Source organism: Klebsiella sp. K47 (assembly GCF_051858335.1).
Taxonomy (GTDB): Bacteria; Pseudomonadota; Gammaproteobacteria; order Enterobacterales; family Enterobacteriaceae; genus Klebsiella; species Klebsiella pneumoniae.
The window spans coordinates 1-55,908 of record NZ_JBPYUI010000013.1 but is presented as its reverse complement, the minus strand read 5'-3'; the positions used below and the strand labels follow the sequence as shown (position 1 = coordinate 55,908).

At 58.5% G+C, this 55,908-nt stretch carries 57 protein-coding genes and 1 pseudogene (1 of these 58 only partly in view); 35 read left to right on the top strand and 23 right to left on the bottom strand.

Annotated features, from left to right (window positions below):
* Positions 1-168, bottom strand: partial view of a GNAT family N-acetyltransferase gene (locus RRF55_RS14325; protein ID WP_032415917.1) — the start only. 663 nt of this gene lie to the left of the window's left edge; the window shows 168 of its 831 coding nt (coding positions 1-168); it begins with the start codon at positions 166-168; its stop codon lies beyond the left edge, outside the window.
* 32 nt (positions 169-200) lie between these two features.
* On the opposite strand from RRF55_RS14325, the gene RRF55_RS14320 reads away from it, so the two are divergent.
* Together RRF55_RS14320 and RRF55_RS14315 are read left to right on the top strand one after the other, a co-directional pair.
* Positions 201-734, top strand: a complete 534-nt coding sequence (locus RRF55_RS14320) for a GNAT family N-acetyltransferase (RefSeq protein WP_032415915.1) — start codon at positions 201-203, stop codon at positions 732-734.
* A gap of 70 nt (positions 735-804) precedes the next feature.
* Entirely contained in the window at positions 805-1,668 is an 864-nt protein-coding gene (locus tag RRF55_RS14315; protein WP_004177525.1) for a MurR/RpiR family transcriptional regulator, read from the top strand.
* On the opposite strand, the gene RRF55_RS14310 is transcribed toward RRF55_RS14315, so the two are convergent.
* From RRF55_RS14310 to RRF55_RS14290, 5 genes are all read right to left on the bottom strand, one after another.
* The gene (locus RRF55_RS14310) at positions 1,665-2,264 is read right to left on the bottom strand and encodes a 2-dehydro-3-deoxy-6-phosphogalactonate aldolase (RefSeq protein WP_004146077.1); all 600 of its coding nucleotides are present in this window, start codon (positions 2,262-2,264) and stop codon (positions 1,665-1,667) included. The genes RRF55_RS14315 and RRF55_RS14310 overlap by 4 nt on opposite strands.
* On the bottom strand, positions 2,251-3,123 hold the full coding sequence (locus RRF55_RS14305; protein WP_032415914.1) for a 2-dehydro-3-deoxygalactonokinase: 873 nt from the start codon (positions 3,121-3,123) through the stop codon (positions 2,251-2,253). The genes RRF55_RS14310 and RRF55_RS14305 overlap by 14 nt, the downstream gene beginning before the upstream one ends.
* Before the next feature lie 9 nt (positions 3,124-3,132).
* Entirely contained in the window at positions 3,133-4,620 is a 1,488-nt protein-coding gene (locus tag RRF55_RS14300; protein WP_004222484.1) for a sodium:solute symporter family protein, read from the bottom strand.
* 185 nt (positions 4,621-4,805) lie between these two features.
* Entirely contained in the window at positions 4,806-5,198 is a 393-nt protein-coding gene (locus RRF55_RS14295; RefSeq protein WP_002887555.1) for a RidA family protein, read from the bottom strand.
* Between the two features lie 10 nt (positions 5,199-5,208).
* The gene (locus RRF55_RS14290; protein WP_032439182.1) at positions 5,209-6,648 is read right to left on the bottom strand and encodes an N-acyl-D-amino-acid deacylase family protein; all 1,440 of its coding nucleotides are present in this window, start codon (positions 6,646-6,648) and stop codon (positions 5,209-5,211) included.
* Here RRF55_RS14290 and RRF55_RS14285 point away from each other — a divergent pair.
* Both RRF55_RS14285 and RRF55_RS14280 read left to right on the top strand, forming a co-directional pair.
* Positions 6,626-6,805, top strand: a complete 180-nt coding sequence (locus tag RRF55_RS14285; protein WP_439419137.1) for a hypothetical protein — start codon at positions 6,626-6,628, stop codon at positions 6,803-6,805. The two genes, RRF55_RS14290 and RRF55_RS14285, sit on opposite strands and share 23 nt — an antisense overlap.
* Positions 6,806-6,848: 43 nt before the next feature.
* The gene (locus RRF55_RS14280; protein ID WP_032415913.1) at positions 6,849-8,069 is read left to right on the top strand and encodes an amino acid deaminase; all 1,221 of its coding nucleotides are present in this window, start codon (positions 6,849-6,851) and stop codon (positions 8,067-8,069) included.
* Between the two features lie 204 nt (positions 8,070-8,273).
* Here the strand turns inward: RRF55_RS14280 and RRF55_RS14275 are convergent, their stop codons facing one another.
* Positions 8,274-9,290, bottom strand: a complete 1,017-nt coding sequence (locus RRF55_RS14275; RefSeq protein ID WP_032415912.1) for an Ldh family oxidoreductase — start codon at positions 9,288-9,290, stop codon at positions 8,274-8,276.
* Positions 9,291-9,380: 90 nt separating this feature from the next.
* On the opposite strand from RRF55_RS14275, the pseudogene RRF55_RS14270 reads away from it, so the two are divergent.
* Positions 9,381-9,897: pseudogene (locus RRF55_RS14270) on the top strand (hypothetical protein); the annotation flags it as partial.
* A gap of 3 nt (positions 9,898-9,900) precedes the next feature.
* Here RRF55_RS14270 and hpaR read toward each other — a convergent pair.
* Complete coding sequence (gene hpaR / locus RRF55_RS14265) at positions 9,901-10,341, bottom strand: homoprotocatechuate degradation operon regulator HpaR (protein WP_002887503.1); 441 nt, start codon at positions 10,339-10,341, stop codon at positions 9,901-9,903.
* Positions 10,342-10,405: 64 nt separating this feature from the next.
* Between hpaR and RRF55_RS14260 the strand changes: the two genes are divergently transcribed.
* The 12 genes from RRF55_RS14260 (at position 10,406) to RRF55_RS14205 (ending at position 21,054) form a co-directional block, all read left to right on the top strand.
* Positions 10,406-10,570: a hypothetical protein gene (locus RRF55_RS14260; protein ID WP_032415930.1), complete on the top strand. Its 165-nt coding sequence runs from the start codon at positions 10,406-10,408 to the stop codon at positions 10,568-10,570.
* A gap of 58 nt (positions 10,571-10,628) precedes the next feature.
* Positions 10,629-11,261 (top strand): fumarylacetoacetate hydrolase family protein, encoded by a 633-nt coding sequence (locus RRF55_RS14255; protein ID WP_023280837.1) that lies wholly within the window; start codon positions 10,629-10,631, stop codon positions 11,259-11,261.
* A complete protein-coding gene (locus RRF55_RS14250) occupies positions 11,258-12,022 on the top strand; it encodes a fumarylacetoacetate hydrolase family protein (RefSeq protein WP_032415910.1) in 765 nt (254 codons plus the stop codon). The genes RRF55_RS14255 and RRF55_RS14250 overlap by 4 nt, the downstream gene beginning before the upstream one ends.
* Positions 12,019-13,485 carry a 5-carboxymethyl-2-hydroxymuconate semialdehyde dehydrogenase gene (hpaE, locus tag RRF55_RS14245; protein WP_009485357.1) on the top strand — a complete coding sequence of 489 codons (1,467 nt, stop codon included), beginning with the start codon at positions 12,019-12,021 and terminating at the stop codon, positions 13,483-13,485. Before RRF55_RS14250 ends, hpaE begins: the two co-directional genes overlap by 4 nt.
* A 1-nt stretch (position 13,486) precedes the next feature.
* Positions 13,487-14,344 (top strand): 3,4-dihydroxyphenylacetate 2,3-dioxygenase, encoded by an 858-nt coding sequence (hpaD, locus tag RRF55_RS14240; protein WP_009485358.1) that lies wholly within the window; start codon positions 13,487-13,489, stop codon positions 14,342-14,344.
* Between the two features lie 9 nt (positions 14,345-14,353).
* Positions 14,354-14,734, top strand: coding sequence for a 5-carboxymethyl-2-hydroxymuconate Delta-isomerase (locus RRF55_RS14235; protein WP_015368431.1), 381 nt, complete (start codon positions 14,354-14,356; stop codon positions 14,732-14,734).
* Positions 14,735-14,842: 108 nt separating this feature from the next.
* Entirely contained in the window at positions 14,843-15,646 is an 804-nt protein-coding gene (gene hpaH, locus RRF55_RS14230) for a 2-oxo-hept-4-ene-1,7-dioate hydratase (protein ID WP_002887487.1), read from the top strand.
* A 10-nt stretch (positions 15,647-15,656) separates the two neighbouring features.
* Positions 15,657-16,454: a 4-hydroxy-2-oxoheptanedioate aldolase gene (hpaI, locus tag RRF55_RS14225; RefSeq protein WP_032415909.1), complete on the top strand. Its 798-nt coding sequence runs from the start codon at positions 15,657-15,659 to the stop codon at positions 16,452-16,454.
* Between the two features lie 21 nt (positions 16,455-16,475).
* A complete protein-coding gene (gene hpaX / locus RRF55_RS14220) occupies positions 16,476-17,834 on the top strand; it encodes a 4-hydroxyphenylacetate permease (protein WP_002887477.1) in 1,359 nt (452 codons plus the stop codon).
* 9 nt (positions 17,835-17,843) lie between these two features.
* Positions 17,844-18,734 (top strand): 4-hydroxyphenylacetate catabolism regulatory protein HpaA, encoded by an 891-nt coding sequence (gene hpaA / locus RRF55_RS14215; protein ID WP_064153136.1) that lies wholly within the window; start codon positions 17,844-17,846, stop codon positions 18,732-18,734.
* A 225-nt stretch (positions 18,735-18,959) separates the two neighbouring features.
* Positions 18,960-20,522: a 4-hydroxyphenylacetate 3-monooxygenase, oxygenase component gene (gene hpaB, locus RRF55_RS14210; RefSeq protein WP_002887473.1), complete on the top strand. Its 1,563-nt coding sequence runs from the start codon at positions 18,960-18,962 to the stop codon at positions 20,520-20,522.
* Positions 20,523-20,541: 19 nt separating this feature from the next.
* Positions 20,542-21,054: a 4-hydroxyphenylacetate 3-monooxygenase reductase subunit gene (locus RRF55_RS14205; protein ID WP_002887467.1), complete on the top strand. Its 513-nt coding sequence runs from the start codon at positions 20,542-20,544 to the stop codon at positions 21,052-21,054.
* Positions 21,055-21,128: 74 nt separating this feature from the next.
* Here RRF55_RS14205 and RRF55_RS14200 read toward each other — a convergent pair whose 3' ends face one another.
* A complete protein-coding gene (locus tag RRF55_RS14200; protein ID WP_002887465.1) occupies positions 21,129-21,839 on the bottom strand; it encodes an ascBF operon repressor in 711 nt (236 codons plus the stop codon).
* A gap of 127 nt (positions 21,840-21,966) precedes the next feature.
* Entirely contained in the window at positions 21,967-22,590 is a 624-nt protein-coding gene (locus RRF55_RS14195) for a hypothetical protein (protein WP_009485366.1), read from the bottom strand.
* Between the two features lie 384 nt (positions 22,591-22,974).
* Here RRF55_RS14195 and RRF55_RS14190 point away from each other — a divergent pair, with 384 nt between their 5' ends.
* The 4 genes from RRF55_RS14190 to RRF55_RS14175 all read left to right on the top strand — a co-directional run bounded on the left by RRF55_RS14190 (position 22,975) and on the right by RRF55_RS14175 (position 27,343).
* Positions 22,975-25,125: a carbon starvation protein gene (locus RRF55_RS14190; protein ID WP_002887454.1), complete on the top strand. Its 2,151-nt coding sequence runs from the start codon at positions 22,975-22,977 to the stop codon at positions 25,123-25,125.
* Positions 25,126-25,234: 109 nt separating this feature from the next.
* Positions 25,235-25,438: a YbdD/YjiX family protein gene (locus tag RRF55_RS14185; protein WP_002887451.1), complete on the top strand. Its 204-nt coding sequence runs from the start codon at positions 25,235-25,237 to the stop codon at positions 25,436-25,438.
* Positions 25,439-25,449: 11 nt separating this feature from the next.
* A complete protein-coding gene (gene yjiA, locus RRF55_RS14180) occupies positions 25,450-26,406 on the top strand; it encodes a GTPase (RefSeq protein ID WP_004222432.1) in 957 nt (318 codons plus the stop codon).
* A 391-nt stretch (positions 26,407-26,797) separates the two neighbouring features.
* Complete coding sequence (locus tag RRF55_RS14175) at positions 26,798-27,343, top strand: YfaZ family outer membrane protein (RefSeq protein WP_023285791.1); 546 nt, start codon at positions 26,798-26,800, stop codon at positions 27,341-27,343.
* Positions 27,344-27,440: 97 nt separating this feature from the next.
* Here RRF55_RS14175 and RRF55_RS14170 read toward each other — a convergent pair whose 3' ends face one another.
* Together RRF55_RS14170 and RRF55_RS14165 are read right to left on the bottom strand one after the other, a co-directional pair.
* Positions 27,441-28,811, bottom strand: a complete 1,371-nt coding sequence (locus tag RRF55_RS14170) for an NAD-dependent succinate-semialdehyde dehydrogenase (RefSeq protein WP_004146105.1) — start codon at positions 28,809-28,811, stop codon at positions 27,441-27,443.
* A 158-nt stretch (positions 28,812-28,969) separates the two neighbouring features.
* Positions 28,970-29,908 (bottom strand): Rpn family recombination-promoting nuclease/putative transposase, encoded by a 939-nt coding sequence (locus tag RRF55_RS14165; protein ID WP_021313605.1) that lies wholly within the window; start codon positions 29,906-29,908, stop codon positions 28,970-28,972.
* Positions 29,909-30,123: 215 nt separating this feature from the next.
* On the opposite strand from RRF55_RS14165, the gene RRF55_RS14160 reads away from it, so the two are divergent.
* The 8 genes from RRF55_RS14160 (at position 30,124) to RRF55_RS14125 (ending at position 36,771) form a co-directional block, all read left to right on the top strand.
* Positions 30,124-30,939, top strand: a complete 816-nt coding sequence (locus RRF55_RS14160; RefSeq protein ID WP_021313606.1) for an AraC family transcriptional regulator — start codon at positions 30,124-30,126, stop codon at positions 30,937-30,939.
* A 47-nt stretch (positions 30,940-30,986) separates the two neighbouring features.
* Positions 30,987-31,649, top strand: a complete 663-nt coding sequence (locus RRF55_RS14155; protein WP_020805198.1) for a LysE family translocator — start codon at positions 30,987-30,989, stop codon at positions 31,647-31,649.
* Positions 31,642-32,934 carry a DUF445 domain-containing protein gene (locus RRF55_RS14150; RefSeq protein WP_019724788.1) on the top strand — a complete coding sequence of 431 codons (1,293 nt, stop codon included), beginning with the start codon at positions 31,642-31,644 and terminating at the stop codon, positions 32,932-32,934. Before RRF55_RS14155 ends, RRF55_RS14150 begins: the two co-directional genes overlap by 8 nt.
* A 53-nt stretch (positions 32,935-32,987) precedes the next feature.
* Entirely contained in the window at positions 32,988-34,229 is a 1,242-nt protein-coding gene (gene mdtM, locus RRF55_RS14145) for a multidrug efflux MFS transporter MdtM (RefSeq protein ID WP_021313607.1), read from the top strand.
* A gap of 25 nt (positions 34,230-34,254) precedes the next feature.
* The gene (locus tag RRF55_RS14140; RefSeq protein WP_002887416.1) at positions 34,255-34,494 is read left to right on the top strand and encodes a DUF2164 domain-containing protein; all 240 of its coding nucleotides are present in this window, start codon (positions 34,255-34,257) and stop codon (positions 34,492-34,494) included.
* A 97-nt stretch (positions 34,495-34,591) separates the two neighbouring features.
* On the top strand, positions 34,592-35,743 hold the full coding sequence (locus tag RRF55_RS14135) for a double-cubane-cluster-containing anaerobic reductase (RefSeq protein ID WP_021313608.1): 1,152 nt from the start codon (positions 34,592-34,594) through the stop codon (positions 35,741-35,743).
* A gap of 9 nt (positions 35,744-35,752) precedes the next feature.
* The gene (yjiL, locus tag RRF55_RS14130; protein WP_023313907.1) at positions 35,753-36,520 is read left to right on the top strand and encodes a putative 2-hydroxyacyl-CoA dehydratase activator YjiL; all 768 of its coding nucleotides are present in this window, start codon (positions 35,753-35,755) and stop codon (positions 36,518-36,520) included.
* Positions 36,517-36,771, top strand: a complete 255-nt coding sequence (locus tag RRF55_RS14125; RefSeq protein WP_004177546.1) for a DUF3343 domain-containing protein — start codon at positions 36,517-36,519, stop codon at positions 36,769-36,771. Before yjiL ends, RRF55_RS14125 begins: the two co-directional genes overlap by 4 nt.
* Here RRF55_RS14125 and RRF55_RS14120 read toward each other — a convergent pair.
* The 4 genes from RRF55_RS14120 to RRF55_RS14105 all read right to left on the bottom strand — a co-directional run bounded on the left by RRF55_RS14120 (position 36,768) and on the right by RRF55_RS14105 (position 39,689).
* Positions 36,768-37,832, bottom strand: a complete 1,065-nt coding sequence (locus RRF55_RS14120) for a DUF2955 domain-containing protein (protein WP_002887411.1) — start codon at positions 37,830-37,832, stop codon at positions 36,768-36,770. The genes RRF55_RS14125 and RRF55_RS14120 overlap by 4 nt on opposite strands.
* Positions 37,822-38,889, bottom strand: coding sequence for an HlyD family secretion protein (locus RRF55_RS14115; protein WP_002887394.1), 1,068 nt, complete (start codon positions 38,887-38,889; stop codon positions 37,822-37,824). The genes RRF55_RS14120 and RRF55_RS14115 overlap by 11 nt, the downstream gene beginning before the upstream one ends.
* A 6-nt stretch (positions 38,890-38,895) precedes the next feature.
* Entirely contained in the window at positions 38,896-39,360 is a 465-nt protein-coding gene (locus RRF55_RS14110) for a MarR family winged helix-turn-helix transcriptional regulator (protein WP_004177547.1), read from the bottom strand.
* Between the two features lie 164 nt (positions 39,361-39,524).
* Positions 39,525-39,689, bottom strand: coding sequence for a DUF1127 domain-containing protein (locus RRF55_RS14105; protein ID WP_002887388.1), 165 nt, complete (start codon positions 39,687-39,689; stop codon positions 39,525-39,527).
* Positions 39,690-39,866: 177 nt separating this feature from the next.
* Between RRF55_RS14105 and RRF55_RS14100 the strand changes: the two genes are divergently transcribed.
* Positions 39,867-41,279: a PLP-dependent aminotransferase family protein gene (locus tag RRF55_RS14100; RefSeq protein ID WP_002887384.1), complete on the top strand. Its 1,413-nt coding sequence runs from the start codon at positions 39,867-39,869 to the stop codon at positions 41,277-41,279.
* A 71-nt stretch (positions 41,280-41,350) separates the two neighbouring features.
* On the opposite strand, the gene fosA is transcribed toward RRF55_RS14100, so the two are convergent.
* Positions 41,351-41,770, bottom strand: a complete 420-nt coding sequence (gene fosA, locus RRF55_RS14095; RefSeq protein ID WP_004146118.1) for a FosA5 family fosfomycin resistance glutathione transferase — start codon at positions 41,768-41,770, stop codon at positions 41,351-41,353.
* Positions 41,764-42,672: a LysR family transcriptional regulator gene (locus RRF55_RS14090; RefSeq protein WP_021313611.1), complete on the bottom strand. Its 909-nt coding sequence runs from the start codon at positions 42,670-42,672 to the stop codon at positions 41,764-41,766. Before RRF55_RS14090 ends, fosA begins: the two co-directional genes overlap by 7 nt.
* A gap of 86 nt (positions 42,673-42,758) precedes the next feature.
* On the opposite strand from RRF55_RS14090, the gene RRF55_RS14085 reads away from it, so the two are divergent.
* On the top strand, positions 42,759-43,541 hold the full coding sequence (locus tag RRF55_RS14085) for an NAD(P)H-dependent oxidoreductase (RefSeq protein WP_002887354.1): 783 nt from the start codon (positions 42,759-42,761) through the stop codon (positions 43,539-43,541).
* A 36-nt stretch (positions 43,542-43,577) separates the two neighbouring features.
* Here the strand turns inward: RRF55_RS14085 and RRF55_RS14080 are convergent, their stop codons facing one another.
* From RRF55_RS14080 to RRF55_RS14065, 4 genes are read right to left on the bottom strand one after another with little or no spacing between them, the layout of a single operon-like run.
* Positions 43,578-44,534 carry an ABC transporter permease gene (locus RRF55_RS14080; RefSeq protein ID WP_002887352.1) on the bottom strand — a complete coding sequence of 319 codons (957 nt, stop codon included), beginning with the start codon at positions 44,532-44,534 and terminating at the stop codon, positions 43,578-43,580.
* A complete protein-coding gene (locus RRF55_RS14075) occupies positions 44,531-45,502 on the bottom strand; it encodes an ABC transporter permease (RefSeq protein WP_004146909.1) in 972 nt (323 codons plus the stop codon). The genes RRF55_RS14080 and RRF55_RS14075 overlap by 4 nt, the downstream gene beginning before the upstream one ends.
* Positions 45,495-46,979 carry a sugar ABC transporter ATP-binding protein gene (locus RRF55_RS14070; protein WP_016946160.1) on the bottom strand — a complete coding sequence of 495 codons (1,485 nt, stop codon included), beginning with the start codon at positions 46,977-46,979 and terminating at the stop codon, positions 45,495-45,497. The genes RRF55_RS14075 and RRF55_RS14070 overlap by 8 nt, the downstream gene beginning before the upstream one ends.
* Positions 46,980-47,029: 50 nt before the next feature.
* On the bottom strand, positions 47,030-48,013 hold the full coding sequence (locus RRF55_RS14065) for an autoinducer 2 ABC transporter substrate-binding protein (RefSeq protein WP_002887349.1): 984 nt from the start codon (positions 48,011-48,013) through the stop codon (positions 47,030-47,032).
* A gap of 504 nt (positions 48,014-48,517) precedes the next feature.
* Here RRF55_RS14065 and trpS point away from each other — a divergent pair.
* The 4 genes from trpS (at position 48,518) to RRF55_RS14045 (ending at position 54,764) form a co-directional block, all read left to right on the top strand.
* Entirely contained in the window at positions 48,518-49,525 is a 1,008-nt protein-coding gene (gene trpS, locus RRF55_RS14060) for a tryptophan--tRNA ligase (protein ID WP_064153137.1), read from the top strand.
* 306 nt (positions 49,526-49,831) lie between these two features.
* Entirely contained in the window at positions 49,832-50,899 is a 1,068-nt protein-coding gene (locus tag RRF55_RS14055) for an HlyD family secretion protein (RefSeq protein WP_004178470.1), read from the top strand.
* Complete coding sequence (gene rbbA, locus RRF55_RS14050; protein WP_102007264.1) at positions 50,896-53,640, top strand: ribosome-associated ATPase/putative transporter RbbA; 2,745 nt, start codon at positions 50,896-50,898, stop codon at positions 53,638-53,640. Before RRF55_RS14055 ends, rbbA begins: the two co-directional genes overlap by 4 nt.
* Positions 53,640-54,764, top strand: a complete 1,125-nt coding sequence (locus RRF55_RS14045) for an ABC transporter permease (protein ID WP_058343189.1) — start codon at positions 53,640-53,642, stop codon at positions 54,762-54,764. Before rbbA ends, RRF55_RS14045 begins: the two co-directional genes overlap by 1 nt.
* A 40-nt stretch (positions 54,765-54,804) precedes the next feature.
* On the opposite strand, the gene RRF55_RS14040 is transcribed toward RRF55_RS14045, so the two are convergent.
* On the bottom strand, positions 54,805-55,122 hold the full coding sequence (locus RRF55_RS14040) for a hypothetical protein (RefSeq protein ID WP_002887322.1): 318 nt from the start codon (positions 55,120-55,122) through the stop codon (positions 54,805-54,807).
* Between the last annotated feature and the right edge of the window lie 786 nt (positions 55,123-55,908).

Below are 55,908 nucleotides of genomic sequence, written 5' to 3'. Positions count from 1 at the left end.
CAGCCAGACGCGGGAATCGACCAGGCTCATCCCCTCGGCGCTAAAACGCCGAACAAATCCCTCTACCGACTGGGTAACAGGCACCAGGTAGGCTTCAAAACAGGCGTTGAGAATATCCGTTAACTGCACGCTGCTGAACTGCGTGGCGGGAACGGCGGTCAGCTCCATACTTTTCTCCCGAAGGCTGCTATGCTGAGGTGATGAAAACTAACACTATAACTGCCGGTGCCGTATTACGCCTGACTCAGGAGAGCGATGTCGCCCTTCTGCCCGCCATTGAACGTTCTGCCGCCCAGGCATTTCGCCAGATCCCTTCTCTCGCCTGGCTGGCGGACAGCGAGGTGATTAGCGTTGCGCGCCATCATGATTATCTGGAAACGGAGCATAGCCTGCTGGCGGTAGCCGCCGGGCAACCCGTTGGCTTTATTCTGACCGAACCGCTCGACGATGCGTTATTTATCGTCGAAGTCGCCGTCCACCAGGCCTGGCAGCAACAGGGCATCGGCTGGATGCTGCTGGAGCGGGTTATTGAGAGCGCACGGCAGATGGGCTACCCGGCGGTAACCCTCACCACCTTCCGCGAGGTGCCGTGGAATGCGCCGTTTTATACCCGTCTGGGATTCGCCATGCTCGATGAGCTGACCCTGCCCGCCGGGCTGGCGGCAAAAAGGGAACAGGAGACCCGGCACGGCCTGCCGCCCGAGTCGCGCTGCGCCATGCGCCTGGCGTTGTAGACTTCAGCACTGCTTTCAGCGGCGCAATATGGTACAAAGTACCATTCAAAACTTACCCGTTGTTACCCGTATGTCCTGGTCAATCGATATTATTTCCTGCATAACCGATCGCTTTGTGGAACTCACGGCGACCGAAAAACGCATCGCGCAGTTTATTCTCGATGATGTCGCGGCGGCGGCGGAGCTGCCCATCGCCGAGATAGCGCGTCTGACGCAAACCAGCCAGGCTTCGGTCACCCGTTTTGCCCGGGCGCTCGGCTGTAAAGACGTCCGCGAGCTGAAGATGAAGCTTGCGCAATCTCTTGCGGTCGGCCAGCGGTTTATCCTCGATGTTCCGGATCTCGAAGGCGTCCAGGGGATCTATGAGTCAATCATCAGCGTACTGGAGACCAACCGGCGGGCGCTGGATATCGAGGCGCTGAAGCGCGCGGTGAGCTGGCTGAGCGATGCGCGGCAGATCCTCGCCCTGGGGATGGGCGGCGGTTCGACCATCTGCGCTCAGGAAATTCAGTATCGCCTGTTTCGCCTCGGTCTGCCGGTAGTCAGCCAGAGCGATGGTCTGCTGGTACGCATGATGAGCTCGGCGGTGACGCCGCAGGATGTGGTGATCGTGCTGTCTCTGGGCGGCTATACCCGGGAAATCATCGAGAGCGCGGCGATTGCCAGCCAGTACGGCGCGAAGGTTATTGCGATTACCCCCGCCGGAACGCCGCTGGCTGAACAGGCGGATCTGGTGCTACCGCTGCTGGTACGGGAAAACGACTATATCTTTAAGCCCAGCACTTCCCGTTACGCGATGCTGGCGATGGTCGATGTGCTGGCCACCGAACTGGCGATGGCCAACAAAACCCAGGCAAAAGGCAAATTACGCCGTATTAAGCTGGCGCTCGACAGCCACCGCGGCGGCGTCGATCGGCAGCCGCTGGGGGACTAACTTTTACTGGCGGAGATAAACCTCTCCGCCTGCTCACGGGTACGTTCCACGGCCTGTCCGGCGCGATAAAGATCGCTGCCCAGACCGGCACCGGCGCACCCCGCCTGTATCCAGGTCGCCAGATTTTCCGGCGTCACGCCGCCGACCGCCAGCACCGGCACCTCCGGCGGCAACACCGCTTTTAGCGCGCGAATATAGTCCGCGCCGAATGCTGATGACGGAAAGATTTTCAGCCATTGCGCCCCGGCATCCAGCGCGCTAAACGCCTCGGAGGCCGTCGCGCAGCCGGCGCACACCAGCATCCCCTTATCTACCGCGCGGCGGATCACCGCCGGGGCCGTATTGGGCGTCACGATAAGTTTCGCCCCAGCTTCAGCGAGAAAATCAACCTGTTCAACCTTCAGCACCGTTCCCGCGCCAATCATCGCCCGCTCGCCAAACTGACGCACCATCGCCGGAATACTTTGCTGCCAGTCCGGCGAATTGAGCGGGATTTCGATATAGCGAAAGCCTGCATTTATTAGCGTCTCAATATGATCTGCCGCCTCAGCGGGTTGAATGCCGCGTAAAATCGCCACCAGCTTAATCTTGTCCATCAATCATCCTCGCTATACCCGAAAGAAACGCCGCCTCGCCGGAGCAACAGGAAATGGCTAACCCACGCGCCGCCATCGCCTGCTGATAACGGGCACTGAGCGAGTGCTCACCAACCAGCACCACGCGGCTGGCGCGATAGCGTTCGCTAAAGGTCGCCACCTCCGCACCAATCAACAGCCCGGAGAGATAATCGCTCACCGAAGTCGCCGCCAGCGCACCTAACACCCGCGCGGCGCGAGCGCTGAATAACCCGTCCAGTATCGCCGGCTGAGTTAGCCCTTTTTCCATACCGAGAGCGAAAGCGGCGTCATCAGGTTGTTGTACCGGCAGTTGCTGGCCGAGCAGCGAATGGTTAAGCAGCAGGTGATGCAGTTCGCCGGTCATCGCCGTGGCGAACTGGCGCACCACGCCGTTTTGCACCTGCACCCATTTGCAGTGGGTGCCGGGCATCACGTAACACTCCGCGGGCATCAGTTGCCAGGCGCCCAGCAGCTGCGTTTCTTCACCGCGCATTACGTCGTAATCTGTAGCCTGCGCCACTTTCAGCCCCGGCACGATCCACACTTTTTCCGCCACCTCATATAACTGACCGTTGAGCGCCTCCAGCGCTAGCGGGCAGGCCAGATAAGGCACCGGTTGCCAACCGGCATCGCTGCCGATCATGCCCGCCATCACCACCGGCAGCGCGGGGTCGCCGCGCCACGGCGCCAGCTGCTGCTGAAATACCGCTTCGGCGCGCTGCCCGTTCAGACGCGTGACGCCGCAGGGCAGTTTCAGCTTGTCGATGCATTCGCCATCACGCATCCGCCATGCCCGCAGCTGGGTGGAGCCCCAATCGACGGCAATATACTCGTTCATGATTACCCCTTACCCGCGTGAGGTATGACGTTTGCCAATCGGCAGCGGCGGCGGCGTTGGGCGGCTTTCACGCTCGCGGGTAATCATCTCCAGAGCCTGCTCGCGGCTCATGCTGCTGGCCGGGGTCAGTAACGTCACCACAACCGAAGCCACCAGGCTCGTCAGCACCGCCGGAATACACGGGTTGCCCCAGAACGCCAGCCAGTCGCTATCCACCAGCACCGCAACCGATGCCCCGGCGCCGCCGGCCAGCGCGGCGACCGCGCCCTGCCAGTTAAAGCGTGTCCAGAAACGGCCAAGCATGGTGCAGATAAACATCCCGGACATAATCATTGAGATCATTTTGGTGATGTAGCTGATGATGTCGTTGGAGGTCAGGGCAAACAGCAGCGCCAGCGCAATCACCAGAACCAGGAAGATCCGCGACAGGCGAATCGCTTTCTCCGGCGCGGGCATATGGCCGGTCACCAGGGTGTAGAGGTCGCGCAGCATAATGGACACCGCGGCGATGGCATCAGAGCTGCCGGAAGACATATTGGCCGACATGCCGGCAATCAGGATCGCCATCGCCAGCACCGGCGGCAGCACCTGGGTGGCAAACAAGAAGGCGAAGCCGCTGTTTTCCAGCTGCGGGTTCATGGTCCATACCGCCATACCGATGATCGCCGGCAGGAAGGAGAAGCCCAGATACAGCAGGCCGGTAATGGTAAAGGACTGGCGCACCGAGGAGACGGTCTTCGCCGAGTAAATACGCTGGCGATAAGAAGGCGTCGCCAGCACGCCGACGCCGATCACCATCGCCAATGATAGCGCCGGCAGCACGCCTAATTTATCGACCGCGAACAGGCTTTGCGCCGCCGGATCGACGGCCTGCTGAATATGGCTCCAGCCGCCAACGTGATGAACCGCCAGTATCGCCATTAAAATAAAGCCCACGAACAGCACGATCGATTGAATGGTATCGATCCACACCACCGCGGAATAGCCGCCGATACCGACATAAACCACAAAAGCCAGCGCGATAATAATTTTCGCGACATTAATATCAATGCCGCTGGCCCACGCCAGATATAATCCGCCGCCTAATATATGCGCCCCCAGCCAGCCGATAGAGGCAATAAAAATAAGTATCGCGACGAGGTTTTTAATAATTTTACTGCCGCCGGTGTAATACGACATTTCTTCACTCATGGTCATGAAGCGAAGTTTACGTACCGGTGCAAATAACCATGCCACCAGCAGGATCCCCACCGCGCCGCCGAGGCCGTAAAGCATCCCGGCCCAGCCGTTGCTGTAGCCAAAGCCGACGGCGCCGACGCTGGAGCCGGTCCCCACCATGGTGCCGACCGTCGAACCGAGAGTGAGGATCATCGGCAGCGAACGACCGCCAAGTAAAAAGTCTTCGCCGGTTTTCTGTTTGCGCGAAACGTACCAGCCTAAGGTAATCATCGCGCAGGCATAAACGGAAAACCAAATCATAAATGACATATTATTCATGGCTCACATCCAGACGTAATAAATAATATTCGTGCCGCTGAATATTATGAGTTAACAGGAACCATGCCTGAAAAAAGGCATAGCGAACCCAGTGGCACCGATTTATTTATTCACTCTGGTGCCGATATCACACTTTTTTGATGCTCCCTCCCGCAAAGGGAGGGATTTATTTTAGGTTTCGAGCGTTATTGTCGCGCAGCGTTAAAACAGGTCACATCCACTTCGACTTTACAATCCACCACCAGGTCCGCTACGCAGCAGATGCGGGCAGGCGGGTTGTCGCCAAAGAACTCGCGAAATACCTTATTGAACGACTGAAAATAGCGCGCATCGGTGAGGATCACTTTAACATGCACCACGTCGGCCAGGGTGTAGCCCGCTTCGGTCATGATATCTACGCAGTTCTGAATCGCCAGACGCGACTGGTCGACAATCCCGCCTTCCACGACTTCGCCATTTTTCATCGGCGTCTGGCCGGAAACGTACAGCCAGCCTCCCGCTTCCACCGCCCGCGCGAACGGCAGGTGCTGCCCGCCGGTACCGGTACCACCTTCTACGCCATAACGCTTGATACTCATACTCAACTCCTTAGTCCATCCGACGACGCAGGAAACGCCCTGCCCGTCCGGTAATTTTCTTATCACTGCCGTAGCTCATCACGCCGTTGACCATCACCGCCTCAATGCCGTCCGCCGGTCGTTTCGGGTCGGAGAAACTGGCGACATCGCGCACCGTCTGCGGGTCAAACAGCACCAGGTCGGCAAAGTAGCCAATTTTCACCAGCCCGCGATCCGCCAGCTGGAAGCGCGCCGCCGACAGCCCGGTCATCTTGTGTACCGCGGTAGTCAGCGGGAATAGCTGCTCGTCGCGGCTATAGTGGCCGAGCACCCGCGGGAAGGCGCCCCACAGGCGCGGATGCGGCATCGGATCGTTCGGCAGCCCGTCAGAGCCAATCATGGTGACCGGATAGCGCATCACCCGCTGTACGTCCTGCTCATCCATGTTGTGATAAATAGCGCCCGCCGGCATCAGCCGCGCCGCGGCGTCGTGCAGGCTCACCTGCCACTCATCGGCGATCTGCTGCAGCGTTTTCCCCGCCTGCTCCGGCTGCGCTTCGGACCAGGTAATCACGATATCAAACTCGTCGGTCACCTGTTTCATATCCAGCGTCGATGAGCTGGCGGAGTAGGGATAACAGTCGCAGGCGATATCCTGCTGCTGGCGCATCTCATCGAAAAAGGCTAGCGTCTCTTTGGTACGCCCCCAGTTTTTTGCCCCGGCGCACTTGTGGTGCGAAACCACCACCGGCACGTTGCCGTGACGGCCAATACGGAAGGCTTCGTCCAGCGCCTCGAGAATCGGCTCAAACTCTGAACGTAAATGGGTGGTATAGACGCCCTTCCCGGCCGCCAGCTCTTCCGCCAGCGCCATCACCTCCTCGGTGGTCGACTGGAAGGCGCTGGCGTAGGCCAGCCCGGTACTGAGCCCTAATGCTCCCTGGCGCAGCGCATCGCGTAGCTGTACGCGCATGCCGGCGATTTCCGTCTCGTTCGCCGGACGAAACAGATCGTCCATATGGTTATTGCGCAGCGCGGTGTGACCGATTAACGTACCGACATTCAGCGACGGTCGCGCCGCCTCCACCGCATGGGCATAAGCCTCCACGGTGGGATAGATAAAGTGTTGCTGCTCGCCGAGGAGATTCATCGGGTCCGGCACTTCCCCCCGCATGGTGGCGGTCGCCGCACTGATCCCGCAGTTGCCGACGATCACCGTCGTCACCCCCTGGCTGAGCTTCGGCAAGTACTCCGGCATGCGGATCACGTTGATATCATCATGGGTATGCACATCAATAAAGCCCGGCGCCAGTACCCGCCCCTGGCCATCAATCACCTGCTCCGCCGCAACGTCCAGCGCCGGGGCGATAGCCATAATTCGATCGCCCTTCACCGCCACATCAGCACGGTATTGCGGCCCGCCGCTCCCGTCGATCACCGTGACGTTTTTGAAAAGCCAGTCAACTTTCATAGCAATTACTCCCTTTCGACATGCCGATAAGTTAACCATTTACAAGCGCAAAAAACAGTGGAAAACTAAGCAAAAATCAGATCGTTTTGTGATACTTTTATTCAAAACGAATAACATTTTTATATTAAAAATATATTTATCAAATAGTTATAAATGATACCCAGCGACTAACCGATTATAAACCCTGAAAGGATAGTGTTATGAAATACCATTCAGCACCGCTCATCCCGCACAAATCCGCCCTCATGTCCGCGCCGGCTAATCTGCTGGCGGAAGAGGTCTGTCTACCCGCCGCGCTGCTAAAAAAGTCGGCGCTGGAAAATAATATTTCATGGATGCAGCGCTACGCCGACGCCCGCGGCGTATCGCTGGCGCCGCATGGTAAAACGACAATGACGCCATGGATATTTCAGGCGCAGCAGCGAGCGGGGGCGTGGGGGATCGGCGTGGGCAGCGCCTGGCAGGCTAGCGCGGCAATGGCCAGCGGCATCCAACGCGTCCTGATGGTTAATCAGCTGGTCGGCAAAGCCAATATGCAGGTGGTCGCGCAGCTAAAAGCCCACTATCGGGCGGTGGATTTTATCTGCTGCGTCGATAGCGAGGTCAACGTGCGCGCCCTCTCCACATTCTTCGCAGACCAGGGACAAACGCTGGATGTGCTGATTGAACTTGGCGTGCCTGGCGGGCGCTGCGGCTGTCGTAGCGTCAATGACGCGCTGGCGCTGGCGCAGCGGGTAAGCGACCTGCCGGGGTTACGGCTACGCGGACTGGAACTGTATGAAGGGGTGCTGCACGGCGACGATCCGCAGCCGCAGGTGGAAGCGCTGTTACAGCAGGCCGCGGCGCTTGCCTGCCGCATGGAGCCGCTGGTTGACGGCGAATTTATTCTCACCGGCGCGGGCACCGTCTGGTATGACGTGGTATGCAACATCTGGCTGGCGGCGGCAAAACCGCGCCGCTGCCGTATCGTCATCCGCCCTGGCTGTTATATCACCCACGATCGCGGGATCTACGATCTCGCCCAACAAGCGCTGATCGCCCGCGATCCGATTGCCTGCGATCTCGCCGGCGATCTCACTTCAGCGCTGGAGCTGATGGCGATGGTGCAATCGGTGCCGGAGGCGGATCGCGCGGTAGTGAATTTCGGCAAGCGCGACTGCGCTTTCGACGCCGGGCTGCCGCAGCCGATCGCCCATTATCGTAATGGCCAGCAGTTAGCGCTGCGCGCGGAGTCGATCGTCAGCACCGGCATCATGGATCAGCACTGTATGCTGCGCCTGGCGCCGGGCAGCGATGTGCAGGTCGGCGATATTCTGCTGTTCGGCACCTCGCACCCGTGTCTGACCTTTGATAAGTGGAAGACGTTGCTGCTGGTCGATGACGACTACAACGTGCTGGACGAGCTCGACACGCTGTTTTGACAGGCATCCCGGGTGGCGGCGCTTCGCGCCTTACCCGGGCTACACAACCCGCGATGTTCGGTAGCCCGGCTAAGCGTAGCGCAAGCCGGGGTATGTCCCGGGGCGGCGATTCGCGCCTTACCCGGGCTACACAACCCGCGACGTTCGGTAGCCCGGCTAAGCGTAGGAAAACCGGGGGATGTCCCGGCGGCGGCGCTCCGCGCCTTACCCGCCCTGGCGCAAGGCGCAAATCTCATCATGCAATGAACGACTGATAATGACCCCCTGCCGTTCACTCTGCTGGCGGCAGGCAAAACGCCGCTCGCCCGGCAGCCGCGCCCCTTGTTCCTGCATACCCATGAACAGCGTTTCGGCGCGCGCCAGCTGCTCTGGTGCCTGCGCGCCGAGAAAACGCTGCGGATCCAGCGCCAGAATCAGCTCGCCGCCGTAGGGGAGACCGCCCGCGCCGTTATCCCACGCCAGCGATTCGGCGCTGGTCATATCGCCGATAAGCGGCCCGGCCAACAGCTCAACCATTGCCGCCAGCGCCGAGCCCTTATGGCCGCCGAAAGTCAACATCGCGCCGTTCAGCACCTCTGCGGCATCGGTCGTTGGCTGTCCCTGATTGTCGATTCCCCAGCCTTCCGGTAGCGCTTTGCCGGCGCGCTGATGCAGCTGGATCTCGCCGCGCGCCGCGGCGCTGGTCGCCATATCAACAATAAACGGCGGCTTATCCTGCCGCGGCCAGCCGAAGGCGATGGGGTTGGTGCCGAACAGCGGACGTGTGCCGCCCGCCGGGGCGACCCAGGCGTGGCTTGGCGTACAGGCCAGCCCTACCAGCCCTGCCTCGGTCAACGGCTCAATATCGGCAAACAGCGCGGAAAAATGAACGCAGCGATTAATTGCCAGCGCCGCAATGCCATTGTGGCGCGCCTTCTCCAGCAGCAGCGGCAGCGCGCGCTCGTAGGCCAGCAGTGAAAAAGCGCCCCCGGCGTCCGCCCGCGCAATCCCCGGCGCCTGGTCATGGATCTGCGGCTCGGCATCGGGCGATACCTTACCTTTGCGCAGGGTATCGACAATGCCCAACAGCCGCCACAGGCCGTGGGAAGCGCAGCCGTCGCGCTCCCCGGCGGTCACATTGCGGGCAATCGCCGCCGCGTGGTCGGCGCTAAATCCATTGGCGCTGAGTACCTCCAGCGCCAGGTCATAAGCTTCAGGTAACGATAGAGTTACCGACTCCATACTGTTCTCCTTTACTCTTCTTCGTCTCCGCTAAAGTTAGCCTGCGGCAGGCAGCTGCGCGCGCCCCAGTAGTAAATCCCCAACGACATCGCCGCCATCCGGGAGGTGAACGGCGCGCGGCTGATTGCCCGCCCCTCCGCGCACAGCGTGCTGTTTGAAACCGCCGATGGCGGCGGCGTGGTTTACTGGCAGAAACTGATCCTCTGCTGCAGCGCGGGCGGCCTGCAGGCGGTGGCGGATACGATGAACCAGGCCGGAGGCGACGTGACGAATATCATTGAGCAAGCGCTGCTCCCGCCGCTGGCAGCGCTTCGCCGACGCCATAAACCGCGCCTTCCGGCTGGCGGAGTCGTTGAAAAACGCGGCGACGCCGGAGAGCCTGCTGTGCCGCTGCGAGGATGTGCGCTGCGGCGACGTGGCTGCCGCCGACGACTGGCTGCAGGCCAAACTGACCCAGCGCTGCGGAATGGGCGCCTGTCAGGGGCGCACCTGCGCCGCCAGCGCCCGCTGGCTGTATGGCTGGCCGCTGCAGCAGCCGAGAGAGCCGCTGTCCCCCGCCCGCGCGGAAACGCTTATTGCCCTCGCCAGGCTGAGCGCCGAGCCGTAACCGCTACTCTTCTTCATCACCGCGCCCGGCAGGGACGCCAAGCGCAATAAACTCCTCCAGCAGGGAGGTCAGTTGCTGCAGCTTTTCCGTGGTGAACTGGGCCTCCAGCAGGCGATAGGTTTCTTCCACCTCCGCCTGGGCGCTTTCGTACAGCGCAGTTCCGGCAGGCGTCAGCGAGACGTACAGCTTGCGCTGATCGTTAACTGGCTTTAAGCGCAGCACCAGCCCATCCCGCTCCATGCGCGTCAAAATCCCGGTCAGGCTGGGGCGCAGGATACAGGCGCGAAAGGCCAGATCGTGAAAGTCCATCGACGGACGTTCGGCGAGAATTCGCACGATCCGCCACTGCTGTTCGGTGAGATTGTGCCGTTTGACGATCGGTCGAAAGTAGGCCATCGCCGCTTCACGCGCCTGCAACAAGGCAATGGTTAATGAATCATGCATAGTATCCCCTCAACAGCCTCACCAAAAACTTATTAATAACTTAATAATTAGCGTTAATCCTGCCATGTACAACCGGTTTCTGCACCTGAAAAGTACCAGTCTTTTCCTGAAAAATATTCAAATTATTGATTTAAAACAAATAAGTAATTGCTATGTAAATATTGTGTTAATCCGATCACAAAACATTCACTTCCAGTTGCTAAACCTCAGCGCAAAGCATAAAAGATGATCATTAACATATTAATGAAATCCCTTGGAATCCAAAATCAGTCCCAGAGGAGTGGTGAATGAAAGGTACCATCTTCGCCGTTGCGCTCAATCATCGCAGCCAGCTCGACGCCTGGCGCGAAGCGTTTCAACAGGCCCCCTACAAGACGCCGCCGAAAACCGCGGTCTGGTTCATCAAACCGCGCAATACCGTGATTGGCGATGGCGAAGCCATTCCCCATCCGCAGGGCGAGACCGTACAAAGCGGCGCGACGGTGGCGCTGATTGTCGGCAAAACCGCGCGTAAGGTAGCGGCGGAAGAGGCGGCGCACTATATCGCCGGCTACGCGCTGGCTAACGATGTTAGCCTGCCGGAAGAGAGTTTTTATCGCCCGGCGATCAAAGCCAAATGCCGCGATGGCTTCTGCCCCATCGGCGCGCTATCGGCGGTACGCAACGTCGACGATCTAACCATCATCACCGAAATTAACGGCCGCGAGGCGGATAGCTGGAATACCGGCGATCTGCAGCGAAATGCCGCGCAGCTGCTTAGCGCCTTAAGCGAGTTCGCCACCCTCAATCCCGGCGACGCGATCCTTATCGGCACGCCCCACTCTCGCGTCACGCTGCGCCCCGGCGACCGCGTACGAATTCTCGCCGACGGTTTCCCGGCGCTCGAAAACCCGGTTGTCGCAGAAGGAGAGCTGGCATGAAACAGGCACGTATTGAATGGCAGGGACAGGTACGCGACGTGCTGGTCGATGAACGCGACCAGGTGCGCCTGCCCGATGGCACGGTATTGAAAGAAGGCAAATTCCGCTGGCTGCCGCCCGCCGACGGCACGCTGTTCGCGCTGGGGCTGAATTACGCCGACCACGCCAGCGAGCTGGAGTTTAAACCGCCAACCGAGCCTTTGGTATTCATCAAAGCGCCGAACACTTTTATTGGCCACCAGCAGCAGTCGGTACGCCCGGATAACGTCGAATACATGCACTACGAAGCCGAACTGGTGGTAGTGATCGGGAAAACCGCGCGCCGCGTCAGCGAAGCCGAGGCCATGGATTATGTCGCTGGCTATACCGTGTGCAACGACTACGCGATCCGCGACTATCTGGAAAACTACTACCGCCCGAACCTGCGGGTGAAAAGCCGCGATACCCTGACGCCGATTGGCCCGTGGATCGTCGCCAAAGAGGCGATCCCGGATCCGCATAATCTGGCCCTGCGCACCTGGGTCAACGGCGAACTGCGCCAGCAGGGCACCACCGCCGATCTGATCTTCAGCATCCCGTTCCTCATCGCTTATTTAAGCGAATTTATGACCCTGCAACCGGGCGACATGATCGCCACCGGCACGCCGAAAGGGCTATCCGATGTGGTGCCGGGCGACGAGGTAATCGTTGAAGTCGAGGGCGTGGGCCGCCTGGTCAACCATATCATCAGCCAGCAAGCGTATGAGGAGACACTGTCATGAAAAAGATTAACCATTGGATCAACGGTAAAAACGTTGCCGGCGCAGACTATTTTCATACCACCAACCCGGCCACCGGCGAGGTACTGGCTGAAGTCGCCTCCGGCGGCGAAGCCGAAATCAACCAGGCGGTAGCGGCGGCGAAAGAGGCCTTCCCGAAGTGGGCTAACCTGCCGATGAAAGAGCGCGCGCGGCTGATGCGCCGCCTGGGGGATCTGATCGATCAGAACGTCCCGGAGATCGCGGCGATGGAAACCGCCGATACCGGCCTGCCTATCCACCAGACCAAAAACGTGCTGATCCCGCGGGCGTCGCATAACTTCGAATTTTTCGCCGAAGTATGCCAGCAGATGAACGGCAAGACCTATCCGGTCGATGACAAGATGCTCAACTACACCCTCGTGCAGCCGGTTGGCGTCTGCGCGCTGGTGTCGCCGTGGAACGTGCCGTTTATGACCGCCACCTGGAAGGTGGCGCCGTGCCTGGCGCTGGGAAATACCGCGGTGCTGAAAATGTCCGAGCTGTCGCCGCTGACCGCCGATCGTCTGGGCGAGCTGGCGCTGGAGGCCGGGATCCCGGCTGGCGTGCTCAACGTGGTGCAGGGCTATGGCGCCACCGCTGGCGACGCGCTGGTACGCCATCATGATGTGCGCGCCGTCTCCTTCACCGGCGGCACCGCCACCGGCCGCAACATCATGAAGAACGCCGGCCTGAAAAAGTACTCCATGGAGCTTGGCGGAAAATCGCCGGTGCTGATTTTTGAAGACGCCGATATCGAGCGCGCGCTCGACGCCGCGCTGTTCACCATATTCTCGATCAACGGCGAACGCTGCACCGCCGGTTCGCGCATTTTCATTCAGCAGAGTATTTATCCGGAGTTCGTTAAGCGTTTCGCCGAGCGCGCCAACCGCCTGCGCGTAGGCGATCCGACCGATCCGAATACCCAGGTCGGCGCGCTGATTAGCAAGCAGCACTGGGAGAAAGTGTCCGGCTACATTCGCCTCGGCATTGAAGAGGGCGCCACCCTGCTGGCCGGCGGCGCGGATAAACCGTCCGACCTGCCGGCGCATCTGAAATCCGGCAACTTCCTGCGCCCGACTGTACTGGCGGATGTCGATAACCGCATGCGCGTCGCCCAGGAAGAGATTTTTGGCCCGGTCGCCTGCCTGCTGCCGTTCAAAGACGAAGCGGAAGGGCTGCGCCTGGCGAACGATGTGGAATACGGCCTGGCGTCGTATATCTGGACCCAGGACGTCAGCAAAGTGCTGCGTCTGGCACGCGGTATTGAAGCCGGGATGGTGTTCGTCAACACCCAGAACGTGCGCGACCTGCGCCAGCCGTTCGGCGGCGTGAAGGCCTCCGGCACCGGCCGCGAAGGCGGCGAATACAGCTTTGAAGTATTCGCCGAAATGAAAAACGTCTGCATCTCGATGGGCGACCATCCGATCCCGAAATGGGGAGTCTGATATGGGTAAGTTAGCGTTAGCAGCAAAAATCACTCACGTGCCGTCGATGTATCTGTCTGAGCTGCCGGGGAAAAACCACGGCTGCCGTCAGGGCGCTATCGACGGGCATAAAGAAATCGGCAAGCGCTGCCGTGAAATGGGCGTCGATACCATCATCGTGTTCGATACCCACTGGCTGGTCAACAGCGCCTACCACATCAACTGTGCCGACCATTTTCAGGGCGTCTACACCAGTAACGAACTGCCGCATTTTATTCGCGACATGACCTACGACTACGACGGCAACCCGGAGTTGGGTCACCTGATTGCCGACGAGGCCGTCAAGCTTGGCGTACGCGCCAAAGCGCACAATATTCCGAGCCTGAAGCTGGAGTACGGCACCCTGGTGCCGATGCGTTACATGAATAGCGATAAGCATTTCAAAGTGGTGTCCATTTCCGCCTTCTGTACCGTTCACGATTTTGCCGACAGCCGCAAGCTGGGCGAGGCCATCCTCAAGGCCATCGACAAATATGACGGCACCGTAGCGGTGCTGGCCAGCGGTTCGCTGTCGCATCGCTTTATCGACGACCAGCGCGCCGAAGAGGGGATGAACAGCTATACCCGCGAGTTTGATCATCAGATGGATGAGCGCGTGGTGAAGCTATGGCGCGAAGGCAAATTCAAAGAGTTCTGCACCATGCTGCCGGAGTACGCCGACTACTGTTACGGCGAAGGCAACATGCACGACACGGTGATGCTGCTCGGCCTGCTGGGTTGGGATAAATACGACGGTAAGGTGGAGTTTATCACCGAGCTATTCGCCAGCTCCGGTACCGGCCAGGTTAACGCCGTGTTCCCGTTGCCGGCGCAGGCGTAAGGAGGCCGTATGCCGCATTTTATCGCCGAGTGTAGCGACAATATCCGCGAACAGGCCGATTTACCGGGCCTGTTCGCCAAAGTCAACGAGGCGCTGGCCGCCACCGGTATCTTTCCGATTGGCGGCATTCGTAGCCGCGCCCACTGGCTCGATACCTGGCAGATGGCCGACGGCAAGCATGATTACGCCTTCGTGCATATGACCCTGAAGATCGGCGCCGGGCGCAGCCTTGAGAGCCGTCAGGAGGTGGGCGAAATGCTTTTCGCGCTGATCAAAGCCCACTTTGCCGCGCTGATGGAGAGCCGCTATCTGGCGCTGTCGTTCGCCATGGAAGAACTCGACCCGACGCTGAACTACAAACAGAACAACGTGCACGCGTTATTTAAATAATGTGCAAATTGCCCGGTGGCGCTGCGCTTACCGGGCCTACAACGGCCATGAATTTGTAGGCCGGATAAGCAAAGCGCCATCCGGCAATGCAATGCCACAGGAATCTCTATGCTCGATAAACAGACCCGTACCCTGATTGCCCAGCGGCTGAACCAGGCCGAAAAACAGCGTGAACAGATCCGCGCGATCTCGCTGGATTATCCGTCGATCACCATTGAGGACGCCTACGCCGTCCAGCGCGAGTGGGTCGAGATGAAGATCGCCGAAGGCCGCGTGCTCAAAGGCCACAAGATCGGCCTGACCTCTAAAGCGATGCAGGCCAGTTCGCAGATCAGCGAGCCGGACTACGGCGCGCTGCTCGACGATATGTTCTTTCACGACGGCAGCGATATTCCCACCGACCGCTTTATCGTGCCGCGTATTGAAGTCGAGCTGGCCTTCGTGCTGGCCAAACCGCTGCGCGGCCCGAACTGCACGCTGTTTGATGTCTACAACGCCACCGACTACGTTATCCCGGCGCTGGAGCTTATCGACGCGCGTTGCCACAACATCGACCCGGAAACCCAGCGTCCGCGCAAAGTGTTCGACACTATCTCCGATAACGCCGCCAACGCCGGGGTGATCCTCGGCGGCCGGCCGATTAAACCGGACGAGCTCGACCTGCGCTGGATCTCCGCCCTGCTGTATCGCAACGGCGTGATTGAAGAGACCGGCGTCGCCGCGGGCGTACTCAATCATCCGGCCAACGGCGTGGCCTGGCTGGCCAACAAACTGGCACCATACGATGTCCAGCTCGAAGCCGGGCAGATTATCCTCGGCGGCTCCTTCACCCGCCCGGTCCCGGCGCGCAAGGGCGATACCTTCCACGTCGACTACGGCAACATGGGCGCCATCAGCTGCCGCTTTGTTTGAGGAGAGCAACATGAACAACACATTTAAAGAGGCGCTCAAGGCCGGGCGTCCGCAAATCGGCCTGTGGCTTGGGCTGTGCAGCAGCTACAGCGCCGAACTGCTGGCCGGCGCGGGCTTCGACTGGCTGCTGATCGACGGCGAACACGCGCCCAACAATGTACAAACGGTGCTGACCCAGCTTCAGGCCATTGCGCCCTACCCCAGCCAGCCGGTGGTGCGTCCGTCGTGGAACGATCCGGTACAAATTAAACAACTGCTGGACGTCGGCGCGCAAACCCTGCTGGTGCCGATGGTGCAGAACGCCGAAGAAGCGCGGCTGGCGGTCAGAGCCACCCGCTACCCGCCTGCCGGCATTCGCGGCGTCGGCAGCGCGCTGGCCCGCGCCTCGCGCTGGAATCGTGTCCCGGACTATATCCACCGGGCCAATGACGCCATGTGCGTACTGGTGCAGATTGAGACCCGCGAAGCGCTGAAAAATCTGCCGCAGATCCTCGATGTCGAAGGGGTGGATGGCGTGTTTATCGGCCCGGCGGATCTCAGCGCTGATATGGGCCACGGCGGCAACCCACAACACCCGGAAGTGCAGGCCGCCATTGAAGATGCCATCCAGCAAATCCGCCAGGCCGGAAAGGCGCCGGGGATCCTGATGGCCAATGAACAGCTGGCGAAACGCTATCTCGAACTGGGCGCGCTGTTCGTCGCCGTCGGCGTCGATACCACCCTGCTGGCCCGCGGCGCAGAAGCGCTGGCGGCCCGTTTTACCCACACCGCAACCACCACAACCGATAACAATAAATCCGTCTATTGAACGGATAATGTGGAGCGCAACATGACTACCTCTACCCTGCAACACAATGATAATAAAGCCGTTGAAGTAGAAAACCGGGTGATCAAAAAGCTGTTCCGCCGCCTGATCACCTTCCTGTTTGTTCTCTTTGTTTTCTCATTTTTGGATCGCATTAATATCGGCTTCGCCGGCCTGACGATGGGCAAAGATCTCGGCCTGACCTCCACCATGTTCGGCCTGGCGGCGACGCTGTTCTACGTCACCTACGTGTTGTGCGGGATCCCCAGCAATATCATGCTGGCGAAAGTTGGCGCGCGCCGCTGGATCGCCGGGATCATGGTGGTCTGGGGGATCGCCTCGACCTGCACCATGTTCGCCACCAGCCCGCATACGCTGTACATCCTGCGCATGCTGGTCGGCATCGCCGAGGCCGGTTTTCTGCCGGGGATCCTCGTCTATCTGACCTGGTGGTTCCCGGCCTACCATCGCGCCCGCGCCAACGCCCTGTTTATGATCGCCATGCCGGTGACCATGATGCTCGGCTCGATACTTTCCGGCTATATCCTGGCGCTCGACGGCCTGTGGAACCTGAAAGGCTGGCAGTGGCTATTTCTGCTGGAAGGCCTGCCGTCGGTGGTGCTCGGCGTCGTCACCTGGTTCTTCCTCAACGACACGCCGGATAAAGCCAACTGGCTGGACAACGAAGAGAAACAGGCGCTGAAGGCGATGATCGATCGCGAACGGGAACATGCGGCGATCGTCCCGGCTTCGCCGCGTTCCACGCTGCGCGAAGTACTGACGCCAGCGGTGTTGATGTATACCCTCGCCTACTTCTGCCTGACCAATACCCTCAGCGCCATTAATATCTGGACGCCGCAGATCCTGCAGAGCTTCAACACCGGCAGTAGCAACATCATGATTGGCCTGCTGGCGGCGATCCCGCAGTTCTGCACCATTTTCGGCATGATCTGGTGGAGCCGCCGCTCCGACCGGCGCAAAGAGCGCAAGATGCATACCATCCTGCCCTACCTGTTCGCCGCGGCGGGTTGGCTGCTGGCTTCGGCAACGCACCACAGCCTGATCCAACTGATCGGCATTATTATGGCTTCGGTGGGATCCTTTACCGCGATGGCCATTTTCTGGACCACCCCGGATCGGGTGATCAGCCTGCAATCGCGCGCGGTGGCGCTGGCGGTGATCAACGCCATCGGCAACGTCGGCTCTGCCGTCAGCCCGCTGTTGATCGGCATTTTGCGCGATACCACCGGCAGCTTTAGCTCCGGGCTGTGGTTTGTCGCCGGGTTGTTGATCGTCGGCGCGCTGGTGCTCACCCGCATTCCGATGAGCCAGCGCGAGGACGCCGCCGCCGCGCCGGGCTTAGCGGCGCAAAAAGGCCACTAAGGAGCGGGTATGTGCCAGCATTCAATCGCCAACATCGACATCAATAAAGATTACGACGAGAGTCTGGGCACCGAAGAGGTGCACTATCAGTCGTTTGCCCGCATGGCGGCCTTTTTTGGCCGCGACATGCAGGCGCATCGCCACGACCGCTATTTCCAGATGCACTACCTTGATACCGGACAGATTGAGCTGCAGCTTGATGACCACCGCTATTCGGTGCAGGCGCCGCTGTTTGTGATAACGCCGCCCTCGGTGCCGCACGCCTTTATTACCGAGTCCGATAGCGATGGTCACGTGTTGACGGTGCACGAAGAACTTATCTGGCCGCTGCTGGAGGTGCTTTATCCCGGCACGCGGGAGACCTTCGGCCTGCCGGGGATCTGCCTGTCGCTGGCGGATAAACCCGACGAGCTGGCGGCGCTGGCGCACTACTGGCAGCTGATTCGCCGGGAGTCCACCGCCCAGCTGCCGGGGCGGGAGCATACCCTGGCGCTGCTGGCGCAGGCGGTATTTACCCTGCTGCTGCGCAACGCCAGGCTCGACGATCATGCCGCCAGCGGGATGCGCGGCGAGCTGAAGCTATTCCAGCGCTTTAACCAGATGATCGACAGCCACTACCATCAGCACTGGACGGTACCGGATTACGCCAGGGAGCTGCATCTGACCGAATCGCGGCTGACCGATATCTGCCGCCGCTTCGCCAACCGTTCGCCGAAGCGGCTGATATTCGACCGCCAGCTGCGCGAGGCGAAGCGGCTGCTGCTGTTTTCTGATAGCGCGGTTAATGAGATAGCCTGGCAGCTGGGGTTTAAAGACCCTGCCTATTTTGCGCGCTTTTTTAGCCGCCAGGTCGGCTGCTCGCCCAGCAGCTACCGGGCGCAAAAAGTACCTGTATCGTAATACCCCGGCGGCGCTGCGCTTGCCTGGGCTATAGACCGTAGGGCGGGTCAGCGCCGCGCCAGCCGGTAAAAGTTGCAGAGATCACAAAATTCACTCCCGCCTGAAAAGTACCCGCCGTTGTCGCAAACGTCCCTTCACGACAAGCGCCATAACCGCTTCAATTAAACAACAAAAACAAAACATATATTTAACATCATTATTCCGATAAATACTGAAGAGGCCCCTATGAAACCTGAAGATTTCCGCGCCGACGCGAAACGCCCGTTAACTGGCGAAGAGTATTTAAAAAGCCTGCAGGATGGCCGCGAAATTTATATCTACGGCGAGCGCGTGAAAGACGTCACCACGCATCCGGCCTTCCGTAATGCCGCGGCCTCCGTCGCTCAGCTGTACGATGCGCTGCACAAACCGGAGATGCAGGATTCCCTGTGCTGGGGCACCGATACCGGCAGCGGCGGCTACACCCATAAATTCTTCCGCGTGGCGAAAAGCGCCGACGATCTGCGCCAGCAGCGCGACGCCATCGCCGAATGGTCGCGCTTAAGCTACGGCTGGATGGGCCGCACCCCAGACTACAAAGCCGCCTTCGGCTGCGCGCTGGGCGCCAACCCGGCGTTTTACGGCCAGTTCGAGCAGAACGCCCGCAACTGGTACACCCGCATTCAGGAAACCGGCCTGTACTTTAACCACGCTATCGTCAACCCGCCGATTGACCGCCACAAGCCAGCTGATGAAGTGAAGGATGTCTACATCAAGCTGGAAAAAGAGACCGATGCCGGGATCATCGTCAGCGGCGCGAAAGTGGTCGCCACCAACTCGGCGCTGACCCACTACAACATGATCGGCTTCGGCTCCGCACAGGTGATGGGCGAGAACCCGGACTTCGCGCTGATGTTCGTCGCGCCGATGGATGCCGAAGGCGTCAAGCTTATCTCCCGCGCCTCCTATGAGATGGTCGCCGGCGCGACCGGATCGCCGTACGACTATCCGCTTTCCAGCCGTTTCGACGAGAACGACGCGATTCTGGTAATGGATAAGGTGCTGATCCCATGGGAGAACGTACTAATTTATCGCGACTTTGACCGCTGCCGTCGCTGGACCATGGAAGGCGGTTTTGCCCGCATGTACCCCCTGCAGGCCTGCGTGCGTCTGGCGGTAAAACTGGACTTTATCACCGCCCTGCTGAAACGCTCTCTGGAATGTACCGGCACCCTCGAATTCCGCGGCGTGCAGGCCGACCTTGGCGAAGTGGTGGCGTGGCGCAATATGTTCTGGGCGTTAAGCGATTCTATGTGCTCGGAAGCGACGCCGTGGGTCAACGGCGCATGGCTGCCGGATCACGCCGCGCTGCAGACCTATCGCGTGATGGCCCCGATGGCCTACGCCAAGATCAAGAACATCATCGAGCGCAACGTCACCAGCGGCCTGATTTATCTGCCGTCCAGCGCCCGCGATCTGAACAACCCGCAGATCGATCAGTATCTGGCGAAGTACGTGCGCGGCTCCAACGGTATGGATCACGTTGAACGTATCAAGATCCTCAAACTGATGTGGGACGCCATCGGCAGCGAATTTGGCGGCCGCCATGAACTGTATGAGATCAACTACTCCGGTAGCCAGGATGAAATTCGCCTGCAGTGTCTGCGCCAGGCGCAGAGCTCCGGCAATATGGACAAAATGATGGCGATGGTTGACCGCTGCCTGTCCGAGTACGACCAGAACGGCTGGACGGTGCCGCATCTGCACAATAACGCTGATATCAACATGTTGGATAAGCTGCTGAAGTAATTCACAGCGGGAGGTCATAATGCAATTAGATGAACAGCGCCTGCGTTTTCGCGATGCCATGGCCAGCCTGTCGGCGGCGGTTAACGTTGTCACCACCGCAGGCGAAGCCGGCCGCTGCGGCATTACCGCCACGGCGGTGTGCTCGGTGACGGATACGCCGCCATCGGTAATGGTTTGTATCAACGCCAACAGCGCGATGAACCCGGTGTTTCAGGGTAACGGCAAGTTGTGCATCAACGTGCTGAACCACGAACAGGAAATCATGGCCCGTCATTTCGCCGGGATGACCGGGGTGACGATGGAAGAGCGGTTTGCCCTCAGCGGCTGGCAGCAGGGCGCGCTCGGGCAGCCGGTGCTGAAGGGCTCGCTGGCCAGCCTCGAAGGCGAAATTAGCCAGGTGCAAACCATCGGTACCCACCTGGTGTATCTGGTGGAGATCCGCAATATTACCCTGAGCCCGCAAGGGCACGGCCTGATTTACTTTAAACGCCGTTTCCATCCGGTGATGATGGAAATGGAAGTGGCAGTCTAAAATCCGCGCCCAGGTTTACTTATCGCCCGATACGTAAACCTGGCGCTTAATATGCGTCATCTCCCCCGCCAGCCTTATTCAACAGCGCGACATGAAGCCCAATCAAAACGTCCACCGCCGCGGAAATTTTGTTCCCGGTAGTCAGCAGGTAATGTTAAGTGCCAGCCTTTTCGCCTGGCGGTACAGGCAATAACCGGAAATTGCGAATAATCTATAGCGTCATGAATAAATTGTTGTTTACCTATATTTGTTAAAAAAGCGTCTCCCCGATTCCAGATAGCTTTTTTTAACTTGATATTCCAGGTCTGATAGCTTTCACCAGCAATTGTATAACCTTCACCTTCAGGCGCTTTTTTGGTCCAGTCAATCTCGCCGCCATCGTATAAATATTGCCATACAGCATAGCGTTCAAGGGTAAACTGGCTGGGTAAAGTACTGACATTTTTAGAATCGATTTTATCGAGTAATTGCGGATTCGCTAACAGTAGCGCCATGGCTTTATGCATGTAACCCAACATAATATCGGGATGTTCGGGCACTCCCTCTTCTGCTTCAAACAAAGAGATATAAGCGAGATAGAGCGCATCATCACGCACTTTTTGACCGTTCGCCGCGGCGTTGGCGACGATTTTCGCCGCCCGATATTGTAAACTTCCCCAGGATTCCTCACCGCTAACAGGCCTGTAGCGATTATTGTATTTTTCTCCCGTCAGGTAGCCCTGAGCTGCATTTAAATCGTTAGCGTTTAACGCCGATTTAGCGCGCTGATGGTCGGATAAGGTCATTATATTGCGCCCCGTATTTCTGGCAATATAATACGACTGACGACAATCAGAAAGGATCATAACCATAATGACCATGGCAATAATTCTAAAAAAAATCTTATATATTCTCACCGTTAAGTCCTTTAATTTATTTATAAATATAATGTTTGGAAACTTGTCTCGGTTCGATGTATAGCAAAACGGTTACCCGACCTTTTTTATAAGTACGTTGCCAGGTTGAACAATTTGTTATTTTATTCAGATCTAATCTTTTATTATACCACTCCTGCTGTTTTGCAATGCAGGCGGAAAGACTTTGATAGAATTTCCCTTTTTCTGCAATGAACTCTTCTTTGATTGTCGCTGGCCCATATTCTCGATCAAGAACCTTAACTTCCTCATTATATAAGGCGAGTGCTTCCCGGCCATCATCAACTTTATAGGCCTGCTGACTGGAATCAACATCAGCGCTAACAAAAACACTTTTCAGCCCTTTATTCTTATCGAAATAAAGCTTCATCTCCTGATATTTCAACGCCCCCACTTCCTGGGGAGTCAGCGTTGAGATAATCAGATCCGGGTCTTTTCCGGCATAATTGATATCTGATACCTCCAGAGAATATAAAGGCGTGTTTCTGGCCTCATCGTAACTCATCCCCCAGCGCAAATTATAAGGGGCTGCCGGCTCATCAACAGCCTGATGTATCTCTCTTGCATGAGCATATGTTAAGTAAAAAGCACTGGCGATGATCATTATCTTTACAAATTTCATAACTCGAATTCCCTTTGTTAAACGCTATCCATACGACATGGCAAAGTCAGCATAATATCAAAATACCTCTACTTGAAATAAAGATAGTGATCTGCGGGTGATAAAAACCGTTATCCTCAGTTTGAAAGCATATCTTTGAGATGCGCAGAATAATATTGTGAGCTTAATCACACATTTACGCGCTCTCGTACTCATATCTAACCGCTTACCCCCGCAAGTAACCGCTTAACCCCCTATACAACCACTCACCGATTTACCCAACTTTACGCGCGCGCTGTTCTGGCAAGATCGGAGGCAGCCTAGCTAATCAATACCTCCATCAACCCTTACTTAAAACCAGACGGCTTCGGCCAATTATTCATCTAATTAACGCCAGGTTTTACTATGGATACCAAAAAACTATTCAAGCACATACCCTGGGTGATTCTTGGAATCATCGGGGCATTTTGCCTCTCAGTCGTCGCCCTGCGCCGCGGTGAGCACGTCAGCGCCCTGTGGATCGTCGTCGCATCGGTTTCTGTGTACCTCGTCGCCTACCGTTATTACAGCCTGTACATCGCGCAGAAGGTGATGAAGCTTGACCCGACGCGCTCCACGCCGGCGGTCATTAATAACGATGGCCTGAACTATGTGCCAACCAACCGCTACGTGCTGTTTGGCCACCACTTTGCCGCGATCGCCGGCGCCGGCCCGCTGGTTGGCCCGGTACTGGCCGCGCAGATGGGCTATCTGCCGGGCACCCTGTGGCTGCTGGCCGGCGTGGTGCTGGCGGGCGCGGTACAGGACTTCATGGTGCTGTTTATCTCCTCGCGGCGTAACGGCGCCTCGCTGGGCGAGATGATTAAACAGGAGATGGGGCCGGTTCCGGGCTCTATCGCCCTGTTCGGCTGCTTCCTGATTATGATCATCATCCTCGCGGTGCTGGCGCTCATCGTGGTGAAAGCGCTGGCGGAAAGCCCGTGGGGCGTGTTTACCGTCTGCTCGACGGTGCCTATCGCCCTGTTTATGGGGATCTACATGCGCTTCCTGCGCCCAGGCCGCGTCGGTGAAGTGTCGGTTATCGGTATCGTGCTGCTGGTGGCCTCTATCTGGTTCGGCGGCGTGATTGCCCACGACCCGTACTGGGGCCCGGCGCTGACCTTTAAAGACACCACCATCACCTTTACCCTGATTGGCTACGCGTTTATTTCCGCCCTGCTGCCGGTATGGCTGATTCTGGCGCCGCGCGATTATCTGGCCACCTTCCTGAAAATCGGCGTGATCGTCGGCCTGGCACTGGGGATCGTTATCCTTAACCCGGACCTGAAAATGCCGGCGGTGACCCAGTACATTGATGGTACCGGCCCGCTGTGGAAAGGCGCGCTGTTCCCGTTCCTGTTTATCACCATCGCCTGCGGCGCGGTCTCCGGCTTCCACGCGCTGATCGCCTCCGGCACCACGCCGAAGCTGCTGGCCAACGAAACCGATGCCCGCTTTATTGGCTACGGCGCGATGCTGATGGAATCCTTTGTTGCAGTTATGGCGCTGGTTGCGGCCTCGATTATCGAACCGGGTCTCTACTTCGCGATGAACACCCCGCCGGCGGGCCTGGGCATCGTTATGCCAAACCTGCATGAAATGGGCGGTGAAAACGCGGCGATGATCGCAGCGCAGTTGAAAGAAGTCACCGTCCACGCGGCGGCGACCGTCAGCTCCTGGGGCTTTGTGATTTCACCTGAGCAGATCCTGCAGACGGCGAAAGATATCGGCGAACCTTCGGTACTGAACCGCGCTGGCGGCGCGCCGACGCTGGCCGTCGGTATCGCCCACGTATTCCATAAAATCATCCCGATGGCGGATATGGGCTTCTGGTACCACTTCGGTATCCTGTTTGAAGCGCTGTTTATCCTCACCGCGCTGGATGCGGGTACCCGCGCAGGCCGCTTTATGCTGCAGGATCTGTTGGGTAACTTCGTGCCGTTCCTGAAAAAAACCGACTCGCTGGTCGCCGGGATTATCGGTACCGCCGGCTGCGTCGGGCTGTGGGGCTACCTGCTGTATCAGGGCGTGGTCGACCCGCTGGGCGGCGTGAAGAGCCTGTGGCCGCTGTTCGGTATCTCTAACCAGATGCTGGCCGCCGTGGCGCTGGTGCTTGGCACCGTGGTGCTGGTCAAGATGCAGCGCACCAAATATATCTGGGTCACCGTTATCCCGGCGGCATGGCTGCTGCTGTGCACCACCTGGGCGCTGGGCCTGAAGCTGTTCAGCAGCAACCCGCAGATGGAAGGCTTCTTCTTTATGGCTCAGCAGTATAAAGAGAAGATTGCCGCCGGCGGCGAGCTGACCGCGCAGCAGATCGCCAACATGAACCATATCGTGGTCAACAACTACACCAACGCCGGCCTGAGTATTCTGTTCCTGGTGGTGGTGTACAGCATCATCTTCTACGGCATCAAAACCTGGCTCAATGTCCGCAACAATAAGGTGCGTACCGACAAAGAGACTCCGTACGTGCCGGTACCGGAAGGCGGCGTGAAGACCTCGTCACATCATTAACCCTGATGCCGGATAGCGCTACGCGTATCCGGCCTACCAAAAGCGCATTAACGTAGGCCGGATATGGCGCTAGCCGCCATCCGGCTTTATTCGTTATCTGGAACTTATAATGTTTGGTAACTTAGGTCAGGCAAAAAAATATCTCGGTCAGGCGGCAAAAATGCTGATTGGCATTCCGGATTACGACAACTACGTCACGCATATGCAAACCAACCATCCGGATCAGCCGTACATGACTTATGAAGAATTCTTCCGCGAACGTCAGCAGGCCCGCTACGGCGGCGACGGCAAAGGCGGCGTACGCTGCTGTTAATGGAGGCAATAATGGCACCGATTGCAGTCACCCTACTCACCGGTTTTCTCGGCGCAGGAAAAACCACCCTCCTGCGCCATATCCTCAATGAGCAGCACGGTTTCAAAATCGCCGTAATTGAAAACGAATTCGGCGAAGTCTCCGTTGACGATCAGCTGATCGGCGACCGCGCCACGCAGATTAAAACCCTGACCAACGGCTGTATCTGCTGTACACGCTCCAACGAACTGGAAGACGCCCTGCTCGATCTCCTCGACAGTCGCGATCGCGGCGAAATCGAGTTTGACCGGCTGGTGATTGAATGCACCGGCATGGCCGACCCGGGGCCGATTATCCAGACCTTTTTCTCCCATCAGGTGCTCTGCGAGCGCTATCTGCTGGACGGCGTGATCGCCCTGGTGGATGCCGCCCATGCCGACCAGCAGATGGATCAGTTCACCATCGCCCAGTCGCAGGTCGGCTACGCGGACCGGATTCTGTTAACCAAAACCGACGTCGCCGGCGACACCGAAAAGCTGCGTGAACGGCTGGCGCGCATTAACGCGCGGGCGCCGATTTATACCGTCATTCACGGCGATATCGATTTAAGCCAGCTGTTTAACACCAGCGGTTTTATGCTGGAAGAGAAGGTTGTCAGCGCCACACCGCGCTTTCATTTTGTGGCAGAAAAACAGAATGACGTCTCGTCGATTGTGGTCGAGCTCGACTATCCGGTGGATATCAGTGAAGTTTCACGGGTAATGGAAAATCTGCTGCTCTCCTTCGCCGAGCAATTGATGCGTTATAAAGGCATGCTGTGGATCGACGGCGAGCCAAATCGCCTGCTGTTCCAGGGCGTGCAGCGCCTCTACAGCGCCGACTGGGATCGCCCGTGGGGCGATGAAACGCCGCACAGCACGCTGGTGTTTATCGGCATTCAGTTGCCGGAAGAGGAAATTCGCGCGGCGTTTGCCGGGTTACGACGCTAACCTGCCCGCCTGCGCCCTAAGGCGCAGGCCCCCTTCTCTCTGAGACCTCGTCAAAAACAGGGACCAAACGTCGGCAACGCGTCGAAAAATGTAAAGCAACGTTTTAATAAGTAACAGTAGAAACATTTTTGGAAATTATAAGAAACTGAATGAATAGGCCCCTTAATAATTAATGACTGCTCTGTTCAGTTTCTGTTTAGCCCACCAATTAAACCACGGCTAAACAGGCTAAATTTGCTGATTGACCTCGCCGTAACCAAACGTCATTACAACATTTTCAAAATACCTTCCTGACAAAACCAGCATAAAAAATCGACGCAAGTCACATTTGCAGAGATAAACATCGCTTGTTAAGGTGCCCTCAGACAACTTTATTGACGAGGAGTAAACCATGAGAAAGCTTAACATCCTTATTCTTGCAGCCCTGACCGCGGTCTCTGGTTCCGCCATGGCGGTGGGGTTTACCGTTGAACAGGGTAAAAACTTCACTAATCTGAATATGGAAATGGGTAAATCCTCTTCTGGCCTGTACGCCGAAAGCCACTGGCTGAAGAATACCGATGATGGTAGCCAGACCGGCGGCGTGGGCGCGGGTTACAACCTGGAAGTGGGCCCGGTGATGCTCAACGCCGGCGCGAAAGCCATCTACATCGGGCCGAAAAAAGGCGATAACGGCGTCGCGTTTCCGGTCGGCGGCGGGGTGAACGTGGCCCTGACCGACAGCATCCACGTGTTTGGCGAAGGGTATGTCGCGCCGGATGGTCTGAACAACAGCGTGAAAAACTATGTTGAAGCGAACGGCGGCGTGAGCTGGTCTCCGATTGGTCCAGTGACGTTGAAAGTGGGTTACCGCCATGTAAGCGTTGACGGTAAAGAGGGTCGCCCGAACCACACCCTGATTGATGGCGCCTATGTGGGCGGCGGGGTCACCTTCTGATTATGATCAACGCCCCGCGATAAAGTTAAGGTGCGCTGAGCATTAGCCATAAAAAAACCTGCCGAATGGCAGGTTTTTTTATGGCCGGGTCATAGGCTTAGCGGCGCACCACCACCAGCTTCTGGTTCACAAACTCTTTGATGCCGAGATCGGAGAGCTCCCGTCCGTAACCGGAACGCTTCACGCCGCCAAACGGCAGCTCCGGCGCGGTATCGGTGAGCCAGTTGATATAAACCATTCCGGTTTCAATGGCGGAGGCCATCCGTTTGGCGCGTTCGATATCCTGACTGAACACCGCGCCGCCCAGACCATAGTGGGAATCATTGGCCAGCTGGATTGCCTCCTCATCGTTTTTCACCACGTAGATCTGCGCCACCGGGCCAAAGAACTCTTCGAAGTACGCCGGATTATCACGGGTGATACCGGTCAAAATGGTGGGTTCAAAGAAATTGCCTTCTCGAGCCACCGCTTTGCCGCCCAGATGCAGCTTAGCGCCATTTTTCACCGCCTCGTCCACCTGTTTGCTTAGGGTATCCAGCGCATCTTTGGAAGAGAGCGGCCCCAGCGTGGTGCTTTCATCCAGCGGATCGCCGATTTTCACCTGGCGAAACGCCTCGCTAAATTTTGTCAGGAACGCATCCGCGATATTTTCGTGCAGGATAAAGCGCTTGGCAGCGGTACACACCTGGCCGGCGTTGTTCAGCCGCGCCTGGACGCCGATTTTCACCGCGCGCTCCAGGTCGGCATCGTCCAGCACGACAAACACATCATTGCCGCCCAGTTCCAGCGTTGATTTCTTAATATGCTTCGCCGCCTGCGCCGCCACCACGCTGCCGGCTTTCTCCGACCCCGTTAGCGCCGCGCCCTGCACGCGATCGTCAGCGATAATCTTCGCCACCTGATCCTGGGAGATAAACAGGTTGGTCCACGCCCCCTCCGGAGCGCCGGCCTCACGCACCAGATGGGCAAAGGTCTCCGCGCAGTGCGGCACAATGCTGGCGTGTTTGGCGATAACCGGGTTACCGGCCGCCAGGTTTGGCGCCAGGACGCGCATCAGCTGGTAATAGGGGAAGTTCCACGGCTCCACCGCCAGTAAGACGCCAATGGGATGGTGCTCAACCCAGGCTTCACCCAGTTCGGAGGGATACTTCACCGGCGCCAGGAACGATTTGGCGTTATCGGCGTAATAGCGGGCGATCTGCGCGCAAAGTTTCACTTCGCCGCGGCTCTGCTTAATGAGTTTCCCCATCTCCTGGCTAGCGATTTTTGCCAGCTCCTCCGCCCGGCTATCGATCAGATCCGCCAGCTTATGCAGTACCGCCAGCCGCGGTTCAATATCGCCTTTTGCCCAGGCAGAATGGTAGAGCGCATCCGCCTGCTGCAGCGCCGCCTCCACGTCCGCATCGCTGTGCGCCGGGTACGTTTTAATAAGCTGATTGTTCGCAGGATTCACCGTCTGATAGGCCATATCGCATGTCTCCTTGTTATCGCTACTAAGGCAGTCAAAAATGCCGTTAAGGATATTAAGGGTAGTCGAGATGGCTGGCGATGCGGGTAAAGTTAGGTATATCCGGAATATTCCATAACGAGGCTAACCGGGGCGACCGTCAGGCCGCCCCGGCGTTATCAATGCGCCAGCGCGGCGATCTCGTCGGCGGTCAGGCCGGTGATTTTCACCACCGTCTCGCGGGCAATGCCGTCAGCCAGCATCCTCTGGGCAATGCGCAGCGCCTCGGCATGCTGTCCTTCTTGTCTGCCTTCTTGTCTGCCTTCAAGCCGGCCTTCCCGTTTGCCTTTTCTGCGGCCCACTTCCTGTAATCTTTCAGCAATAGTCATCAATCTCTCCCTGTGCTGAGGAACCCGTTGCGCCACTTCGTGGATAAACCGGCCAAAGCGGCGCGCGTTGCCAGTCTGCAGCAGATAATTAAACAGCGTTTTTAGCTGTCTGTCATTAGCGTCCCCGCTAAGTAAAATCGTCGTCAGTTGCTCAACAATGCCCATTAAATCGCGCTGGCGAATATGCTTCTGTATCAGCTCGAGTAATGCCACGCGCCGGTGGCGAACGATCTCATCGTCGGGGATCACCGTGACATCCACCAGCGGAAAGGGCGAGATATAAAGCTCACTCGCCAGCTGTGGATCGGCAAAACAGTCCAGCCAGTTGAGTGACCACGGGTATGGCGTGGTCGCTCCGTGATAGAACAGCATCGGCACCACCAGCGGCAGTTTTGTATGACCGCCATCAAGATGGCGCTGCATCGCGGCGATGGCGTAGCGCATCAGGCGGAAGGCCATCTGCGCATCCGGCGAGCTCTGATGTTCGATAACCACATAAATGTAGCCCTCGCCAGACGCGGTTTTGAGTGACCACAGCACATCGGAGTACCAGGCCCGCAGGCTCTCCTCGATAAAGCTTGCCGACTCCAGCTGTAAGGTATCGAGGTCGCAGTGCTGACGCAGCGCAGGCGGTAGATGGATCGCCAGAAAATCGCGCGCGGTGTCGGCCTGAGTGAGGAACTGTTTAAACACCGCATCATGCGGCGTCGAGGTGGTGCCCTTTGCCATCGGCTCATCCCTGCCTGCTTATCCTGCAGGGACTCTACATCCCATGAATGTCTCTGGCACCCCGGAAACCGGGATTTTACATTCCGCTACGAAAACATATTTCCCCGGACTGCAAGCGTGACATCCTTTTTCGACGCGGTACGCAAATCCAGGCGGGCGACAGCCTCGGCGCAGCATGCTATAAACGGCTTATCCCCGCAGCAAAGGCCAAAGCAGTGAACCATACCCGAGATATTCCCCAAACCTTCTGGCGAGACGATCGTCTGCCGTGGCTGGAGCTGCGCAGCACCTGGCGCAGCCGCCAGGCCTATAAGCGCCACAGCCACCCCCAGCTTTCAGTAGGGGCGATTATCGAGGGGGAAACGCGCTGCCTGTGCGCTGGCCAGGAGTACCTGCTGCAACCCGGGGATCTGATCGTGATCCCGCCGCACGCGCCGCATAGCTGTAATCCGCTGCATGGCAGGCCGCGCAGCTATCACATGCTTTACCTGGACGCGACATGGTGCCACGCGCAGCGCCCGGATATTCCCCCTGGCGCCAGTATCACCTCGCCGCAGCCGCTGCTGCGCGACAGCCCTCTCTTTGCCAGTTTCCAGCAGGTTGTCGCCCTGATGAGCCGCGGGCGCCTTGAACAACTGCCCGCCCGGCTGGCGCAACTCCTGCACGCGCTGCCGCTGTGCGCCGCCGCGCCGCAGGCGCCGCATCACGCCAGCGCCCTGCTGTTTCAGTGCCTGGCGATGGATCTGCCGGCGTCGCCGTCGCTGGATAAGCTGGCCCACGACAGCGCGCTTCGTAAAGAGACCGTTATCCGCGCCGTGAAACAAGATACCGGCCTGACGCCTGCCAGTTTGATCAACATGGCGCGCATCGAATATGCGAAAACGCGCTTACGCGCCGGGGATCCTATCGCCGACGTCGGCTATCAGGCCGGCTTTGCCGATCAGAGCCATTTCCATAAAACCTTTGTCAGCTATACCGCCGCCACGCCGCGGCAGTATGCGCAAAGCAGATCAATATCTGACAATAAGTAATACGCCACCTGGCGTAGGGTGGCCTCTGCACCATTATCGAGGCCACTATGCATACCTTATCGACGCTCTTTCCCGCCGTCTTCCCGGCGCTAGCCCTGTCCCACTTTGTCGCTCTGCTCAGTCCGGGCCCTGATTTTTTTCTGCTGATCGGCTACGCCGTGCGCTACCGGATCCGCGGCAGCATCGGATTGTGTCTCGGCATCGCCGCAGGCAATGCGCTGTATATTGTGCTCGCCATCGTCGGCTGGGGGCTTCTGCGCCAGGCGCCGCTGCTTTTTTTGCTCATCGAGCTGCTGGGGGCGGGCTATTTATTGTGGATTGGCAGCCTGCTGATACGCAGCCGTCCCGCGACGCTGGCGATGGAGAGCGTTCGCGCAGCGCGTCCGGGGTTCGGCAGGCAGCTGCTGCTGGGGCTGGGGTCATCGCTGCTCAACCCCAAAAACGCCCTGTTTTATCTGGCGCTGATGACTTCCCTGCTCGGGCCGGCTGTGACCCTGCTTCAGCAAACGGTGAGCGGGCTGTGGATGGTCAGCGTGGTGTTCTTCTGGGATTTACTGCTGGTGAGCGCGATTGCGCTGCCGCAGATACAGCGCCGCCTGGGCGCCATCGTCTGGCGAGTCGAGCGGGCGGCGGGGGCGATCCTGATGCTCTTCGGCCTGGGGATTATCTGGCGATTTTTGCACGACCTCGCCGTCAGGCTATATGCTTAAGCATATGGAAAAACTCGCTGAACTGAAACGCGCCAAACTGCTGGCGCTGTCGCTGCTGCTGATTGCAGCCGCCATTTTTATCACTACCCTCGCGCTACCACCGTCGCCTTGGGTCGGTGCGCTAAAAGCTATTTCCGAAGCGGCGATGGTCGGGGCGCTGGCCGACTGGTTTGCGGTCGTGGCTCTGTTTCGCCGTATTCCGCTGCCCTTTGTCGCCCGCCATACGGCGATTATTCCGCGCAATAAAGACCGCATCGCCGACAACCTCGGCCGCTTTGTCGAGGAAAAGTTCCTTGATACCCCGTCGCTGGTCGCGCTGATCCGCCGCTATCAGCCAGCCCTGATGCTCGGCAACTGGTTCAGCCAGCCGGAGAACGCCCGACGGGTCGGCCAGCACCTGCTGCAGGTGATGAGCGGTTTTCTCGAACTGACCGATGACGCGCGCATTCAACGTCTGCTGCGACGCGCGGTGCATAAGGCTATCGATAAGGTCGACCTGACGCAGACCAGCGCCATAATGCTGGAGGGACTGACCCGCGACAATCGCCATCAAAAGCTGCTCGATTCGCTGATAAACCAACTGATCGCCCTGCTGCAGCGCGACAGCTCCCGCGCCTTTATCGCCCGCGGCATCGTACACTGGCTGGAGACCGAACACCCGCTGAAGGCCAAACTCCTACCCACCGAGTGGCTCGGCGAGCACAGCGCTGAGATGGTCACCGACGCGGTGAATACCCTGCTGGACGAGGTGACTCACGACCGTACGCATCAGATCCGTCAGACTTTTGACCGCGCCGTGCAAAAGCTTATCGATAACCTGAAATCCGACCCGGATATGGCGCAGAAGGCCGATAACATCAAAGCCTGGCTAAAAAATGATGAGACCTTTAACCACTATCTTGGCGAAGTATGGGGCGACCTGCGCGGCTGGGTAAAAAACGATATCAGCAGCGACGACTCACGTATTAAGCAGCGCATCGCCGAGGCGGGGCAGTGGTTCGGTGAAACCTTACTCCGCGACGACGCGCTGCGCGAATCGCTTAACGAACACCTGGAGCAGGCGGCGCACCGGGTGGCGCCGGAGTTCGCCGCCTTCCTCACCCGCCATATCAGCGACACAGTGAAGAGCTGGGACGCCCGCGATATGTCGCGGCAGATCGAGCTCAATATCGGTAAAGATCTGCAGTTCATCCGCATCAACGGTACCCTGGTGGGGGGAACCATCGGCCTGTTGTTGTGGCTGCTCTCGCAGATCCCCTCGCTGCTGCATCTGCATATTGGTTAGCAATGATACTATCCGAACAATAGCGCTGATAAATATTCCACAGGGAGGGCGAAATGATGCACAGGATTTCCCACTGGCTGAGCCGACACGCCGCCGCGCTGTTCTTCCCGGCGGCGTTAATTCTGTATGATTTTTCCGCTTATCTCACTACCGATCTGATCCAGCCGGGGATCCTGCACGTGGTGCGGGATTTCAATGCTGATGTGGCGCTGGCTCCGGCCTCGGTGAGCCTGTATATGGCCGGCGGCATGGCGCTACAGTGGCTGCTGGGGCCGCTCTCTGACCGGATAGGACGGCGTCCGGTGCTGCTCACCGGCGCGCTGATTTTCACCCTCGCATGCCTGGCGACCCAGTTCACCACCTCCATGACGCAGTTCCTGATTGCCCGCTTCGTGCAGGGCACCAGCATCTGCTTTATCGCCACCGTCGGCTACGTCACCGTACAGGAGGCCTTTGAGGAAAAAAGATCGATCAGACTGATGGCGGTGATCACCTCCGTCGTGCTGGTGGCGCCGATCGTCGGCCCGCTCTCCGGCGCGGCGCTGATGCATTTCATTCACTGGAAAGCGCTGTTCGGCATTATCGCCGCCATGGGATTGGTGGCCTGGCTCGGCCTGCTGTTGACCATGCCGGAGACGGTGCGCCGCGGCGATGTGCCGTTCAGCCCCCTGGGCGTGCTGCGCGATTTTCGCAACGTCTTTCGCAACCGCATCTTTTTACTCGGCGCCGCCACGCTGTCGCTGAGCTATATTCCGCTGATGAGCTGGGTGGCGGTATCGCCAGTGATTTTAATGGACGCCGGCGGACTGACCACCAGCGAGTTCGCCTGGAGCCAGGTGCCGGTCTTCAGCGCCGTTATCATCGCCAACCTGTCGGTGGCGCGCTGGGTAAAAGACCCTACCCGCCCGCGCTTTGTCCTCAGCGCGGTGCCGGTACAGATGCTCGGCCTGGCCATCCTGATCGCTGGCAATCTGGTATGGCCCCACGTCTGGCTGTGGTCGGTGCTCGGCACCTGCTTCTACGCCTTCGGCATCGGGCTGATTTTCCCGACGCTGTTTCGCTTTACCCTCTTTTCCAACGACCTGCCGAAAGGCACGGTCTCCGCCTCGCTGAATATCGTGATCCTCAGCGTCAGCGCGTTATCAATTGAAGGCGCGCGCTGGCTGTGGTTCCATGGCGGCAGACTCCCCTTCCACCTGTTGGCGGTGGCCGCCGGGATTGTCGCCGCCTGCTGCCTGGCCGGACTGTTACGCCACCAGCGCGGACAAGCGGTGATCGAAGCCCGGCAGTCGTGAGCCCTTTTACGGAGAAAGCCCCATCATGAATGACATTGAACTCAGCCAGGCGCAGCGCGACCTGCTGCGCGACAGGCTCAGCAAGTACTGCGCAGAGACCTTCGACCTCGAACTGGAGCAGTTTGACGCCGAATTTTTCGTCGACTTTATCGCCAAAGAGCTGGGGCCGCTGTTTTACAACGCCGGTATCGAAGAGGCCATCCGCACCCATCAGGCATGGAGCGAGCGTATCCAGGAAGAGATGGATTTGAAAAAGGTCTATTAACACCGCGTACAGACGCAGGAGATCAATAAAACCCTGCATACACCATGGCTATAATGGCGACTCTTTCAGCATCTCCCGTGTACGGGGAAGGAAAACCATGTCGCTTATCACCGATCTACCCGCCATTTTTGACCAGTTCTCAGAAGCTCGCCAGAAGGGCTTTCTCACCGTCATGGATCTTAAAGAGCAGAACGTACCGCTGGTGGGCACTTACTGCACCTTTATGCCCCAGGAGATCGCCATGGCGGCGGGCGCCGTTGTCGTCTCGCTGTGCTCAACCTCCGATGAAACCATCGAGGAAGCGGAAAAAGATCTCCCGCGCAACCTCTGCCCGCTTATCAAAAGCAGCTACGGCTTCGGCAAAACCGATAAATGTCCCTACTTCTATTTCTCTGACCTGGTGGTTGGGGAAACCACCTGCGACGGCAAAAAGAAAATGTATGAGTACATGGCCGAGTTCAAGGCGGTCCACGTCATGCAGTTGCCGAACAGCGCCAGCGATGCCGCCTCGCGCGCACTGTGGAAAACGGAGATCCTGCGCCTGCAGCAGGTGATGGAGGCCCGGTTTGGCACGCCGATTAGCGAGGCGGCGCTGCGCGAAGCCATCGTGTTGAAAAATCGCGAGCGCCGGGCGCTGGCCCACTTTTATCGTCTCGGGCAGCTCAATCCGCCGGCGCTCAGCGGCGGCGACATCCTGAAAGTGGTGTACGGCGCCACTTTTCGTTTCGACAAAACCGCCCTGATTGATGAACTGCATGCCATGGCGGAGCGCATCCATCAGGAGTGGCAGCAGGGTAAACGGCTGGAACCTCGTCCGCGGATCCTGATCACCGGCTGCCCGATCGGCGGCGCGGCGGAAAAAGTGGTCCGCGCCATCGAGGAAAACGGCGGCTGGGTGGTCGGCTATGAGAACTGCACCGGCGCGAAAGCGACCGAGCGCTGCGTGGCGGAAGAGGGTGACGTCTACGACGCCTTAACCGATAAATATCTCGCCATCGGCTGCTCCTGTATCTCCCCCAACGACCAGCGTCTGCAGCTGCTGAGCCAGATGGTGGAGGAGTATCAGGCCGACGGGGTGATCGACGTCATTTTGCAGGCCTGCCATACCTATGCCGTGGAATCGCTGGCGATTAAACGCCATCTGCGCCAACGGCACGATCTTCCTTACATGGCGATTGAAACCGACTATTCGACAGCGGACCTCGGCCAGCTCAGCACCCGCGTCGCCGCCTTTATCGAAATGCTGTAAGGAGCTGGCGTGAACTATACGGTTGGCATTGATTCCGGCTCCACCGCCACAAAAGGCATCCTGTTGGCGGACGGCGTCATCGTGCGCCGCTTCCTCTGCCCCACCCCCTTTCGCCCCGCCGACGCCATCCACGAGGCCTGGGAGACACTGCGCGCTGGCCTCACGGAGACGCCTTTTTTAACCCTCACTGGCTATGGCCGCCAGCTGGTGGATTTTGCCGATAAGCAGGTGACGGAGATCTCTTGTCACGGCCTCGGCGCCCGCCTGCTGGCGCCGGACACCCGCACGGTGATTGATATCGGCGGCCAGGACAGCAAAGTTATCCAGCTGGACGCCAGGGGCAACCTCAGCGACTTCCTGATGAATGACAAATGCGCCGCCGGCACCGGCCGCTTTCTGGAAGTCATTTCACGCACCCTCGGCGCCAGCGTCGAACAACTGGACGCCATTACCGACGGCGTGGAACCGCACGCCATTACCAGTATGTGCACGGTGTTTGCCGAATCGGAGGTCATTAGCCTGCGGTCGGCCGGTGTCGCGCCGGAGGCGATTCTGGCGGGGGTGATTAACGCCATGGCCCGGCGCAGCGCGAACTTTATTGGCCGCTTATCGGCGCAGGGGCCGCTGCTGTTTACCGGCGGCGTCAGCCACTGCGCCGCCTTTGCCCGGATGCTGGAAAGCCATGTCGGCATGGCGGTGACAACCCATCCCGACGCCCAGTTTGCCGGGGCGATCGGCGCGGCGCTGATCGGCCAGCGCCAGCGGAGGCGCGGATGACAACGTTTCTGTTTTTATTTCACTCCACGGTGGGGGTGGTGCGGATGCGCAAAGCCCTGCAGGCGGCGGGAGTGGCCTTCGAGGTCAAAGATATACCCCGCCAGCTGCGCAGCGGCTGCGGGCTGTGCATCCTGCTGGAGGGGACGGAAGCCGATGCGCGAGGCTGGATCGTCCCGGAACAGACGGCGGCGCTGTATCAGCAGAACGGGGAAGCATGGCGCTGTCTCGCCACCTTCCCACCTGCAGGTTAATCGCTCACCACAAAACGCGTCGCCGCGAAACAGTTCAGCAGGCGGTGCATGAGAAAAACCAGGGTCAGCGTCACCACCAGCGAGACCGTCACCGAGGTGATGCGGTACAGATCGCTGAACACCAGATCCTGATACGGATGCAAATTCTGGCCGAACATAATGCCGATGGTAGTGATGCTGGCGAAGCCCACCCCGGCGCCCACTTTCTCCATCACGTGGAGGCGGGCGCTGAAGGCCAGCCCGAGACCAATCAGCGGCATCATCAGGATCATGTGGTTGCTGAAATCATAGATAATCAGCTGCACCACCAGTATATAGAGACAGGCCAGCACCACCCCGACGACGCGCCAGATCGAGCTGATCACCGCCCCACGATAGTGCATCGGGAACAGGATCAGGATCCCGGCCATCAGCGCCGACAGCGAGTCGCTGAGATCGCAGATCTGAAACACCACAAAGATGATCGTCGCTACCGTACCGGAGAGCAGCGACTCATGACGGATGCGGGCGGCGTCTTTCTCAATCCGCGGCGGCGGCTTGCGCGGTTCGACGTCCGGGATCAGGTAATGCAGCAGCGCGCTCAGCGCCACGGCCATCACGCAGGCTTCCATATTGGAGAACATCAGGGTGTGCCAGTTGCTGGTGGGATAGCTCATAAAGTTGAGCATCGTGCTCTGGCACACCACCCCCATTGATCCCAACAGGAACAGCGGTCCCTGGCTCATAAAGCGGAAACGCATCACGTACAGGGCAAACACCACCAGGGTCATGATCACCGGCCACTGCGACAAATAGCCGACAATTAGCACCATTTCGACACAGTTTACCGCCGCGCTAAATATAAACTGGCGGGCGACGTGCAGGTTGAACATCGGTACCAGCGACATCAGCATCAGCGGATAAACGACGAAAAATACGCCGTACTGTACGTCGTAGAAGGTGGAGATGCTGAGCGCAATGGTCCCGGCCACGGCGATACGCACCGTCTGGCGAAAATCATTCGCCGTGTAGACGATATTGCCGTGCGGGGTAAAGACATGCGCCAGGGTATTAATAGACATAGTGCAACCAGCTCACCAGGTGGATCTGCAGGCCGGCGAAGGTGCGGGCGAAAGGTCCCTCGCTATTGTACAGCTGCACCGTGGCGCGAGCGCCGGTCGGCAGCGGTTTGTCCAGCGGCTGATCCAACGCGACGTGAATGCGCATCCGCTGGGCGTCGCGCACCCAGCGGGTGGACTGCTCCGGCTGCGACAGCTGGCCGTTCACCGCCTCCTGTCCCGCCAGAATCCCGGCGTCGCTGCTGGTCACGTGCGCCGGGAAGACTTGACCCGGCAGGGCGTCAAAGACCACCGCCGCATCGGTATTCACCGCGGTGTGGCGCAGGCTTTTTTCGCGGAAGTCGGCGACGATGTCAGTGTTGTTGTTAACCAATGCCAGCACAGCCGTCGCCGCGGTGGCGTAGATCCCCGGGTTCAGCTGCAGGTTGCTGACCATGCCGTCAGTTTCCGCACGCACTTTGGTCCAGGCCAGGTTCAGCTGCGCCTCCTCCAGCGCATTGCGGTATTTTTGCAGGGTGACGTTGCGCTTATCGTCGCGCTCGCCGCGCTGGATCAGCAGGTTCTGGATCTGCGCGTTCAGCGCCGAGACCGACTGCTCGCTGGTCTGCCAGGTGGTTCGCACCTTATCGAGGTCGGACTGCGAGACGTTCTGCATCGTACTCAAGCGCTGGTAGCGATCGAGCGTGACCTTATCGTTACGCGCGGTGTACTGCGCGGTGCGCAGGTTGGCGCGGGCGGCGGCGATTTGCGCGTCCAGCTGCTGGTTGCTCAGTTTCGCCTGCTCGAGGGCGATCTGCGCCGCTTCAACTTTATTAATGAATGGCGTTGGGTCGAGCTCATACAGCAGGTCGCCCTTTTTCACCTGGCTGTTGTTGTGCACGTAGACGTGCGAGACATAGCCGGAGACCCGCGACGAAACCGGGGTCACCACGCGCATGACGGTGGAGTCCGGCGTCAGCGGGATCCAGATATCGGCAACGATAAACCAGGCGAATATTCCCAGAAAAGCGGCAATACTCACCCGTACCCAGCGGGCAAATTTTTGTTCAGGCGTCATCATAGTGTGTTAGATCTTGTTATCTTCTTCGCGGATATTCCGCAAACGGCAGGCGATTTGATTTAACGTGGCGCTGAAGGTGGCGAGATCGGCCTCCGGGATGGTCTGGGTTACGCGCTCCTGATAGGTCTCGATCACGCAGCTCAGTTTTTCCAGAATAGCCCGCCCCTCAGCGGTCAGCGTCAGCAGGCGAATGCGTTTGTCATATGGCGATGTGGAACGCACCAGATAGCCCTGCTTTTCCAGTAATGAGAGGGTGCGCATTAGCGGCGGCAGTTCAATGCCCTGCACCTCCGCCAGTTCGCTGACCGAGACGTTGTCTCCCAGCTGATGCAGTTGCATCAGCACCGTCCAGCTGGACTGGGTGAGTCCGGTATCGGTGATAGCGGAGTCAATAATGGCGCGCCACTGGCGCACCACCATAGCCATCCGCATCCCCAGCGGGCGGCGGGCAAACAGTTCGTCTTCAGTCACGGGTCTTCCTCTCATTATTGAGAAGAAAATAATACTTATCAGGGTAAGTATCAAGAAACGGAAGCTCGTGCCGCATCAATTGATAAATTTCGTGAATGTATCCCGGCGGCACTTTGCGCTCACCGGGATAATGAAGAAGGTTTGCCTGTAAAAAACCGCACGTTTTAATTGATCTGGTCTCGACGCAGGCCGATATCTTTCAGCTGTTCGTCGCTCATTTGCTGCAAAACTCTGCGCGTTTGCTCCTGAAGCCACCATTTTTTGATAAACCGCACCAGCAGTACGAAACCGATAAATGGCTGTCTTGCCCTGTTCTCGTGAAATTCCATCCTCTACCTCCTCACCTTGCCAGAGGCTTTATCTTCACGGATTTGGGGGTAAGGAATACAGATTCACAAAACGCTTTTCTTTAACATACAGATTAGCTAAAACGTACACCAGAGCCCAATTTTTACGCCAATCTGTACTGGTTATTCCATCTGTATGGCGGCAATTAAGGATACAGTATGACCCGCTACCAACATCTCGCTACGCTGCTGGCCGAACGCATCGAACAGGGCCTGTATCGCCATGGCGAAAAGCTGCCGTCGGTGCGCAGCCTGAGCCAGGAGCACGGCGTCAGCATCAGCACCGTCCAGCAGGCCTATCAGCTGCTTGAGCAGCAGCAGATGATTGTGCCGCAGCCGCGATCGGGCTATTTCGTCGCCCCGCGCAAAGCCCAGCCGCCGGTGCCGCCGATGTCGCGTCCGGTCCAGCGCCCGGTGGAGATCACCCAGTGGGATCAGGTGCTGACCATGCTTGACGCCCGCTACGATAAATCGATCATCCCCTTCGGCGGTGGCTCGCCGGACGTGACGCAGCCAAGCCTGAAGCCCATCTGGCGTGAACTGAGCCGGGCTATCCAGCACAACCTCACTGAGGTGTTGAACTATGACGAGCTGGCCGGGCGTCGCGAGCTACGGGAGCAGATCGCCCGCCTGATGCTCGACGGCGGATCGGTGGTAACTGCCGACGATCTGGTGCTCACCAGCGGCTGCCACAGCGCGCTGTCGCTGGCCCTGCTGTCGGTGTGTCAGCCAGGGGACATCATCGCCGTTGAATCCCCCTGCTACTACGGCACCATGCAGATGCTGCGCGGGCTGGGATTAAAGACCATTGAGATCCCCACCGATCCGGAAACCGGGATCAGCATCGAGGCCCTGGAGCTGGCGCTGGATCAGTGGCCGATCAAAGGGGTGATCCTCGTGCCAAACTGCAATAACCCGCTGGGCTTTATCATGCCGGACGCCCGCAAGCGCGCGGTGCTGAACCTTGCCCAACGCTACGATATCGTTATTTTCGAGGATGATATTTACGGCGAGCTGGCCACCGAATACCCGCGCCCGCGCACGATCCACTCCTGGGATATCGACGGCCGGGTGATGCTCTGCAGCTCCTTTACCAAAACCATCGCCCCCGGGCTGCGTATCGGCTGGATCGCCCCCGGGCGCTACTACGACAAGCTGCTACAGATGAAGTACGCCGCCAGCGGGACCAACGTCCCTTCCACTCAGCTGGCGGCCTGTAATTTTATTCGCGAAGGCCACTACCACCGCCACGTGCGGCGGATGCGGCAGATCTATCAGCGCAATATCGAGATCTACACCTGCTGGCTGCGGGAATTTTTCCCCTGCGGGATCTGCGTCACCCGGCCGAAGGGCGGTTTTATGCTGTGGGTTGAGCTCCCGGAGCAGGTAGATATGGTCTGCGTCGCCAAGCAGCTGTGCCGGCTGAAGATCCAGGTCGCGCCGGGCTCGCTGTTTTCGGCAGCGGGCAAGTATCGCAACTGCGTCAGGATCAACTGCGCCCTGCCGCCGACCGAGAAACATAAAGCGGTGATGGTGAAGCTGGGAGAAGCGGTGAAGGTGGCGATGGAGTGAATTTAACCTGTTCTCCCCGGTGGCGCTGCGCTTACCGGGGCTACGGGTGATCTAGCGTCTGCGAAGCAGCTTCACTGATCAAAAAACACCATCCCCTTATACGGCTGTTCGCGGCAGGCGGCCAGCCGCTGGGCAAGACTGCCGACGTGCAGCTCCAGCTTATGGCCATCGGGATCGAGGAAATAGTGCGAGGCACCTTCGCTACGGTTCAGCTTCCAGATCGCCACGCCGGCAGCCTCAAGGCGGGCGGCGAAGCTAGCAAAATCGGCTTCGCTAATACTAAACGCATAATGGGTGTAGTCGCTCTCTTCCGGCGGAGTAACGCGCCGCTGCGGATCCAGCGACAGGCACAGCCACAAATCGCCGCAGGAGAGATAAGCCCCGCTGTCCCAGCGGGCATGCAGCGTCATGCCCAGCAGCTGCTGATAAAACGCCACACTCGGCGCCAGCTGGCTGACTGCCAGGGTCAGGTGATTCAGTCCACTCAGCATGTCTGTTCCTCCAGTGAATTCACAATGAACTGACGCAGCCATTGATGCGCCGGGTCGCGGTGCCAGCGCTCGTGCCACAGCATCAGCATCTCAAAGCCGGCGACCGCCAGCGGCGGCTCGACGACCACCAGCCCGCTCTGCCCGCGCACCAGCCGCTCCGGCAGGACCGCCACCAGATCGCTATTGCGCAGGGTCTCCAGCATAAACAGGAAATGTGGCACGGAAAGGACAACCCGCCGCATCAGTCCGAGGTTCGCCAGCGCGATATCGGTCGCCGCGCTGAAGCCGCCCCCGTCCGGGGAGACGATCACGTGCTCCAGCTGACAGAACGTTTCCAGGCTAAGCCCAGGCCGCAGCGCCGGATGTTCCACCCGGCCAGCCAGCACGTAGCGTTCGCGAAACAGCAGGCGCTGATGCAGCCCCGGCGGCGCGCCCTCGCGGGTATGAAAGAAGATATCTACTGTATCGCTGGCCGCCTGCTGCTCCAGCCGCGCCGGCTGCAGTTCGAATACCGCCAACCGACTGCCGGGAGAGGCCTGGCGTAACCCAGCCAGCATCGGCAGGAGGATCGCCGAGGCCATATAGTCCGTCGCCGCCACCCGCCAGGTCTCCGCCGCCGTGGCCGGATCAAAAGGGCTGACCGGCGCCACCGCCTGCTCCAGCGCGGCTAATGCGGCGCGCAGCGGCTGGCGAAGCTCATCGGCGCGGGCGGTGGGCTGCATGCCGCGCGGGCCCGGCATCAGCAGCGGATCGGCGAAAATCTCCCGCAGCCTGGCGAGCTGAATGCTGACCGACGGCTGCGACAGATTCAGCCGCTGCGCCGCCCGGGTAACGTTGTTTTCGCTAAGCAGCACATCCAGGGTGCGCAACAGATTGAGATCCAGATGCTGTAAATTAATCACGACTATACCGGGAATTTAAGTAATTAATTTCTACTATAGCGTCAGCTTTCCTACTCTGCAGCTCTCCATACGCCAGAGGTGATATTATGAAAGTACTGCTGATTTACGCCCATCCGGAACCGCGCTCGCTCAATGGCGCGCTGAAAAATTTTGCCGTCCGCCATCTGCAGCAGGCCGGGCATGAAGTGCAAGTCTCCGATCTCTACGCCATGCGCTGGAAGGCCGGGTATGACGCCGATGACAGCGGCGCCCCGCCGGTCGGCGAGTTCTGGCGGCCGACCCTCGATTCCAAACAGGCCTTTGCCCAGGGCACCCAAAGTGCGGATATCGCAGCCGAGCAGGAAAAGCTGCTGTGGGCCGATACGGTGATTTTCCAGTTCCCGCTATGGTGGTTCTCGATGCCCGCCATCATGAAGGGCTGGATCGACAGGGTGTACGCCTGGGGCTTTGCCTATGGCGTCGGCGAGCACAGCGACCGCCACTGGGGGGATCGCTACGGGGAAGGCACTTTCGTCGGCAAGCGGGCGATGCTGATCGTCACCGCCGGCGGCTGGGCGGAACACTATTCACCGCGCGGGATCAATGGCCCCATCGACGACATCCTGTTCCCCATTCAGCACGGTATGCTGTTCTACCCCGGCTTTGAGGTGCTTCCGCCGCTGGTGTTCTACCGCACGGATAAAACCGATGCCGGGCAGTTCGCCGATCAGTGCGCCGCCCTGGCCGAGCGGCTGGACACGCTGTGGCAAACCGAGCCCATTCCATTCCGCCGCCAGAATCATGGCGATTATCTGATCCCGTCGCTGACGCTGCGCCCGGAGCTGGCGCCGGGGCAAAGCGGCCTGGCGGTGCATTTGCGTAGCGAATAACTGGCTATCCCGTCTTCGCCCCCGAGGACGGGTCATTTACCCGGCTCTCTCCAGTCCCAACATGCCTCGCGCCTGGATAAAGCACAGCAGCAATACGCCCCACAGCGCCATCGTCAAATAGGGGCTGATACCGAGGATATTGAACCCACTCTCAATAATCTGCAGCAGGAACAGCGCGAGCACCATCCCAACGATGCGCCCACTACCGCCATCCGGATTCACGCCGCCAAGCACCGCCGCGAGGATCGACACCAGCAAATACGATTCCCCATAAGATGCTTTGGCTGAGTTCAGCTTCGACATCATCAGAAACGCAGCCACCGCGCAGAGCAGGGCCGAGATGACATATACCCACATCAACACCCGCCGGGTATTGATCCCGGAATAATGGGTCGCCCGTTCGTTGGATCCGATCAACATGATCGCCCGACCCAGCGGGCTTTTCTCCAGCAGCACCCACAGCCCGGCCGCCACCACCGCAAAAAGCCACATTGGCAGCGGAATACCGAACCACTGGGCGTGATTCAGCCACAGCACCCACTGCGGATAGTTAGCGATGGCGCTGCCGCCGGTGATCAGAATATTTATCCCTTTGAGCAGGGTCATCATGCCAAGGGTAGCCAGGATCGGCGAAACGCGGATCCCGGCGATCAATATCCCGTTGCACAGGCCAATGATCATCGCCGCCCCTCCGCCGGCCAGCAGCGTCGCCAGCGCGGTAGCGCCCCCAGGCGGATAGCTCGTCGCCACCCAGGCCATCACCAGCGAGCAGGCGTTAGCCGTCGCGATAATTGACAAATTAATGCCGCCGCAAAGCATAGTCATGGCCATCGCCAGCGCCAGGATCCCCAGCACCGGCATTTGCGAGGCAATCGACTGGAAATTGCTGACAGACCAGAAGATGTTTGGCATGGCGATGCTAAAGGCGATAACCATCAGCAGCAGCAGGCCGATCAGGTAAAACTCAACGTTGTTGCGCCACGATTTTTTCATAACAAGCTCCGGTTCTGATGCTGGCTCCATGCCGTTACGCTGATGCTGACGACGATGATCGCCCCAGTGATCAGGGTCTGCCAGTAGGAGGAGACCCCTAGCAGGTTCAGGCCGTTCTGCATCACCGCCAGTAAAATCACCCCCAGCAGCGTACCGGTGAGAGTTCCGCGCCCGCCAATCAGGCTGGTGCCGCCCAGCACCACCGCCGCCAGCACCGTCAGCTCATAGCCCAGCAGTGAATCCGGCGCAACGGTCATCACTGTCCACGCCTGCACGACACCTGCGGCCCCCGACATTAGCCCCATATAGCCATAAACGAACAGCTGCAGGCGGAGCACGCTGAAGCCGACGCGGCTGGCGGATTCCCGGTTGCCGCCCATGGCATAGATCTTGCGGCCAACGGTGGTGAAATTCATGATAAACGCGGTCAACAGCACCACGACGATCATCGTCAGCAGCGGCAGGCCCAGGCCGTAATCGTAACCATCGGCATCGGTATATTTGAACAGCATAACCCCCTTTTCAAACCACGGAGGGAAGTCGTAGAGCCAGACACCTTTGCTTAACCACAGCAGCAAACCGTAGAAAATGTTGAGCGTAGAAATGGTGATAATGATCGAGGGCACCCGCAGACGATTAACCAACAGCGCGTTCACCAGCCCCAGCAGCACGCCGATGCCGCCGGCAAGCACAAAAGCCACCGCGAAGTTGCCGCCTACTTTTTGCAGCATCACCACCATGCCGTACTGGGCGATAATGGTCATAGCCGGGAAGGAGATATCAATCCCGCCGGCGATCAGCACCACGAACAGACCACAGGCGAGAATGGTCAGCATCGCATAGTTATTAGCGAGGTCGTAAATATTGCCGAAAGTGAAAAATTCCTCACTGCGCCAGCCCAGCAGCAGGCACAGCGCAATAATGAACATGCCTAACCAGAATTCATGTCGTTTCAACAGATTAGCCATTGACCACCTCCGCTATCTGCTGCTGGGTACTGCTGTCCGGCAGGAAGCTATGGGTCAACTCGCCCTGCTTCATCACCAGGATGCGATGACTCTGGTACCACGCCTCTTCGATCTCGTCGCAAATCATCAGCACGGCGATACCATGGGCAGCCAAATCGCTGATGATATGATAGATCCCGGCTTTGTTTGCGATATCCACCCCCACGGTTGGGCTATCGAGGATCAGCAGCTTAGGAGAGATCGCCAGCCATTTGGCGATAGAAACGCGCTGGGCATTACCACCGGAGAGGGTATTCACCGGCAGATGCGTATCCGGCGCCTTAATGGTCAACGCGTTGACCATTCTTGCGACCAGCTGCTGAGCTTTACTATCACTCAATAGTCCGCAAGCGCCTTTCACTTTATGAAACACGGTGCTGATAATGTTGTTTTCAATCGACTGACTCATCACCAGGCCGCGCGACATACGGTCCTCGGAGACATAGCCGATACCGTGGCGGATAGCGTCCTGATTGCTACGCAACCGCACCGGCTGGCCATTTATCAGGATCTCGCCGCTGTCAGGGCGGGTCATGCCGAAAAGGCTCAGGCACAGCTCTGTTCGCCCGGCGCCCAACAGGCCGACTATCGACACCACTTCTCCGGCTTCGACCTTCAGGGAGACGTTATGATATTCCCCCTTGCGGCTGAGATTGCGCACCTCCAGCACCGGCGTACTGCCCTGCCCCTGCCACAGATCGCGCACCTGATAGTCAAACTCCTGGCCCGTCATCAGAAAACCGAGCCGGCGGGTGGTTACCTCTGCCGCCGGCATGGTGCCGACCAGATTGCCATCCTTCAGCACGCTGATGCGGTCCGATACGGCCATGACCTCTTCCAGACGGTGGCTTACGAAGACGATGCAGATCCCCCTCTCACGCAGCTGGCGCACCACATGCAATAGTCCCTCCACTTCCTGATGGGTCAATGAGGCCGTGGGTTCATCCATAATGATAAGCCGGGCATCCTGCGCCAGCGCGCGGCAGATAGCCACCAGCTGACAGCGAGCGATGGAGAGCGATTCCACGGCGGCATCCAGCGGCAGCGAGACGTTAATACTGCGCATCGCCTGCTCCGCACTGCGTCGCAGTTCGCTGCGCCTCACCAGCACGCCGCGATGATAGTGGTTTATAGCAATGTTCTCCCACACGCTGAGATTGGGAAACAGCGACAGATCCTGATAAATCACCTGGATCCCATGGGCGACAGAGGCCGCTGGCGTCAGTTTTGGCCACGTCTTGCCGCCCAGCGTCATCGCTGCGCCCTCATCCGGGCGATAGACGCCAGAGATAATTTTGATCAACGTCGACTTCCCGCAACCGTTCTGCCCGGCCAGGCAGTGCACTTCTCCGGGCATAAAGTCGATGCTGATATCATTGAGCGCGCGGTTGGCGTGGAAGGTTTTGCTGACGTGTCGAAGGGAAAGGAAAGGTTCCATAGCATCCCCTGGCTGGTTAAGCCGGGGCGGCAGGCGCCCCGGAAGGTGGATTAGTAGAGCGAATCAATATTGTCTTTATTTACCAGCAACACTTTATGGAAGCGGATAATATGCTTGTCGCTATCGACTTCCGCTTTACCGAGCTCTTTCAGTTCAAATCCCGGCTCAATGGTTTTGCCGTTCAGCAGGGTGCTGGCGACGGCCGCGAGGGCATAGCCGGCTGTCGCCGGATCGTAGGTGATCCCTTCGGTAATATCGCCGCTCTTAATAAGAGAAGCCGCCTGCGAGGGGATCATCATCCCGTAGACCGCGACTTTATTTTTCGCACGCTTCTCTTTCACCGCGCGCCCCGCGCCAATTGGGCCATTCGAACCAAAAGAGACCACCGCTTTCAGATCCGGGTAAGTTTTCATCAGATCGAGCGTGGTACGGCGGGAATCATCAACACTTTCCGCCACCGGCATTCGGCGGGTGACTTCATGCATGTCCGGGTAATGTTCTTTTTGGTATTTCACCAGCAGATCGGCCCACAGGTTGTGCTGCGGTACCGTAAGGCTACCGACATAGATAACGTAGCCGCCTTTGCCACCCATCCGCTTGGCCATATGCTCCACGTATTCAGCAGCGAACTTCTCGTTATCGATGATCTCCACATCCCAGTTGGCGCTCGGCTGCCCGGGCGATTCGTTGGTCAGCACCACGATGCCGGCGTCACGGGCTTTTTTGAATACCGGCTCCAGCACGTTGGCATCGTTAGGCACGATAGTGATGGCATCCACTTTACGTGCAATCAGGTCCTCAATAATTTTCACCTGCTGCGGCGCATCGGTGCTGGACGGCCCTACCTGGGAGGCGTTGAGGTTAAACTCTTTCCCGGCCTGGACTACCCCTTCACCCATCCGGTTAAACCATGGCATGCCGTCCACTTTTGAAATATTGACTACGGTTTTTTCCGCCGCATATACCGGCGCGGAAATAAGCGCAGCCCCCAACAGCAATGATGAAAAAATATTAACGACCAGACGTTTATGCATAATAATTAGCCTCAATACGTTGTAGTCAGACAGAGGTATGACGCAAAGCGGAAAAATAGATAGAAATTGTAATAATGTTAATAATTTAGAAGAGAATAAACACAAGCTGTAACAGCAGACAGGTAATATTCAGCTATAAATATGGATAATAATACTATAATCCTGTGGCGTGAGCTTTTTCACAAAAAAAATGCAACATAGTTTGTTGTTCCAGAATAATGATCGGGTCGCAGAGAAAATATATTTTTCCCGCTTCGTTATTTACCGAAAAACAATCACATAAATAACATCAGGAAAAGTATGTGATTTTTGATTGCGTCTCCAGCCCCTTCCGTGGCAGGATACTCCCTATGAACAGAAACGTTATCGTTACCTACCCCCGCCGTTGGTGGCTGCCTGCATAACAGGCGGCACGATACACGTTTCCATTTTCAAAGCCGCCGGAAGGCGGCTTTGGTGTTTTCAGGACGTCTTTCGGCTGAACAGTCTGATAAGGAGTCCCTGATGAACCATCCACAAACCATCCTCACCGGCGACCGCCCGACCGGCCAGCTGCATCTTGGCCACTACGTCGGCTCGCTGCGCCAGCGCGTCGCGCTGCAGCATAACCACCAGCAATTTATCCTGATCGCCGACCTGCAAGGGCTCACGGACAACGGCAGCAATCCGCAAAAAATCAGCCACCATATCCTCGAAGTCATGGCCGATTATCTGGCCGTCGGCATCGACCCCAGGCTCACCACTATTTGCCTGCAGTCCGCCCTGCCGGCGCTGGCGGAGCTCAGCGCGCTGTATATGAATATCGTCACCGTCGCCCGCGTAGAACGTAATCCGACGGTCAAAAATGAGATTGCCCAGAAGGGATTCGCCCGCTCGCTGCCGGTGGGTTTTCTCGCCTATCCGATTAGCCAGGCGGCCGATATCACCGCGTTCAAGGCCGAACTGGTGCCGGTGGGCGACGATCAGCTACCGATGATTGAGCAGACCAACGAGATCGTCCACAAGATGAATAGCCTCACCGGCGAGCCGGTGCTGCGCCACTGCAAGGCGCTACTCAGCGAAGTGAGTCGCCTGCCGGGCGTCGATGGCAACGCCAAAATGTCGAAATCGCTGGGCAATACGCTGACGTTATCGGCCACAGAGGAGGAAATCCACCACGCGGTCAGCGCGATGTATACCGACCCGACGCACCTGAGAGTCAGCGATCCGGGGCATGTCGAGGGCAACGTGGTGTTTACCTATCTCGATGCATTCCACAGCGATAAGGCGCGGGTGGCAGAGATGAAAGCCCACTATCAGCGCGGCGGGCTGGGCGATCGCCAGTGTAAGAATGAGCTGGAGACCTGCTTGCAGACGCTACTGGCGCCGATCCGCGAACGCCGGGCTACCTATATTCAGGATAAAGGGATGCTGCTGGAGCTGCTGCGCCAGGGCAGCGAACGCGCCCACCACCTCACACAGCAGACGCTGCATGAGGTGAAGCGTGGGCTGGGTCTGCCGGTGCTGTTCTGAGATGGTGAAATACTCCCTGTGCGGATAATTTTGTTAACACGCCGACAAGACCCTGTCTTTCGTATGGACAATATCGCCCCGGCTGTTACTATCGCGTTAACGGTAGCTCTCACTATGCGTGTTTCATTAAGGCCAGGATCGCTGATGATGACCACATAAGTAGCACAGCGAGCGGCTGCGCATCGGCGCGGCAGAGCGCGGCGTCAGCGGCCCTCCCTCCACTTTTTCGTCCTTCGCAAGAAGGACGCTCCGCCCGCCGGAGGAAACACGCGCACCACTCAGCACAGGGAATCAAGCGAGTCGCGTATGGACAAAATAAAGAAACGTTGGGCAGGGTATTTTGTCGGCTTACTGGTGGTGCTCGCCGCCGCCGCATGGTGGCTGCTGCGCCCGCCGGGACTCCCGGCGGGGTTTGCCAGCAGCAACGGCCGAATCGAAGCCACCGAAGTCGATATTGCCAGTAAAATCGCGGGGCGTATCGACACCATTCTGGTCAAAGAGGGTCAGTTCGTGCACCAGGGAGAGGTGCTGGCGAGAATGGATACCCGGGTACTGAACGAGCAGCGTCTTGAAGCCGCCGCGCAAATCAAGGAAGCGGAAAGCGCGGTCCTGGCCGCCAGAGCCTTGCTCGATCAGCGACAAAGTGAAATGCGCGCCAGCGAAGCGGTAGTGAAGCAGCGCCAGGCGGAGCTGGATTCCACGGCGAAACGCCATGTTCGCTCCAACACCCTCTCCCAGCGTGGCGCCGTCTCTGCCCAGCAGCTGGATGACGATCGCGCGGCCGCAGAGAGCGCCCGCGCGGCGCTGGAATCGGCGAAAGCCCAGGTCTCCGCCGCCCGCGCCGCCATCGAAGCTGCCCGCACCAGCATTATTCAGGCGCAAACCCGCGTCGAAGCCTCCCAGGCGACCGAGCGGCGGATCCTCGCCGATATTGACGATAGCGAGCTGAAAGCCCCCCGCGACGGCCGCATTCAGTATCGCGTCGCTGAGCCAGGCGAAGTCCTGGCCGCCGGTGGCCGGGTACTGAACATGGTCGATCTCGCCGATGTCTATATGACCTTTTTTCTGCCCACCGAACAGGCAGGTCTGCTGGCGCTCGGCAGCGAAGCGCGCTTGGTCCTTGATGCCGCGCCGGATCTGGTGATCCCGGCCAATATCAGCTTTGTCGCCAGCGTCGCCCAGTTCACGCCGAAAACGGTCGAGACCAGCGACGAGCGCCTTAAGCTAATGTTCCGCGTCAAAGCGCGTATCCCGCCGGAGCTGCTGGCGCAGCACCTGGAGTATGTCAAAACCGGCCTGCCCGGTATGGCTTACGTACGGCTGGATAAACAACAACCCTGGCCTGAAGCCCTGGCGGTGAGGTTGCCGCAATGAAACTAACGCCGCAGGATACCTCGCCCCCCGTCGCCCTGCTGGAACACGTTGGTCAGCAGTTTGGCGCCACCATCGCGCTGCGCGATATCAGTCTGGCGATCCCGGCACGGCGTATGGTTGGCCTGATTGGCCCGGACGGCGTCGGCAAATCGAGCCTGCTTTCGCTGATCGCCGGGGCGCGGACCATCGAGCAGGGGAACGTGATGGTGCTTGGCGGCGATATGCGCGATGTGCATCACCGCCGCGAGGTGTGTCCGAAAATCGCGTGGATGCCGCAGGGGCTGGGGAAAAACCTCTATCACACTCTCTCGGTGTATGAAAATGTAGACTTCTTCGCCCGCCTGTTCGGCCACGATAAAGCCGAGCGCGAACTGCGCATCAACGAGCTGCTGCAGAGTACCGGGCTGGCGCCGTTTCGCGATCGCCCCGCCGGAAAACTCTCCGGTGGGATGAAGCAAAAGCTCGGCCTGTGCTGCGCGCTGATCCACGATCCGCAGCTGCTGATCCTTGATGAACCGACCACCGGCGTCGATCCCCTCTCCCGGGCGCAGTTCTGGGAGCTTATCGACAATATTCGTCAGCGCCAGCCGGCGATGAGCGTGCTGGTGGCCACCGCCTACATGGAAGAGGCCGAGCGCTTTGACTGGCTGGTGGCGATGAACGCCGGCGAGGTGCTGGCGACCGGCAGCGCCGCAGAGCTCAAAGCCCAGACCGGCAGCCAGACCCTGGAGCAGGCGTTTATCGCCCTGCTGCCAGAAGCACAGCGTCGGGCGCATAGGGCGGTAGTTATCCCACCGCGCGGCAGCCGTGAGGAAGAGATCGCCATCGAAGCGCGCGGCCTGACCATGCGCTTTGGCAACTTTGTTGCCGTCGACCACGTTAATTTCCGCATCGCCCGCGGTGAAATCTTCGGCTTCCTCGGCTCCAACGGCTGCGGCAAATCCACCACCATGAAGATGCTCACCGGCCTGCTGCCCGCCAGCGAAGGTGAAGCCTGGCTGTTCGGCCAGCCGGTCGACCCGAAGGATATCGCCACCCGCCAGCGGGTGGGCTATATGTCGCAGGCCTTCTCGCTCTATAGCGAACTGACCGTCCGGCAAAACCTCGAGCTGCACGCCCGCCTGTTCCATATTCCGGACGGCGAAATCCCCGGCCGGGTGGCGGAAATGTGCGAGCGCTTTATGCTGACCGAGGTTGAAGACGCGCTTCCCGCCGATCTGCCGCTGGGGATCCGTCAGCGCCTGTCGTTAGCGGTGGCGGTCATCCATCGCCCGGAGATGCTGATCCTCGACGAGCCGACCTCCGGCGTCGACCCGGTGGCGCGGGATATGTTCTGGCAGCTGATGGTAGACCTCGCGCGGCAGGATCAGGTGACCATTTTTATCTCCACCCACTTTATGAATGAGGCGGAACGCTGCGATCGTATCTCCCTGATGCACGCCGGCAAAGTGCTGGCCAGCGATACGCCGCAGGCGCTGGTCGAGCAGCGCGGTTCAAACAGCCTGGAAGAGGCGTTTATCGCCTGGCTTAAAGAGGCCCAGCCGTCCTCTCCAGTACCAGAAGAACCCACGTCTGCTGTGGCATCGCATTCCGGACATACGGCTCCACGGCAGGCCTTCAGTCTTCGCCGGCTGTTTAGCTATAGCCGCCGCGAGGCGCTGGAGCTGCGCCGCGATCCGGTACGATCGACGCTGGCGCTGCTGGGGACGGTGATCCTGATGTTTATCATGGGGTATGGGATCAGCATGGACGTTGAGGATCTGCGCTTTGCCGCCCTCGACCGCGATCAAACCCTCAGCAGCCAGGGCTGGTCGCAGAATCTCGCTGGCTCACGCTACTTTATCGAACAGGCGCCGCTGCACAGCTATGACGAACTGGACCGCCGGATGCGCGACGGCGAGCTGGCGGTGGCGATAGAGATCCCGCCGAACTTTGGCCGCGATATCGCCCGCGGCACGCCGGTGCAAATCGGCGTGTGGGTGGACGGCGCGATGCCCAACCGCGCGGAAACCGTGCGCGGCTACGTACAGGCGATGCATCTGGCCTGGCTGCAGGAGATGGCCGGCCGCCAGAGCAGCCCGCAGCGCGATACCTCGCTCATCTCCATCGAGACCCGCTATCGCTACAATCCAGATGTGAAGAGCCTGCCGGCCATCGTCCCGGCGGTGATCCCGCTGCTGCTGATGATGATCCCAGCGATGCTCAGCGCCCTGAGCGTAGTGCGTGAGAAAGAGCTCGGATCGATTATCAACTTGTACGTGACGCCAACCACCCGCAGCGAATTCCTGCTCGGCAAGCAGCTGCCTTACATCGTACTGGGGATGTTTAACTTCTTCCTGCTGTGCGCGCTGTCGGTCTTTGTCTTTGGCGTCGCGCATAAGGGGAGTTTCCTGACGCTGACCCTGGCGGCGCTGCTGTATGTCACCATCGCCACTGGTCTGGGACTGCTGATCTCAACCTTTATGAAGAGCCAAATCGCCGCTATTTTCGGTACCGCGATTATTACGCTGATCCCGGCAACCCAGTTTTCCGGAATGATCGATCCGGTGGCCTCGCTGGAAGGTCCCGGGCGCTGGATTGGGCAAATCTACCCGACCAGCCACTTCCTGACTATCGCCCGCGGGACCTTTTCGAAAGCGCTGAATATTAGCGATTTGTGGGGCTCATTCATTCCGCTACTGATTGCGGTGCCGCTGGTGCTCGGGTTGAGCGTGCTGCTGCTGAAGAAACAGGAGGGATGATGCGCGGATTACGCAATATTTATAATCTTGGCGTCAAAGAGCTGCGCAGCCTGCTCGGTGATAAAGCGATGCTGGCGCTGATCGTGTTTGCGTTTACCGTGTCGGTGTACTCCTCGGCCACGGTGATGCCCGGTTCGCTGCACCTGGCGCCGATCGCGGTTGCTGATATGGATAAATCCCAGCTCTCCTCACGCATTATTAACGCTTTTTACCGTCCCTGGTTTCTTGAGCCGGAGCTGATCACCGCTGATGAGATGGACGCCGGGCTGGATGCCGGGCGCTACACGTTCGCCATCAACATCCCGCCTAACTTCCAGCGCGATGTACTGGCCGATCGGCAGCCGGAAATCCAGGTCAACGTCGACGCCACGCGCATGAGTCAGGCCTTTACCGGCAACGGTTACATCCAGAATATTATCACCGGCGAAGTAAACAGTTTTATCGCCCGCTATCGGGATATCAGCGTGCTGCCGGTAGAGCTGGCGGTCAGGATGCGTTTTAATCCTAACCTTGAGCAGGAGCGCTTTGGCGCGGTGATGGCGATCATCAACAATATCACCATGCTGGCCATTGTCCTCACCGGTTCGGCGCTGATCCGCGAGCGGGAACATGGCACCATTGAGCATCTGCTGGTGATGCCGATCACGCCGTTTGAAATTATGCTGGCCAAGATCTGGTCGATGGGCCTGGTGGTGCTGGTGGTCTCCGGGTTGTCACTGATACTGATGGTACAGGGGATTTTGCAGGTGCCCATTGAAGGGTCGATTCCCCTGTTTATGCTGGGGGTGGCGCTCAGCCTGTTCGCCACTACCTCGATCGGCATTTTTATGGGCACCCTCGCCCGCTCGATGCCGCAGCTGGGGCTGCTGATGATCCTGGTCTTACTGCCGCTGCAGATGCTCTCCGGCGGATCCACGCCGCGAGAAAGTATGCCGCAGCTGGTACAGGATATTATGTTGACCATGCCGACCACCCACTTCGTCAGCCTGGCGCAGGCGATATTGTATCGAGGCGCCAGCTTCGCCATCGTCTGGCCGCAGTTCTTAACCTTGCTGGCTATCGGCGGAGTGTTCTTTACTATCGCGTTGCTGCGTTTTCGTAAGACTATTGGTGAGATGGCATAAAGGCTTAAGAAGGGCCGTCGACTTACGGCGGCCGAATGGTTTATTTATGGCGATTCATAAAGCGACGTAAACCCCAGGTGAAGGCCATCGCCATACTGAAGAGAATGAACAGCAACACCACCCAGCTGATGGAGATGCGCAGCAGCGTGCCGGGGGTCATAAACGGCTGCAGATACACGGTGAAGGACTGGGCGGGTGATTTTCCCAGCAGTTCATAAACGTTATCGGTGAGCCACACGCCGACCCGACAGAACAACCAGATAATCGCTGGCCAGCAGAGCAGCACCAGAAAGGTAAAGCGCTCCTGAATGTAAGTGAAGAGCTGGCGCAATGGCGACCAGTTAAGCAGGATTTTCATTTCTATTCTCATTTGCCAGCCGAGAACCTGCATATGTCTCGCAAGGTATTTCGGGCAGCATCCATACAGGCAATCATCCCCCTTTGTATATCAAATTTGCTGCCATATAAACCAGATCAAGTTAACAAAGTGTTAATGATATAGCTCATTAAGACAAAAAATAGGCTGAATGTTTACCGATCGTCGCAATAAATGGGGAGAGAAGTATACAGCGCAGGCGTAATTTTTCACGTTACCTAACGCGTTATTTTACTGGTGGGAAAAGCTGCACCACTATTTTGCAGAAAAACAAAATAATAGCGCGAAAATAGAAATAGAAATAGAAATAGAAATAGAAATAGAAATTTAATCGTAGCTGCTAATAATTATTTTTTCGACTCGTATCATTAGATAAATTCACCACCCGGGTCACCACCCATGTGTATTAGTCACGTTATTTTGCGAAGCAATAAGATAGCTATTCTTTCCGCAGCGCTGTTAAGGCTGTTTATTGACACTATCGGTGCTGCAGATATCTGAAACAACCCGCCCGGATAGCATTATTGACCTCGGCAATTTGCTGCATTGATGACTTCTCGATCAGAAAGCGGCTGAGGATCCGTAGCCCCGGTAAGCGCAGCGCCACCGGGGAGATATACCCCACACCGCAAAAAACCCCGCACCTTTCGGGACGGGTTCTTGTTAAAACGCAAAAACAAAAAGCTCAGTCTTTCGACTGAGCTTTCTGCTTTATTTGATGCCTGGCAGTTCCCTACTCTCACATGGGGAGACCCCACACTACCATCG

Bases quoted from the DNA above. Each gene is read 5' to 3' on its own strand.
- hpaD (WP_009485358.1), top strand. From the start codon at position 13,487: ATGGGTAAGTTAGCGTTAGCAGCAAAAATCACTCACGTGCCGTCGATG.
- RRF55_RS14205 (WP_002887467.1), top strand. From the start codon at position 20,542: ATGCAATTAGATGAACAGCGCCTGCGTTTTCGCGATGCCATGGCCAGC.
- RRF55_RS14280 (WP_032415913.1), top strand. From the start codon at position 6,849: ATGAAATACCATTCAGCACCGCTCATCCCGCACAAATCCGCCCTCATG.
- RRF55_RS14305 (WP_032415914.1), bottom strand. From the start codon at position 3,123: ATGAACGAGTATATTGCCGTCGATTGGGGCTCCACCCAGCTGCGGGCA.
- RRF55_RS14315 (WP_004177525.1), top strand. From the start codon at position 805: ATGTCCTGGTCAATCGATATTATTTCCTGCATAACCGATCGCTTTGTG.
- RRF55_RS14175 (WP_023285791.1), top strand. From the start codon at position 26,798: ATGAGAAAGCTTAACATCCTTATTCTTGCAGCCCTGACCGCGGTCTCT.
- hpaB (WP_002887473.1), top strand. From the start codon at position 18,960: ATGAAACCTGAAGATTTCCGCGCCGACGCGAAACGCCCGTTAACTGGC.
- RRF55_RS14320 (WP_032415915.1), top strand. From the start codon at position 201: ATGAAAACTAACACTATAACTGCCGGTGCCGTATTACGCCTGACTCAG.
- hpaA (WP_064153136.1), top strand. From the start codon at position 17,844: ATGTGCCAGCATTCAATCGCCAACATCGACATCAATAAAGATTACGAC.
- RRF55_RS14105 (WP_002887388.1), bottom strand. From the start codon at position 39,689: ATGGAATTTCACGAGAACAGGGCAAGACAGCCATTTATCGGTTTCGTA.
- RRF55_RS14200 (WP_002887465.1), bottom strand. From the start codon at position 21,839: ATGACCTTATCCGACCATCAGCGCGCTAAATCGGCGTTAAACGCTAAC.
- RRF55_RS14075 (WP_004146909.1), bottom strand. From the start codon at position 45,502: ATGGCTAATCTGTTGAAACGACATGAATTCTGGTTAGGCATGTTCATT.
- RRF55_RS14055 (WP_004178470.1), top strand. From the start codon at position 49,832: ATGGACAAAATAAAGAAACGTTGGGCAGGGTATTTTGTCGGCTTACTG.
- RRF55_RS14100 (WP_002887384.1), top strand. From the start codon at position 39,867: ATGACCCGCTACCAACATCTCGCTACGCTGCTGGCCGAACGCATCGAA.
- RRF55_RS14140 (WP_002887416.1), top strand. From the start codon at position 34,255: ATGAATGACATTGAACTCAGCCAGGCGCAGCGCGACCTGCTGCGCGAC.
- mdtM (WP_021313607.1), top strand. From the start codon at position 32,988: ATGATGCACAGGATTTCCCACTGGCTGAGCCGACACGCCGCCGCGCTG.
- RRF55_RS14260 (WP_032415930.1), top strand. From the start codon at position 10,406: ATGTACAACCGGTTTCTGCACCTGAAAAGTACCAGTCTTTTCCTGAAA.
- RRF55_RS14290 (WP_032439182.1), bottom strand. From the start codon at position 6,648: ATGAAAGTTGACTGGCTTTTCAAAAACGTCACGGTGATCGACGGGAGC.
- RRF55_RS14085 (WP_002887354.1), top strand. From the start codon at position 42,759: ATGAAAGTACTGCTGATTTACGCCCATCCGGAACCGCGCTCGCTCAAT.
- RRF55_RS14295 (WP_002887555.1), bottom strand. From the start codon at position 5,198: ATGAGTATCAAGCGTTATGGCGTAGAAGGTGGTACCGGTACCGGCGGG.
- RRF55_RS14040 (WP_002887322.1), bottom strand. From the start codon at position 55,122: ATGAAAATCCTGCTTAACTGGTCGCCATTGCGCCAGCTCTTCACTTAC.
- hpaX (WP_002887477.1), top strand. From the start codon at position 16,476: ATGACTACCTCTACCCTGCAACACAATGATAATAAAGCCGTTGAAGTA.
- RRF55_RS14150 (WP_019724788.1), top strand. From the start codon at position 31,642: ATGCTTAAGCATATGGAAAAACTCGCTGAACTGAAACGCGCCAAACTG.
- RRF55_RS14235 (WP_015368431.1), top strand. From the start codon at position 14,354: ATGCCGCATTTTATCGCCGAGTGTAGCGACAATATCCGCGAACAGGCC.
- fosA (WP_004146118.1), bottom strand. From the start codon at position 41,770: ATGCTGAGTGGACTGAATCACCTGACCCTGGCAGTCAGCCAGCTGGCG.
- RRF55_RS14185 (WP_002887451.1), top strand. From the start codon at position 25,235: ATGTTTGGTAACTTAGGTCAGGCAAAAAAATATCTCGGTCAGGCGGCA.
- RRF55_RS14045 (WP_058343189.1), top strand. From the start codon at position 53,640: ATGCGCGGATTACGCAATATTTATAATCTTGGCGTCAAAGAGCTGCGC.
- RRF55_RS14190 (WP_002887454.1), top strand. From the start codon at position 22,975: ATGGATACCAAAAAACTATTCAAGCACATACCCTGGGTGATTCTTGGA.
- RRF55_RS14195 (WP_009485366.1), bottom strand. From the start codon at position 22,590: ATGAAATTTGTAAAGATAATGATCATCGCCAGTGCTTTTTACTTAACA.
- hpaR (WP_002887503.1), bottom strand. From the start codon at position 10,341: ATGCATGATTCATTAACCATTGCCTTGTTGCAGGCGCGTGAAGCGGCG.
- RRF55_RS14115 (WP_002887394.1), bottom strand. From the start codon at position 38,889: ATGATGACGCCTGAACAAAAATTTGCCCGCTGGGTACGGGTGAGTATT.
- RRF55_RS14250 (WP_032415910.1), top strand. From the start codon at position 11,258: ATGAAACAGGCACGTATTGAATGGCAGGGACAGGTACGCGACGTGCTG.
- hpaH (WP_002887487.1), top strand. From the start codon at position 14,843: ATGCTCGATAAACAGACCCGTACCCTGATTGCCCAGCGGCTGAACCAG.
- hpaE (WP_009485357.1), top strand. From the start codon at position 12,019: ATGAAAAAGATTAACCATTGGATCAACGGTAAAAACGTTGCCGGCGCA.
- RRF55_RS14070 (WP_016946160.1), bottom strand. From the start codon at position 46,979: ATGGAACCTTTCCTTTCCCTTCGACACGTCAGCAAAACCTTCCACGCC.
- RRF55_RS14165 (WP_021313605.1), bottom strand. From the start codon at position 29,908: ATGGCAAAGGGCACCACCTCGACGCCGCATGATGCGGTGTTTAAACAG.
- RRF55_RS14310 (WP_004146077.1), bottom strand. From the start codon at position 2,264: ATGGACAAGATTAAGCTGGTGGCGATTTTACGCGGCATTCAACCCGCT.
- RRF55_RS14135 (WP_021313608.1), top strand. From the start codon at position 34,592: ATGTCGCTTATCACCGATCTACCCGCCATTTTTGACCAGTTCTCAGAA.
- RRF55_RS14155 (WP_020805198.1), top strand. From the start codon at position 30,987: ATGCATACCTTATCGACGCTCTTTCCCGCCGTCTTCCCGGCGCTAGCC.
- RRF55_RS14275 (WP_032415912.1), bottom strand. From the start codon at position 9,290: ATGGAGTCGGTAACTCTATCGTTACCTGAAGCTTATGACCTGGCGCTG.
- RRF55_RS14125 (WP_004177546.1), top strand. From the start codon at position 36,517: ATGACAACGTTTCTGTTTTTATTTCACTCCACGGTGGGGGTGGTGCGG.
- RRF55_RS14065 (WP_002887349.1), bottom strand. From the start codon at position 48,013: ATGCATAAACGTCTGGTCGTTAATATTTTTTCATCATTGCTGTTGGGG.
- RRF55_RS14170 (WP_004146105.1), bottom strand. From the start codon at position 28,811: ATGGCCTATCAGACGGTGAATCCTGCGAACAATCAGCTTATTAAAACG.
- yjiA (WP_004222432.1), top strand. From the start codon at position 25,450: ATGGCACCGATTGCAGTCACCCTACTCACCGGTTTTCTCGGCGCAGGA.
- trpS (WP_064153137.1), top strand. From the start codon at position 48,518: ATGAACCATCCACAAACCATCCTCACCGGCGACCGCCCGACCGGCCAG.
- RRF55_RS14120 (WP_002887411.1), bottom strand. From the start codon at position 37,832: ATGTCTATTAATACCCTGGCGCATGTCTTTACCCCGCACGGCAATATC.
- RRF55_RS14300 (WP_004222484.1), bottom strand. From the start codon at position 4,620: ATGAATAATATGTCATTTATGATTTGGTTTTCCGTTTATGCCTGCGCG.
- rbbA (WP_102007264.1), top strand. From the start codon at position 50,896: ATGAAACTAACGCCGCAGGATACCTCGCCCCCCGTCGCCCTGCTGGAA.
- RRF55_RS14080 (WP_002887352.1), bottom strand. From the start codon at position 44,534: ATGAAAAAATCGTGGCGCAACAACGTTGAGTTTTACCTGATCGGCCTG.
- hpaI (WP_032415909.1), top strand. From the start codon at position 15,657: ATGAACAACACATTTAAAGAGGCGCTCAAGGCCGGGCGTCCGCAAATC.
- RRF55_RS14255 (WP_023280837.1), top strand. From the start codon at position 10,629: ATGAAAGGTACCATCTTCGCCGTTGCGCTCAATCATCGCAGCCAGCTC.